Raw genomic sequence first — 54827 nt, 5'->3', positions numbered from 1 at the left:
CTGTATCTCGGGGCCTACAGAAACCTCTCGAAGCGGGTCCGGGACACGTAGCTTACAGCTAGGTGACGAGCACTGGGATGAACAGCGCAAGCGCCGCTCCAAAAATGAACGCCGTGAGTGCCCACTGTTGGATGATCTCGTCAGCGTCGTCTCGAAGACTGCCACCGAATCGAGGCATGGCGATGCGAGCGAAAAAGTAGTAGATGAACGCGGAGATGCCCACAGCACCGATGGTATGTGGAATCAGCGGGACGCCGTTGAGTGAGATCGCCGTCGGAAGCACGAACGAGAGGCCAGCGACAACCGCGCTGTACAGCAGCGCCGCGACGAGGGCGGTGCCGTGATGGACGACGACGGCGAGGGGACGACTCACTGCACTCGGGTCAGTGCGGGTGAGTCCGGCCGCGGCAACGTACGCCGGCAGGTACCCCTCGTCCTGTGTCACCATCGGGATGTTCAACAACAGGCCGACGACCGCGCCGGCGACGACACAGACGAACGCCCACTGCGTGAGGGGGTAATCAAGCACGTGTCTCCCCTTGCTCGCGGTGCCAATGAGCATTGTGTCATGCGACCGTGGAGACACAGCGGGACAGTTCCAAGAACGGGTCCGAGGCCAGAACGGCCCGCTATCAGGAGAGTTGCACCGGGTGTCTCACCGAGCGCCAGCAAGCCTGTTGCAGCATCCGCGGCAGTGTCGTCTCGGAGCGACCATCGTCAGAGTTCAATTCACTCAATATAGTACACCACGATAGTATATATGTCGTCGTGCAGAAACATGTTGCAAGTTACACCATGACACAGCAGCGCTATCAGAACGGGAAGCAGGTGATCAGACGCTGGGACGAAGTTTTCAAGGCTGTTGCCGTTGAGCCGCGGCGACAGCTCATCGTCGCGTTGTTGGATGCCCACCCCGACGAGACAGTCCCCCTCCCCGAAAGTGCGATAAACCCAAACGTTCCGCAGGACCTGGAGGGTCTTCGGCAGGAGCTGTACCACTGTCATCTGCCGATGCTGTCCGACCACGAGTTCATTACGTGGGAAAGCGAGCCATTGGTTGCCGGTCGCGGCTCGCGGTTCGATGAGGTGGGCGTCGTGTTCGACTCGCTACAGTCCAACGCGACGGACGTTCCGGACTCGCTCGTGTTCGGGTGTCAGCGGCTCGAACGGGAACGGCAGGAGCGCTTCGACGATTCGGTCACAGAGTAGCCGCCCTCAGACCGGACTGAACAGGAACAGGACGATATTGTTCGTGGCCGGGCCGATGCCGACGGCCGTCACGACCGCGAGCAAGAGGCTCGCTTCGACGGGATCTTCTTCAAGATAGTCATCCAGCAGGAAGACGACCCCAATCGCCACAAGCAGCTTGACGAACACGAACAGCCAGCCTTTGCCGAGATATGGGGCCGTCGGGAGCGTGCCGGCGAACTCCATGATTCGGGCCGGGATCGGTGTTCGTTCCGTGATCCCAATAACGTCAGCGCCAACCGCCGTCGAGACGCCGTCAAGCATGTGCGCGAACACGACCGTCGGGGCCGCATAGCGCATCCGAACCACGACCGGTGTCCGCCACAGCGCAACCGCAAGCACCGTCACCGCGGTGACGACAGTCGCAACGATGACAGCGATAGTTGGCCAGATAAGCCCCAGCAGGCCGGACTCCAGTGCCATCACGACAGCGATGACGAGAAGTACCGTCAGGAGTCCGATGCCGATATACCCCAGATTCCGCGATATCGTCTCGCTGTGGCCGCGTCGAACGCTGAACAGCGTCAGCGTAACCCAGACGACGCCCAGCGTGACGAACGTCGTAAGATACACCGCCGGCGCGCCGAACAGCGGTGTGACCACCGGCCGGTACGCTTCAATCGGTGGCTGATGGAACGCGTGGAGTGCGCCGCCGAGCGCCATCCACGGCGTCAGGGCGACCACGGTCCGCTGGTTGATCGGTGGTTCGAGGGCGTACAACAGCGCTGTCACCACGAGCGTGCCCGCAAGCAGCGCCACAGTGTACTCAAGCGGCGGGAGCGCTAACCCCGAAGGCAGTACCATGTCCCCCACGCCGACTCCTATGAGGGAAAACCTTCCGAACGAGACTGACGGAGGTACTCACAGCCTGAGCGGCGACCGCTGGACGCCGAGGACAGAGAGATAGTGAACTGGCTACCGTCTGCCGCCCGCCGTCTTTACGTAGACACCACGTGTCACCCCGCGGTATGGACGATATACCAGACCGCATCGAACATACGGTCCTCGGACCGACGACGACACCGGCCGACGTGCGAACTTGCCTCGACGAGGCGCTACAGTACGGAATGCGGGCGTGCATCCCCCCGTGGGCGGTCCCGCTGGCGACTGAATACGCAAACGTCCCGCTCACGGCCGTCATCGACTTCCCACACGGTCAGGGTCAGACCGATAGCGTCTGTCAGGCGGCCAAACTGGCCTGGGACGCTGGGGCCGACGAACTGGATATGGTGTGTAACGTTGGGTTGTTAAAAGCTGGCGAGGACGACGCCGTTCGGGACCACATCACCGAAGTCGTCGCCAGCGTCCCAGTTCCCGTGAAGGTCATCGTCGAAGCGCCGCTGCTTTCCGATGCCGAACTCGAACGGGTCGGGCAACTCGTGGCTGATGCCGACGCCGCATATCTCAAGACTGCGACGGGGTTCAGCGAGGGCGGCGCGACGGTCCACGACGTGGAGATTCTCAGCAAGTACCTCCCGGTGAAAGCCAGCGGCGGCGTCGGGTCGTGGGCTGACGCCAAGGCGATGTTCGAGGCCGGGGCCGAGCGGATCGGCGCGTCGAGTGGCGATACCATCGTTCGAGAGTGGCAGGCCGAAACGGCGGGCGAAACCGTGACCGAGCCGGAATCAGACCGGGACGGCGCGGACACGACCGACGGCTACTGACCGGTCCAATCCGTCGCCCTTTTGCCGCCCTGGCGATAGTGTTTGGATGAATGGCCCGGTATCACATCGAGACGTACGGGTGTACCTCGAACAGAGGTGAGACCCAGCAGATCGAGCAGGCGCTCCGGGAGGGCGGGCACCACCCCGCCGACGGGCCGGAGTCCGCCGACGTGGCGATCCTCAACACCTGTACGGTGCTTGAGAAAACCGAACGCAACATGCTCGCGCGGGCCAAAGAACTCGATAGCGAAACGCCGGCCGACCTCGTCATCACGGGCTGTATGGCGCTCGCGCAGGGTGAGGAGTTCCAGAGCGCCGACATCGACGCCGAGGTGCTCCACTGGGACGATGTCCCACAGTACGTTCTCAACGGAGAATGCCCGACGATCACGCCGGATACCGAGACGGTGCTCAACGGCGTCGTCGGCATCCTCCCCATCGCTCGGGGCTGTATGTCAGACTGCTCCTACTGCATCACCAAGCAGGCGACCGGGCGAATCGAATCGCCCTCTGTCGAGGAGAACGTTGAGAAGGCCCGCGCGCTCGTCCACGCCGGCGCGAAGGAAATCCGTATCACCGGCCAAGATACGGGCGTCTACGGCTGGGATACGAATCAGGGCACGAGCCTTCTACCGGAGCTACTCGACCGCATCTGCTCCGACATCGACGGCGATTTCCGAGTTCGTGTCGGCATGGCGAACCCGAAGGGACTCCACGGCGTCCGTGAGGAACTCGCAGCGGTGTTTGCCGAACACGACGAACTGTACAACTTCATCCACGCGCCGGTCCAGTCCGGCAGCGACGACGTGCTGGCCGATATGCGCCGGCAACACGCCGTTTCGGAGTATCTGGAGGTCGTCGAGACGCTGGACGACCAGCTGGACTACTGGACACTGTCGACGGACTTCATTGTCGGCTTCCCGACCGAGGAGCCGGCCGACCACGAGCAATCGATGGCGCTGCTGCGCGAGACCCGCCCCGAGAAGATCAACGTCACGCGCTTCTCGAAGCGACCCGGCACCGACGCCGACGACATGAAAGGGCTCGGCGGCCAGATCAAGAAGGACCGCTCGAAGGAAATGAGCGAAGCGAAGATGGAACTGATGGCCGAGGCCTACGAGGAGATGGTCGGCCACACGTCTTCGGTGTTGCTCGTCGAGGATGGCACCAACGAGTCGCTGGTGGGCTACGACGAGGCCTACCGGCAGGTCGTCATTGCCGACGCACAGGAGCGGGGCCTGGAAATCGGCGACACGGTTGACGTGGAGATCACGAGCCACAACACCGTGTACGCCTTCGGCGAGCCGATCGAGCGGGCCCAGATAGCGGACTGACGGGTCCCCACATTTTCAGTCAGGACTGACCAGCCGCTCAGTCGCCACTGTAGGCTTTGCGAAGGAACGTTACCGCTCCGCCGAACATCGCAAGGTTCCCGAAGAAAGCCAGACGCTCGCCGCTCTGATCGTCCGGGTCAGCGTTCCAGAAGTCGTGCATCGTCGGGGTCACGACGGCAAGGAACGTGGCGACGGCACCGGTCGAAACACGGGGAAGCCGCCAGAATGCCGTCCCGAGCCCGCCGACCAGCATCATCCCCGAGGCCAGCGGGGCCAGCAAGTCTGGCGCGGGGACACCCGCCGACTCAGCGTACTCGATAGCGTCTTCCATGTCCCGGAAGTCCTCAGCGGCCTGAAGGGCCACGCCAAGGCCGAACAACAGTCGTCCAAGTGCAAGCCAGCTACGTGATGAGTCGTCACCCATATGCTATCGCATGGCACGACAGCTATTAAAACGTCACTCCAAGTCAGCGAGTCGTTCCACTTCTTCGTCGTCTTTCCACTCGCCGAGTTCCTTCGGGTCGACGTGAATGAACGCGTCGTCGACCTCCGGAAGCTCCTCGATTGATTTGATGACCGCCGTCTCGATGTCGTGGGCCTCAAACAGCGTCAGGTCACCTTCCACCTCGATGTGGAGGCTCACGTCGATTTCAGGGCCGACGTAGTGGGCGATAACGTCATGTGCGCCGCTGACCTTCGGGTGGTCCAGCGCGCGGCGGAGGATTTCGCGCCGAAGGTCCTCTGGCGGTGCGCCGCCAACGAGATACGTGACGTTTTCCTGCACGACCTCGATGCCAGTGTAGATGATGCCGATTGCGACGACGAGTGCGGCCAGCGGGTCGGCGATGGGGTAGCCGGCCATTGCACCGGCGACACCGACCAGCGCCGCTCCGGCAGTGAGGATGTCGTTGCGGTTGTCCTTCGCCGTCGCAATGAGCGCCGGGGAGTTACGGTCCGTGCCCGCGCGGAGACAGTAGCGGTAGAGGGCGTACTTCGCGACGGCCGAGAAGGCGAGCACGAGCACGGCGGCTGGCCCCTGTGTTACCGAGATGTTCCCGGTCAGCAGGGCAGTACCGGCGTTCCAGAGGACGAACCCGCCAGCGGCGAAGATACCCGCGGCAACGAACAGCGAGACGAACGGCTCGATGCGTTCGTGGCCGTGGGGATGCTCGAAGTCAGGCGGGCGCGTCGTCAGGTACAGCCCGGCAACGATGACCAGCGAGTAGGCGGTGTCAGCGGCGCTGTTGACCGCCTCGGACTGGACGGCGAAGCTTCCGGTAGTGAGCCAGACGCCGGCTTTCAGCAGCACGAGGAGAAGGTTGACGCCGAGAACGAGCAGGCCGACTCGCCTGAGCGTCGTGCGGCGTGACATTGCCCCTCCGTTGTTGGGCCGCCGTCAAAGCCGCTTCGACACTGAGCTACTCCTGTGGCCGAGGCCGAGACGCGAAGGTTGCCATCGCTGGCGAAAACGGGTCGTATACCGACTGGTGGCAGTTACAGTACACCTTGTCGGCGGCCTCGAATTTCGCGCTTCCAGGCGTCTTTTTGTACCCGGGATTACAGCAGAGGTGCGTACAGCGGTTCACCCATGCGATGAAATCCTCGGCGGTGGCCGCGTCCAGAAAGTCACGTATCTCACCGGCGAGGTCAGCATACTCGTCTTCACCGGCGACCATCTTCGAGACAGCGGGTGTCCGGAGCACCTGAACCTGAATCTCCTTGACGTCCTCGCCCTGTGAACGCCAGGTCGCGACCGCTGGCTTGCCGAGACCGTCGCTACCGATGTTGTTTCCCCACGACTCGTAGTTCTCGAAGTGCTCGACACGGAGTTTCTCTCCATCGGGCAGCTCAGATTGCCAGTCATACGTCGTCTTCGACCTGAGAAACCCGTCGCGCTCAGGGTCCGGTTCGAGTCCCGGGGCGACTTCGAGCCCGCAGTACTGGAACCACTGCTGAGAGTACGTCACGCCGCCCAGTTCACCGCTGGCGAGACGGAAGGTATCACCGCCCGCTGTCACTTCTGATACGGACGGCCACATCCCGCGGAGTGCGACATCGGATATCTCCAGGGGGACAATCGGCATCGGCCGGTTCGCTGGGCCAGCGATATTCCGGATGCCGACATAGGACACAGTACCGCCACCGACGCCACCTTGGTCGGTCGTTGCGTCGACTGCGAGGCCGCCGACAGTCGTCACCCCTGACAGCGCACTGGCGCCGACCAGTCCTTTGACGAAGCGGCGGCGACCGGACGGAGCTGGGTACTTGTCACGCTGGCCGTGATTTGGAGGGCCTTCTTGCGTCATAGGACCATGCGACAGTTTGGCAGCCACTGAAAAAGGCCCACCCGATGCTTTTCAGCTACCGGAAATCGGCTGTTTCACCGCATCTCTACAGACGAAGACGGCATCTCGGTCGGTACGGCCGGGACGGCCAGGGCTACTGGATTCGGACAGCTCCGTCCTCCGGAGCGGTCGTTCCGTCCTGTGACGCGAACGCAGCGTAGAGCCGGTCGTACGTCTCTTCGACAGCCTCGACGATGACTTTCGTATCACTGATGACCGGCATAAAGTTGGTGTCGCCGTTCCACCGCGGCACGACGTGGGTGTGGAGGTGGTCGTCAATCGAGCCGCCGGCCGCCGAGCCGCCGAGATTCAGCCCTGCGTTGAACGCGTCCGGGGAGAGTGCAGTTTCGAGAGCGTCGAAGGTCCGCTGTTTCAGTCGGGCGTGGTCGAGCAGGGTCTCGTCGTCAAGGTCACCGTACTCGCCGGTGTGAGTATGGGGAATAACCATCACGTGTCCGGGATTGTACGGGTAGTTGTTCAGGAGGACAAAGGCGTGGTCGCTTCGCGCCACGAGGTTGTTCGCTCGGTCGTCGTCCTGTGCCTGAAACGCACAGAACACGCAGTCGACATCAGGGTCCGTCTTTTCGCGTTCGACCCACTCGATGCGCCACGGCGCAAACACCTTGTCCATACCGCCAGTTGTCGACCCACCAGCAAAAACGACATGACCGATACCGCGAATGTAGTATATAAAAGTGTTGGCCGTTCACGCAAGCTGACCGGGTTTTGTGGGCTCAGGAGGGCTTTTAAACATTCTCGGCGCACCTAAGCTCTCCTTCGGAAGAAATCGACTGCCGTCTGGCGATAAACAGTGCTAAACGGACCAGAACTGATGGTGGTTTTTATACTCTCTACCCGGCTTGTATCAGACGGGATGGCAGCGATAAACGACGGCGTTGACATGGCCGAACACTGTTCGACGTGTGACCGTGAGACACCGCACGCCGTGCGTGTCCAGATACAGACAGAATCCGATAAACGCGAAAACGCGGCGTTTTCCCGAGAGCCGTATCGGGTTAGCGAGTGTCAAATCTGTGGGACAACCACGTCGACACGGATGAACAACGCTTAACCATCCCACACCCCCCACCCCACCCTTTCCGTACGCCACGCGGTCTCTGACTGCGTGGCCACACACCCCCCACCCCACCCTTTCCGTACGCCACGCGGTCTCCGACTGCGTGGCTACACACCCCCACCCCACCCTTTCACACGAACCACATAGTGATGCGGCTGACGGGACTCGAAAACAGTAGTCCGGTATCACCGGGCGGGTTCGAAGTCGGTGTCGCGCTACCGAGAGCGCGTCGTTACTTCACAGCCGTCCTCAGTGATGATGACGGTGTGCTCCTTCTGGCTGACGTACGCGCCGTCCTGCTCTTTGAGTACCGGGTAGCCGTGGACAATGTCCTGCTGTTTCAGGCGGCGAAGCGCCATCTCCGCTCGCGGCGAGTCGAGCCAGCGTGCGGCAAACGGCAGCGTGCGGTACTCATCGGTGATCTGTTCGAGGACCTGTCGGGCCTGCCGGTTCCGGACTGATCCTTCCCGTTCGAGGGCGAAAATCTCCTCGTCAGCCCCTTCCTGCACTTTGCCGCGGCCGTCGGTGGCGAACGGCTCGATAGCGACCACGTCACCCACGTCGAGCGTCGCACCCTGTGCCACTTCGCGGTTCGGGATGTTCGGCGACGTGTGCTGTTCCCAGTGACCGAGTCCGTGGCCGGTGAGATTCACGACGGGGTTGTAGCCGTACCCTTCGATGACCTCCTCGACGGCTGCGCCGATCTGGCCCACATCAACACCCGGGCCGGCAACGTCCAGCGCGGCGTCCAAGGCCTCTTCGGGGGCTTTGGCGAGTTCGTCCTGCCCGGAGAGGTCGACCGTCACGGCGGTGTCGGCGAGCCACCCATCGACGTGGACGCCGATGTCGAGGTTGACCATCTCTTCGCCGAACGTCGCGTCGTCGTCGCGCTCGGGAGTAGCGTGAGCGGCCTCCTCGTCGATAGAGATGTTCACCGGGAACGCTGGCTTGCCGCCCAGTTCCCGGATCTTGTCCTCGGCCCACTGGGCGACTTCGAGGTGAGAGACGCCCACCTCAACGCGTTCGGCCGCCTCGTCGCGTACCTGTGCTAGAATTTCGCCCGCTTCGCGGCATTTCTCGTACTGCTCGGAATCGAAGTCCACGTCAGTCATGCACGCCGGTTAGTCGGTGGCGGGCAAAGGGGTTTCCCTCTGCTATTTCGTCGCGGTCTGCATTGCGGCGGTGTTCCGTTCGGCCCCGGTATGGCCGGCATGGTCGAGAACGATGACGCCGGCACGTCCACCGGTCGCGTCCTCGAACTCGGCGATGGCTTCTTCGGCGGCCTGTTTCGGGCCGTACGTGTCCAGTAGTTCGACAGCGCGGCGAGCCACCCCGAACCGGGCGATAGCCTCCCCTTCGCCGGTCGCGCTCGCACCACCGCGGCCGTCCGCGTAGAAGCCGGCCCCGACCTGTGGCACATCGCCGACTCGACCGGCCAGCGCGTACCAGCGCCCGGCGGTCGACGTCGCCGCGGCGAGCCGGTCCCCGTCGGTCGCAACCGCGCCGACGGTGTCAGTGCCGCTGAAATGCTCACGGACCCAGTCGAGGTGGTCAGCGGGGCCACCGTCGGGCGGGTCCGCGCGCTCGTATCGCTGTCGCGTCTCTGCAGTCGTGAGGTCCCGGCCGGTTTCGACACCTGTGCCAGCCGCGAACTCAACGGCCTCGTCGCCGGCAAGGAGGACGTGTGGCGTCTCAGTTGCCACAGTATGGGCTACATCCGCGGCGTGTACAACGCCAGACATTGCACACGCCGCTCCGACCCCGCCGTCGTCGGTCATCAGTCCAGCGTCAGTCCGGACTTCGCCGTCGCTCTGGATTGCCCCACCGACGCCGGCATTGAATGCTGGGTCTGATTCAAGTGGCCGAAGCGCGGCCAGCACCGCGCCCATCGGACGCGCCGCCTCCGTTGCCTGTTCAGCGGCATCGGTAAGCGTTTTTTGTCGGGTGGCCGGTGACTCTGGTGGACTGCCCGCGCCGCCGTGGACGATGACGTGCATGCGGACCCGTTGACACACGAAAGGCATATCACCTCCGACCATTGCGATAGTGACGTGCTGGCGTGCGGTCGTGCCCTTTCTTTACGCACTGTGTTACCACGTCTGAGGGAAAGCGGCACGCCTTTAGGGGCGACTGTCAATTGGCGGAATATGGGCTACGATTACGACAAAGTGGAGGTTCCCGACGAGGGACAGCAGATTCAGGTCACGGAGGACGACGAACTCGACGTTCCGGAAAACCCGATTATCCCTATCATCCACGGGGACGGTATCGGGACCGACGTGGGTCCGGCCGCACAGAAAGTGCTCGAAGCCGCGGCGAACGCAACCGGTCGTGACATCTCTTGGATGCGCATCTACGCCGGCCAGTCCGCCCGAGACAAGTACGACGAGAACCTCCCTGATGACACCGTCGAAGCCATCAAAGAGTTCAACGTCGCTATCAAGGGCCCGCTAACGACACCGGTCGGCGCTGGCTTCCGCTCGCTGAACGTCGCACTTCGCAAGACGCTCGACCTCTACGCGAACGTTCGCCCGACCTATCACATCGAGGGCGTCCCGTCACCGGTCAAAGACCCCGAGGAGATGGACATGGTCACCTTCCGGGAGAACACCGAGGACGTCTACGCCGGCATCGAGTGGGAGGCCGGCACCGACGAAGTCGAGGAGGTCAAGGAGTTCGTCGAGGACGAGATGAACTTCGACGAGACCATCCACGACGGCCCGGTCGGCATCGGCGTCAAGCCGATCACCGAGTTCGGGACCAAGCGCCTCGTCCGTGAGGCCATCGACTACGCCCTCGAAGAGGACCGCGACAGCGTCACGCTGGTCCACAAGGGCAATATCATGAAGTTCACTGAGGGAGCCTTCCGTGACTGGGGCTACGAGGTCGCCGAAGAGGAGTACGGCGAGCACGTCATCACCGAGGACGAGCTGTGGGACGAGTACGACGGCGAGGCGCCCGAGGACTCACTGGTCGTTAACGACCGCATCGCCGACAACATGCTCCAGCAGCTCCTGACCCGTACCGACGAGTACGACGTCATCGCGACGATGAACCTCAACGGGGACTACATGTCCGACGCTGCCGGCGCACAGATCGGCGGCCTCGGCATCGCCCCCGGTGCGAACTTCGGTTCGGCCCGCTGTCTCGCAGAGCCGGTCCACGGCTCCGCGCCGAAGTACGCCGGCGAGGACAAGGTCAACCCGACCGCAATGATCCTCTCCGGCCGCCTCATGCTCGAATACATGGCCTGGAAGGACGCCGGCCAGCTCGTTCGTGACGCCGTCGAGGAGACCATCTCCTCTGGCAACGTCACCTACGACCTCGAACGCCAGATCGAAGGCGGTACGAAGCTCGCCACCAGCGAGTTCGCCGAGAAGGTCGTCGAAAACATCGAGAAACTTGCATAAGCAAGTTTCTGGGCTCTGGCGGCAAAGCCGCCAGAACATCGAGAAGCTCGCATAAGCGAATCGCGCTGACCACCCGAACTCTACATTTTTAGTGCGCGTTACAGCCCGAAAGTGACGACACAGGCGAGTATCATTTGGAGAACAGCGCTATCTCTCGGGAGTTGCGTTTCTTATGCAGCACAGCCGTCCGAGAAGCGTTACTCGGTCAGCGGCATAACTACGCCAAACACGAGCGGCGAGAGAAGTCCGACGAGAATACCGAGCATTTCCATGTCGACTAGCAGGGTGTCGCCCCAGGCGGGGAGCGTCCCGAGAACGGCGCTTCCGGCGACTTCGCCCGCGATGCCGAGGAGGAACAGCCCTGCCCCGAGCATGAACCCGCGCTTCGCGAGTGTCGCGTAGTCCGCGTTCCAGTTTTGACTCATACAGGTCCGTCCTCGTGGACCTACTAAGCTCTCTCGGATCGAAAGAGCTACAAATGCGTTCGGAATGATATCTGGGCACACATGGTCTCAGAATCGGTTCCAGAGCTACTTGAACTCCTGCTCTCGACGCTACTCGCAGCTGGGCTAACCGTTGGCGGGGCACTCACCGAACAGGCCGCTCTCGCCGACCTGTCCGGCGGCGTCTCCGCGTTCGCTACCTGGGAGGTGTACATGGGCCTGGTCCTCCTGTACGCCGGCTATACCCTCGCATCGCGGCGAGTGTTTCCCGCGCTCGGCAGCGCCTGAGTGTTCGCTGCAGGCAGACTCTTAGTCCTGAAGCGACCGCTGAGTTGTATTTTCGACCCACTCCGGCTGTCTCACTGTCGTCGACCCGATGTGTCGGAGCCGCATCTCTTGGGAGACACGAACCTGTCGGTCGCTCCGTTTAGCATCGAAGGCCAGCCGAAACGCCGAAACGGTGCCATCGTGATTGACGCGAAGTCGGACGGAGACGTTGCGGGGGTCGCTCACGAACAGCGGTGTGTTGAGTCTGTCAGGGTTCCGAAAGCGGGTGCCGACGAGGACGACGCCGCTGTCACTTCGGTCTGCAACGGAGAGAGCGACGGCTTCTCCGACGCCACGTATCGTCCGGCGCTCCGAGAGGTCCGAGACCGGGCCGTCGTCGCGGACAGACCACTTGACTTGGCTGCGGCGGTTCACTCGCTCGTCGTACTGGGCCGCAACGATGGAACCGTTAGTCCAGTAGTCAATGCGGGTGGTGAACGTGTTCAACTCCGTGCCGTTCTGGCGGAACCGACCTGCGTACGTCGTCTTGTTCACCGCGACGTAGCGGGTGTGGTTGGACCGCCGGAGTACTGTCCCGTTGCTGTCAGTGACCCACTGGCGAGTGACCAGCGTGTAATTCGTCGTCGCAAGCGTCCGCTCGTGGGTGCTGGCCAGCGTTGACGGAACCACTGCGTCGTCGCTCACGCCCGGCGGATACCCGACCCCGTCGGTCGGCACCGCTGCCGGCGTGACCGTCTCGGGACTGTCTTGCTGGACGAACCCAGAACAGCCGGCGAGTACGAGCGCGAGCGTCACGATAGCAACCACTGCTCGCGTCATTGGTTACCATACAGCTGGAGGGCTCAAACAGTTGTGGTTAGTCCTGCCAGTCCGGATTCGGCCTCGGCGGACTAAATACGTCGATACCACGGACCGGCTCCTCGCCGTCGTTGCGCGCCTCGTGTGGTTCCTCGCTCGGGACCACGTAGGAGTCACCGGGACCAATGACGTACTCCTCGCCGTTAACGTGGAAGGTAAAAGTTCCCTTCACAACGTAGCCGACCTGCTCGTGGCGGTGGCTGTGCTCCGGGACGGCCGCGCCGGGTTCGATATGAAACTGCTGGACGCTCATCTCCTCTCCGACGGCCATCTGTGTCAGGTGCACGCCGTCGACTGCTTCGACTGTCTCACAGGCCGCCTGTGGTACTTCTTCCATGCTCAGCTATGTCATGTCCGCCGCACCTAATCCTTCGTCCCCCGGCATCGGACGTCGGTGGATTCAGTACCGTCCGGCCCTGACGGAGAGGTATGTATGCGGTCGTCGGGTGTAGTGAGTGCAGCGCGCTGTGGGTCACCGAGGGGCGACCGGAGACGACCCAGTGCCCGCGGTGTGGCACGCGCCGCAAACACGAGAAGCGTCGGAAGTTCGTCGAGACAGACGACGAGGCCCACGCCCGAGAGGTTCGGGCGTCGATGCTTGCGAACCGCCAAGGGGAGGGCGACGCCTTCGCGGAGTTGGACTCCTACGCCGAGATGGAGCGGCAGGTCGACGACGCGGGCGTGGACGACAAGACGTATCTCGAAGATTCGGGGGTGGACACCGACGCCGTGTCGGCGGCTGCCGACCGCGCCGAACAGGGAGCGACGGGCGGGTCGAGCCGTAAGGAGACGGTCACGAACGCGTTGCGGGCACTGGACGAGCCGACCGAAGACGATATCGTGGGCTACGCCGAGGAGCGTGGCGTCCCGGCGTCGTACACCCGGAAGGCGTTGAAAAAGCTGGTTCGTGCCGGCGAGGCATCGGAGAGTCGGGGGCACTACCGGCTGCTATGACCGCAACACTGGATTTCGAGCCCGGACCGGTCGCAGTCGGGACGCTCGTCGGTCTCTCGGGACTGCTGTTCTTGCTCACGCCAGTCGTCGAACCCGTCGCAGTCGGCTCGTTGCGGGTGAGCACGGTTGCGCTCTCGGCGGTCGTTCTCACGCTCGGGTTCGCGCTGGGCACGGTCGTGTTCGCTCGCCGGGGCCGCCGGCTGTTCGCCATCGCACACGGTGTCTTCGCCGTCGCGTGGGCGCTGCTCGTGCTCGGTCCGTTGTTGGGCGAGGAAGCACTCCTGCTCGCCGGCGTCGTCGTGCTCGTTGCGGGTGCCGGCTTTCTGGTGAGTCAGAGCCGGCAGTGATGACAGACCGCCCCGAAGCCGGGACTACCGCCCGAGGTCAGCGTGCGCCGAGGAGAGGTGGCGCGAGGACAGCGCCGCAAGCAAAGAGAGTTCGCCGGCCAGCGCGCCGGCGGCAATAACTTCGGCGAGCGCGTCGGCGTTGCTCCCGGCGGGGTCGCCGCCACCGCTGTACCCCAGCACGTCCAGCGCTTCGGACTGGGTTGGCAGGCCCGTCCCGCCGCCGACGGTCCCGACCTCCAGCGATGCGATGGTGACCGAGGCGTACAGGCCGTCCTCGCGGGCGTCGACCGTCGTGATAGCGTTGCTCCCTTCGACGACCTGTGCCATATCCTGCCCGAGCGCGAGGAAGGCGGCGGCGACGACGTTGGCGGCGTGAGCGTTGAATCCTAACGCACCGGCCTTTGCGGAGCCGACGAGGTTCTTTCGGGTGTTGGCCTCGACGATGGCGTCGGAGGTCGTATCGAGTCGGTCCTCGACCTGCTCATGGGGAATCAACACGTCCGCGGCGACGGTGCGGCCACGCCCCTCGACGGCGTTGATGGCAGCGGGCTTCTTATCCGAACAGAGGTTGCCCGAGAGCGCCACGAGGTCGGCCGGCGTCTCGGTCTCGACGACATCGCAGGCCGCCTCTGTTGCGATGGTCGCCATGTTCATCCCCATCGCGTCTTTGGTGTCGTAAGAGAAGCGCAGGAAGACGCTGTCGCCGACGACGTAGGGTGTCACGTCCTGTAGCTCGCCGTGGCTCGTCGTTGATTCGGCGGCGTCGGCGAGGACATCGACGTGTTCGCGGACCCAGGCCGACACCTCGCCCGCCTCAGCCACGTCCTCGACGCGGAACACCGGCGCGCGGGTCATTCCGGATTTGAGGACGCGGGCGGTCGCGCCGCCGGCGTTGCGGATGGTCGAGACGCCGCGGTTAACCGAGGCCAGCAGCGCGCCCTCGCTGGTCGCCAGCGGGAGGTGGTGGTCACCCTCGGCGGCCCCGCCGTCGACGGGCAGCGGGCCGACAACACCCATCGGGACCTGTGCCGCGCCGACCATGTTTTCAATGTTGCTCTCGGCGTCGGCGGCGTCGAACGTGTAGTCGCCGACCGCAGAGAGGTCCGTGTCGGTCTCCTCGGCCAGCAGGTGTCTGCGGGCCGCCGCCGCAACGTCGGGCTCGGCGTGGTCTTCCAGTTCGTAGAGCCGCAACTCACCGTCACGAACGCGCTCTGCGAGCGCGACGACGTCGGAGTCGGTCATACTGACCGGTGTGGCTTCGGGACTCCTAACAGTTGCTCTTGGCAGGCCAAGCGTTTTGCAGTCGCCGCGCCCGGAGTCTGTATGGTCGACCGCGTATTCACGAACTGTGAGGTACGGCCGCTATCCGGCGACGACCCGGCGTCCGCGGTTGCAGTGACGGACGGCACGGTTACCGCCGTCGGTGACCCGGACGAACTCTTGACAGCGGGTGCTGAGACCGTCGATTGTCGCGGTGGCGTGCTGTTGCCCGGCTTCGTCGACGCCCACACGCATCTTGACATCGTCGGCCGGCGTACGGTCGAAGCCGACCTCGCCGGGGCAGACGGCCCGGACAACTGCATCGACCGGCTGCTGGCGGCCGACGACGGCGAGGGCTGGATTCTGGGATTTGGCTACGACGAGAGCGACTGGGACGGAGACTTGCTGCAAGCGGCGACGCTGGACCGGGTGAGCGCTGATCGCCCGGTCGCGGCCGCGCGCGAGGATATCCACACGGTGTCGGTAAACCACGCCGCGCTGGACGTACTGGACTTGCCCGGCGACGGCGTTCGGACCGAGGACGGAGCGCCGACCGGCGTGCTCGTCGAGGAAGCCGCCGAGGCCGTCTTCGACGCTATCGCGCCCGACTACACGCAGACCCGAGAGTACCTGCTGGCCGCACAGGAGGTGGCTCTCTCTGAGGGAATCACTGCCGTCCACGACATGGTACGGCAGTCTCACGCCCCGCGGGTGTACCGCGATCTAGACACCGAGGACGCCCTCTCCCTGCGGATTCGGCTCAACTACTGGGTAGACCACCTCGACGCCATACGGGAACTCGGCTTAGTGACGAACCACGGGAGCGACCGAGTGCAAACGGGCGCTATCAAGGCGTACATCGACGGGTCGCTCGGGGCCGGAACCGCGCGGCTCCGGGACCCCTACGCCGACAGCGACAGCGTCGGCGAGTGGCGAACGGACCCAGATGCCCTCCGGGAACTCGTGTCAGCGGTGGACGACGCGGGCCTCCAGTTCGCCGCCCACGCCATCGGCGACGCGGCTATCGACGCGCTGCTTTCGGCTATCGAATCAATCGACGCCGCGGACGAGCGCCACCGCGTCGAACACACCGAGGTGCTCACGGGCGATCTGGTGGAGCGACTGGCGGCGTCGCCGCTGGTCGTTTCGGCCCAGCCGAATTTCCACCGCTGGGCGGTGCCGGGCGGCCTGTACGACGAGCGACTCGGCGAGCGCCGCGCGCTGACGAACCGGTTCCGCGACCTCGTGGATGCCGGCGCACAACTGGCCTTCGGGAGCGACTGTATGCCACTTTCCCCGCTGTATGGTGTTCAGCAGGCCGTTACCGCGCCGGAGCCGAGCCAGCGACTGACAGTCGGCAAGGCGCTCCGGGCGTACACCAGCGGTGCTGCCTATGCGGGCTTCGACGAGGACCGGATGGGCACAGTCACACCGGGGTCGGTCGCGGATTTCGCTGTGCTATCGGCCTCGCCGTGGGAAGTACCGAACGGGAAGATTTCGGACATAGACGTCACAATGACCGTCAGCGCCGGGGGCATCGTATTCGACTCCGGGGACTGAATCAAACAAAGGGCGGTATCGAAGCGCCGCGGTTCTTGTTGTTCGGTAACAAACAACTTGATTCAGCAATACGGGATATAGAACCGGATAAGTCGCCAAAGCCGGATATAAAACCAGAGCGGTCACCAACCACGGAAACAAAAGTATAGTGTCCACCGATATTGGATACACAATTTTCTCCGCCACCAACTAGCTTCTTTGAAGATAAAATCTTTTCACGGAGTAGTTACGAAGTGTGAGTACCCACAGGTGGATACAACGTGCCCGAAATGGAAACCGCCGCGTTCGAGACGGATCTTAGCCTCTTCAAGTATGACAACCTCGAGCAGCTCCCGCCGTCGTACCGGGACCTCGATGCGGACGAGCGGACCGAACGCATCGAGAGCGCGCTCGCCGAGCTTGGCGATGATGTGGTCATCCTCGGCCACAACTACCAGCGACAGGAGATTGTCGAACACGCCGACTTCATCGGCGACTCCTACCAGCTCTCGAAAGAAGCCGCCCAGTCCGACGCCGACTACGTGATTTTCGGCGGCGTGACGTTCATGGCCGAATCCGCAGACATCATCACGGACGACGACCAGTCCGTGATTCTCCCGTCGATGGAGGCCTCCTGCCCGATGGCCGGCATGGCCGAGGCGCTGCAGGTCGACGCCGCGTGGGCCGAACTGACCGCGGCGCTCGACGACGACGAGGAAATCATCCCAATCACGTACATGAACAGCTACGCCGACCTGAAGGCCTTCTGCGCCGAGCAGGGCGGCCTGGTCTGTACCTCCTCGAACGCGCACAAGGCCTTCGAGTACGCCTTCGAGAAGGGCGACAAGGTGCTGTTCTTGCCCGACAAACACCTCGGTGAAAACACGGCACACCGGCTCGGCATGGCCGACGAAACCGTCGAGTGGGATCCCTGGGACGCCGAGGGGACCGACGCCGCTGACGCCGTCGAAAACGACGTCATCCTCTGGGAGGGGTACTGCCAGGTCCACGAGCGGTTCCGAGAGCACCACATCGAGTCCATCCGCGAGGACTACCCCGACGCGAACGTCATCGTCCACCCCGAGTGTCGCCGCGAGGTCGTCGAGGCCGCCGACGTGGCCGGCTCCACGTCGACTATCTGTGAGTCCGTCGCCGAGGCCGACCCCGGCGAGACGTGGGCCATCGGCACGGAGATTCACCTCACGCACCACCTCCAGCGGTGGCATCCCGACGTGAATGTCGTCCCGCTGTGTGGCGACGCCTGCATGGACTGCAACGCCATGCGCCAGATCGACCCGAACTACCTCGCGTGGGTGCTTGAGGAACTGGTCGAGGGCCGCGAGCGCAACGTCATCGAAGTCGCGCCCGAGGAGAAGGAACTGGCACAGGTCGCGATGGACCGAATGCTGGAGATCTGACCATGACGGACGACCCGATTACGACGGATGTGCTGGTCATCGGTTCCGGTATCGCCGGACTGGCGGCAGCGCTCGCTGCGGCCCGCGAAGGCGACGACGTGACGCTTGCCACGAAGGCGACCCGCCCGGAAGGCTCCTCCTCCTGGTGGGCACAGGGCGGCATCGCCATCTCCCGAGATACGCCCGAAGAATTCAAAGACGACATCATGGCCGCCTCCGACGGCACCGCCGACCCCGACGCCGTCGATGTGCTGGTCGAGAATGCCAACGAGGCCGTCGAGGACGTGCTGCTTGAGACCTTGGACGTCGAGTTCGACCAGAACGGCTCGGGCCACGACTTCACCCGCGAGGCCGCCCACAGCGAAGACCGCATCCTCCACGTGGACGCCTCGACGGGCAAGCACATTCACGTCCCGTTCCTGAACTACATCGACGACCACGACGGCGTGGAGATTCTGGACGACACCGCCGCGCTCGAACTCATCCGTCACGAGGGGCGGGTCCACGGCGCGATGCTCGAATCCGACGGCGAGGTCGACCCGTACTTCGCCGGCAGCGTCGTGCTGGCGACCGGCGGCATCGGCGACCTCTACCCGCGGACGACGAACCCCGACAACACGACCGGTGACGGCATCGGCATGGCCGCGCTCGCCGGAGCCGAGGTCGAGGATATGGAGTACGTGCAGTTCCACCCCACGGCCTGTACGCTCGATAGCGAGCCACCCCGTGGCTCGGACGGAGGCGGTGGAACCGCCGGAGCGGGCGATGTCGCGTTCCTCGTCAGCGAAGCCGTCCGCGGTGAGGGCGGCCTGCTACGGAACGGCGACAATGAGCGGTTCATGCCCGACTACCACGCTGACGCCGAACTCGCGCCCCGCGACGTGGTGGCCCGGGCAGTCAAAGCCGAGCGGGAGGCGACGGGCGAAGTGACGCTCGATGTCTCGCCGCTCGACTTCGACGAGGAGTTCCCGAACCTCGCCGAGCGCTGTACGGAACACGGTGTCGACTGGGAAGACGGCATCCCGGTCGCGCCCGCCGAGCACTTCCTCTGTGGCGGCATCAACGTCGACGACCGCGGCCGGACGACGCTGGACCGACTGTACGCCGTCGGCGAGTGCTCCCGGACCGGCGTCCACGGTGCGAACCGCCTCGCCAGCACGTCCCTGCTTGAGGGACTGGTCTGGGGCTTGCGGGCCGGCAAAGACGCTGCCGGGGCCGACCCGGAGCCAATCGAAGCGCCGGAACTGCTCGAACGGGACCCGGACCTGCCAGAGCGGTTTGCCCGCGACAAGTTCCAGCGGCTGACCCGCGTGATGGCCGAGAACGTCGGCGTCGAGCGCGACCCCGCGGACCTCCAGCGCGCGATGGCCGTCCTCCGCCGGCTCAAGGGCGAAGTGGATGCCTACGTCCGTACCCGAACCAGCCGCTCGCTGTACGAACTCCGCCACGCGAGCGTCACCGCCCTGTTGATCGCGCGCCACGCCGCCGAAAACGAGGAGAGCGTCGGCACGCACAATCTCGTGGACGCGAGCGAGGAGCCGCCGGAGTCCACGGCCGACTGATGCTTACCGACAGTGACATCGAGCGGTGGCTCCGCGAGGACGTGGGCCACCACGACGTGACCAACGATGTACCCGGGACGACCGAGGGCCGTCTGGTAGCGAAAGCGTCCGGCGTGGTGGCGGGCCTCGACGCCGCCACCGCGGTGTTCGAGTATCTGGACTGCGCGGTGGAGACATCGGTCGACTCCGGGTCCGCCATCGACGCTGGCGACGTAGTGCTTCGCGTCGACGGCCCCGCGCAGTCGGTGCTCCGCGGCGAGCGCGTCGCCGTGAACATCACAGGTCACGCTTCAGGCGTGGCGACGAAGACCCGTGCCGCCGTCGACGCGGCGGAATCCTCTACGACAGATTCCACACCCTGTATCGCCGGCACCCGAAAGACAACCCCCGGACTGCGCGGCATCGAAAAGCGAGCGGTGGCGGCTGGCGGCGGCGACACCCACCGGCTCGACCTCTCACACATGGTGATGGTCAAGGACAACCACATCGCCGAAATGGGCCTCGTTGACGCTATTGAGCACTTCCGCGAGCGAGTCTCCTTCGCAACAAAACTCGACGTCGAAGTCGAAGCCCCGGAGGACGCGACGCGGGCCGCGGAAGCCGGCGCAGACATCGTCTTGCTGGATAATATGTCCCCCGGCGAGACCGAGCGGGCTGTCGACCTCGTAGCGGCGTCAGATGCCGATGCGCTCACCGAAGCCAGTGGCGGTATCACCGTCGCGGACGTGCCGGCCTACGCCGAGACAGGTGTGGACATCATCTCGATGGGGTCGCTGACCCACTCCGCGCCGACGCTGGATTTCTCCTTCCGAACGGGCTGAGTCCCGGTTACTCCGGCCGACTCGACGAGGATTCAGACCTGAGTTCGGGCGGGAGTTCGAGTTGCTTGATACCGGCCCGGTCATCGATTTGGAACCGGTACAGCGCTGTGGCCTCCGTCTCGGCCGCCCGCTCGAACACGTCAGGCTTCCATGAAGTGTCAATCTGGTCTTCGATTGCCCTGCGTTCGTCGTCAGGGACTCGCTCGATGGTCCCCGTCAGCAGGACGCTGCGCCAGTTGAACGTCGTCTCGATATCATAAATGAGGAACCGGGCAACGTCTGCCTGGTCGCTCACCGTCACCTTCCGGCTGTCGCTACCGAGAACGTAGACGAAATAGAGCGCAGACTCGCCGTCGTACCAGAAACTGAGCGGGCGCAATAGCGGCGCGGAGTCGGTTGGGACGCCGAGCACGCCGATACTCTTGCGTTCGAGCGTCTTTTCGATATCCCCGCTGTCCATCTGGAGCATCCCGTACTCTTCTAGTTGCTCAAATGTCATGCCAGCACTTGTCGGTAGATAATCATAAAGCCACAGGGCGCTGGCTCGGGGGTCGCTATTCACCACGCGGTGGGACGCTATACAGTCCGTCTCAGTCCAGTTGGCGGGCCAGCATCACCTCGTCGACCAGTTCGCCCCGAATTTCGTAGTGGTCAGTGCGGACAGCCTCAGTCGCCCAGCCGACCGCCTTCAGAAAGTCGATTGCTCGCTCGTTCGTCGCCGGCAGGCTGTTGTACACCTTCCGACAGCCACGGCTTGCGGCCCATTCGACCCCGCGGTGAAGCAGGTGACTGCCGATACCATGGCGTCGGTACGTCTCCATCACGCCGAGCGTGAGTTCGGCCGTCGACGCGAGTTCGTCCACTTCGGACATGGCGACGTGGACCCAGCCGACAACATCGTCGTCCACCGTGGCGACGAACACGACGCGACAGCGGTTGGGACCCCACCGGACGAGCGTGTCCTCGTAGGCCAGTTGCTCCGCGACGCCGGCCGCGATAATATACGGCGCTTCACTGGTCACGTCGCGTATCGTGCCGACGACGCCGGAGAGGTCCGACGGCCGGGACGGGCGTATCTCGTAGCTAACGCCGGCTTCGTAGTGTTCGGCCGTCTCACCGCCATGAAGTGCCACGGTGAGCTTCCCGTCCTCGGTGGCCTCGATGAGGTCGTCCCGTTTGAGAATGGAGACGTGGTGCTGGAACCGCTCGGGGTCGACACTGATAGCTTCGGCCACCTCGGCGGGCGCGACAGGGCCGTTCCGTTCCACAAACCGGTACACGTCGGACCGCTCACCGCCGAGTTCGAGGTCTGTTGGGGACGGCATCTCGCTATGGCCCACTGATGACTGTATCTACTTGAAGCTACCCGGCACCGTCACCTGCAGTTGCAGGCCGCCTTGCCAGCAGCGCTGCCGTGGCCGCCGGTGAAACCGGCTGGAACAGGTGTCTGTGTCGCAGAAAACTGGCACGTCCGCGTGACGCTTTTGTATGGTCGTGGCTCATTCTCGACTATGCCAGACGCGGTCCGCCGCTGTCCCGAAGACGGCTTCTTCGAGGGCGACACGTGCCCGGTTTGTGACGGAGCTGGGACCCACATTCTCGACGGCGCACGGCGACGACAGCTCTCGAAGTTCGTCTCGGGCGCGCTCAGACATTTTCCCGAAGACGCAGGCATCGAGGTAGACAAAGCGGGGTGGACGGGCTTCGATGCCCTCCGTGTCGCAGTCGAGCGACAGTACGACTGGGCTGATGCTGCGGCACTGGCCGGCGTCATCGCCACGGACCCGAAAGGGCGATTCGAGCGGACGAGCGTCGGCAATGAAGCAGGAATTGCGACCGCTGGCGGCCGTGTTCGCGCGGCATACGGGCATTCCGTTGACGTGACCCTCGACGGGACCGATGACCCCGTTCCGGCGACGCTGTACCACGGGACCGCCCCGCGGAACGTCGATTCGATACGCGAGGCGGGACTGAAGCCGATGAGCCGCCAGACGGTCCACCTTTCCGAATCCGCCGCGGCGGCCCGGGAGGTGGGGCGTCGCCACGCCGCCGACCCCGTCGTGTTTGTCGTCGACGCCACGGCAATGCAGTCCGATGACCGCCGAATCGTCAAGCGCGGAACCGAGACGTACACAACTGACCGCGTGTCGCCGGTGTACCTTTCGCTGCTCGAAAAATAGCGTGGTTGCGTCGCCCGCTACTCGACCAGCGGCGTGCCGGTCATCGCGTCCGGCCGGTCGATACCCATGAGCGTGAGCATCGTCGGCGCGAGGTCGGCCAGCGTCCCGCCGTCACGGGCAGTCCGACCGCCGGCAGTTCCGTCGGGAGAGAGGTAGATGAACGGGACGGGGTTGGTCGTGTGGGCCGTGTGCGGGTCGTCTTCCGTGCCCATATCGTCGGCGTTCCCGTGGTCGGCACAGATGAGTGCGTGACCGCCAGCAGCCCCAATTGTCTCGACCAGTCGCCCGAGCTGTTCGTCAACGGCTTCGACGGCGGTCACCGCCGCGTCGAAGTCGCCGGTGTGGCCGACCATATCGGGGTTGGCGAAGTTCAGGACCATCGCGCTGGGGTCCTCAGTCTCGATGAACTCGATAGCGGTGTCGGCCAGTTCCGGCGCGCTCATCTCTGGCTGGAGGTCGTAGGTCGCCACGTCAGGGCTATCGACGATTTCGCGGCTCTCGCCGTCGAACGCGACCTCACGGCCGCCGTTGAGGAAGTAGGTGACGTGGGGGTACTTCTCCGTCTCGGCCAGTCGAATCTGTGTCTTCCCGGCTTCGGAAAGCACCTCGCCGAGTACGTCCTCGGGCTGGTTCGGCGGGAAGGCGACCGGCAGGTCGAACGTCTCGTCGTATTGCGTCATCGTCACCAGCCGGGTGTCCGGTGGCTCGGTGTCGGCCCCCCAGTCTTCGGGTCGGATATCGCCGAGCATCCGGGTGAGCTGTCGGGCGCGGTCCGACCGGAAATTGAAGAAGACGACCGCGTCGCCGGCTTCGAGGCCGGCGTGGTCACCGACAGTCGTGGGTTCGATGAACTCGTCAGTGGTGTCGCGGGCGTACGACTCCGTGGCGGCCGTGACGGCCTCATCGGCGTGGTGGTCGCCCTCTCGGTGAACGATGGCGTCGTAGGCCCGGCGGGTCCGTTCCCAGTTCTGGTCGCGGTCCATCGCATAGTAGCGTCCGCAGACGGTGGCGACGTGGCCGGTCCCGTGTTCCTCGACGTGGGCTTCGAGGTCGGCGAGGTAGTCCTCGCCGCCGGTCGGCGAGGTATCCCGGCCATCGGTGAAGGCGTGTGAGACAGCGTCAGTCCCGCGCTCGCCGGCGAGTTCGATGAGTGCGTGCAGGTGGTCCTGATACGAGTGGACGCCACCGTCCGACACGAGGCCCATGAACTGAACCCGGCCGCCGTGCGCCTCGGCGTGCTCGAAGGCCGATAGAATCGTTTCGTTCTCGAAGAACGGCGGGTCCTGTGCGTCGTCATCGGGCGGGGCTTCGCCCCGCGAGCGGGCGATACTGTCGCTGACGCGAGCAGAGTCCTGCTTGACGACGCGGCCGGCCCCGATGTTGAGGTGGCCGACCTCTGAGTTGCCCATCTGGCCCTCCGGGAGACCGACCCGGCGGCCGTGGGTGGTAAGCGTCGACGCTGCGCCCGCGTCTCGGTAGCGGTCGAAGTTCGGCGTGTCGGCGGCGGCGACGGCATTCCGGACATCGTCGTCCGGATTCAGGCCCCACCCGTCCAAGATGATGAGTCCGGCGTCCATATCCAGTGGGTCACGCGACCGGCCTAATACACTGTCGGTCAGTCCCGAACGTGACGGTCGATAATGCGAAATTCGGCGGTGCTGGTGGGGCTATCCCCCCGCCTCCGCCCCGCTATCGTTGTCGGTATCTGGAACCCTGAAATTAAGAGGGTGGCCCGCCTTCGGTCGGGCATGACTCGAAATATTCTCTCGGAGGATCTGGCCGACGCAATCGTTACGACAGCCCGGACGGCGACGGGCGACTCGCTGCGCTCGGTGACGTATTTCACACGTGCGAACTTCGAGCAGCTCTACCTGCGGGACGACCTCGAACAGGACGCCGACCTCAACGACTTCGTCGGCCACGAATGGCAGGGGTACAAGCAGACAAAAAACGCATACCAAGAGTCCGAGCTGGGCGACTATCGCTTCACCGTGCGCGCGTTCTCCAACGGCTACCTCGTGCGGGCGACGACCGAACGTCAGGGCGTGCTCATCACCACGGACGGCCTGACGATGCAGTCCTACGAGGAAATCGCCGAGGCCATCGAACGTCTGCTCCGCGAGGAGTCGGGCAAGGAGTAACCACCGAATCGGCGGGTGACCAAAGGGTTATGCCCGTCCCGGCGAACCCACGGGCATGACGCTGGACCCGGTTCACGTCGACGGAATCGCCAAGCTCGCTGGGCAGGTACGCGAGACCGTCGAGACGAGTGACCAGGAGGCGGCCGCCGAGGAGGTGTGGGACAGCTTTCTCGACCCGCTGTGGCAGGACGGAACGAAGATTCTGGAGCCGCTGGACGAGCAGCGCCGCCGGAAGGTCCCTATCGAGGATATCGCGCTGGCAGACCCGCCGTTTCCGACCCAGCACGGCCTGGATTCGGGGACGATCAATCCGACGACGTTCAAGAATGGACTGGTGCTGGACGTGGCGCAGGCTGCGATGGGCAGTGTCCCATCAGACGTGGAACTCCACCGGGGCCGGACCATCATCATGGCCGTCCACTCCAACGACGCGACGCTGGGATTCGACGGCGAGTGGCAAGGCGGGGACCGCGGCTACGCCAAACGGCGCGTCCTCGACGTGCCACAGGTCGACCGCTACGAGCAGCGGGTCGTCCACGCACTGGCGCTGTACCTCGCGGAGAGCCGGCACGCGCTGACCAACGCCGACGTGGTCGAGGACCTGTTCATCCTCGACGGCCCTATCTACCCGACCGGTGTCCTCCGATGGGCCGACCGCGACACCGAACTGGCCGACCTGCTCGCGGAGGACGACCGGCCCAAGACGGTCGTGAACAACTACGTCGACCTCGTCGAGCGGTTCGTCGAGCGGGACGTTCCGATGGTCGGGTTCATCAAGAACTCCTCGACGAAGGCCCTCACGCGGGCACTCCGGCGCAAGACCAACGCCCCGTGGGTGAACGACACTGCTTTTTTCCGCCGAATCCTGGAACGCCGCGACGACGAGGGCGAGCGCCAGACCGACTGTCTCACTGCGACGAACTGGTTCCGCTCGCGGGGCGGCACTGACGGCATCATGGCCGCCGACGGTGACGCGCTGGGCATCGAGCGGTCGCTCGACCCCGAGGCCTACGAGGTGACGTTTTTCGTCCTCTACGACCCGCGTTCGGACCTCGTGTTCCGCGTCGAGGCCCCGTACGTGTTCACCAAAGACCCAGAGTGCCGGACCAAACTCACCCGGCAGATCCTCCACGACGTGGCCCGGGAACAGGGGCCGCCGCTGGCAATCGGAAAGGCCGACGAGCTTGCCAAAATCGACCGGCAAGGCAGTGAGGAACTCACCCGCCGCATCGAGCGGACCTTCGAGACCGACCGCGAGCGAGAGTACAACGATATCCGGTGGGGAGCCGTCGAAGAATCGTTCTGAAGCGTGCTATCCGCGGCGGGCCAGAACGATGGCGTACAGGAGGACGAGGAGCCCGACGAGTTCTGTGATAGTGCCCGGAAGGGGAAACACCACTCGCGGGAAGACCTGCACGGCACCAAGGGTAACTAGGTACGAGACGAAGGTGAGGAGGCTGATTCCGACGGCCAGCGCGAGCATGGAGCGGGTCCGCTGTCGACGGTAGCCGACGAGCGCCAATGCAGCAATGAGCAGTCCGACCCCCGTCTGTGCGAGGTGGAACGCAGTGTTTACGGTGACCCACGTTTCGGCGGAGAGGCCGGCAAAATCCATCAGAGCCCCTCCCAGAGGTCTACCAGCGCGTCGGCGAACTCGTGTGTCTTTGACTCGACGGCAAGGCTGACATCGAAGGTCCCGTCGGTGAGACACACGGTGAGTTCGTCCATCTGTGCCTCGTACACGTCTACATGGTGCCCATCGTCCGCGATTTGCGTTCGAGCGGCGACGAGGCCGCAGTCCTCAAGCGCGTCGAGACGGCGATACACGGTCGAGAGTGACATCTCGCAGTCGTTGCTGAGTTCAGTTGCTGTCATCGGTCTGTGACTCGTGGCTGCAAGGAGCGCGCGAGCGTATTCGTCGTCGAGGAGGGCAAACACCTCAGTCGGGGACGGGTCCTCGGCCACGCGCAGTAGTTCACCCGGCATCGTCGTATAACTCACCGGTCGTTCGCTGACTCAGAAAACGGGCCACTCCGACTACGCCGTCTCGGCCTGCTGTACCGTCACGTCGACCGTCTTGCCGGCGACGCCGAGCCGGGCGAACTGCGTTCGGACATGTTCCTTGGCCGCGTCGATGGCCGCATCGCGCGTCTCGAAGCCGCGGGGCATCGGGGATTCGAAGGCGATTCGTATCTCGCGGTCGCCGATGGACTGGACCTGCCCGCCGCTCTCGACCTCGTAAAAAGCGTCACAGACCCAGACGTAGGGCGTCCCCTCGTCCGGCGCGCCCTTGAACTCGGGCGGCTCCTCACCCGGTTCGTACAGCGTCCCGGTCAGCGCCGTCCCGCCTGCCGTCCCCCGAATAAGCAACATAATCCTATATAGGGGCCCCAACGGCAAAATATTCTCCCCCGGGTCAGGGCTCGCAGTCGACCACGACGGGCAAGTGGTCGGAGCCGTAGTGGTCGTCGTCGCGGTCGGCGATGACCGCTCGGGTGTCGACGGCCACGTCCTCGCTGACGAACACGTGGTCGATACCCATCTCGGGGAGCAGGTCGTGGAAGTCGGTTCGGCTTGTCGTCGGGCCGTGGGTGACGGTCGCTGTGTCGCGGGTGTCAACGAGCCGGCGGCCGTCCGGGAGTTCGTGCCCCTCGGCGCGCTCGTAGGCCGGTTCACCGACGACACAGTTGAAATCACCCATCACCACTGCGGGCGCATCCCGGGTGGCAGAGTCGAGATGGTCAAGCACCAGTTCGATACCCTCGACACGCGCGTCAGCCCCCTGATGGTCCAGATGCGTGTTCAGACACAGGAGGTCATCGTCGGTGTCGCGGTCACGAAGGCGGGCCCAGGTCGCCACGCGGGGATAGGCAGCGTCCCAGCCGACGCTGCTCGGCTCGGCGGGCTGTTCGGAGAGCCAGAACGTGTTCGTGGCCGCACAGTCGAAGCGCTCGGCCCGGTAGCCGATGGCCGTGTGCTCCCCGCCGGCATCGACGGATTCCCGTGGGTCACCGACCCACTCGTAGCCGTCCAGCAACACCTCTAGCTCCCGGAGCTGGTGTGCCATCGCCTCCTGCACCCCGATAATATCGGGATTGTGATACTGGATGGTCCCCGCCACCAGCCGCCGCCTGTGGGGCCACCCGTCTACCCCATCCCCGGCGGTATCGTACCGCACATTGAAAGACATCACCCGCGTCGGCTTCATATGCGTTCGTTGACAGCCATCCGGGTAAGGTTTCACATTCATGCTGCTGGGGAAAGGTGTTAATCCCCGGCTACCCTGAACTGGGGTATGTCCGACCTCGGGGATTTCACTGATTTCGACGGCGACGACGCGGCGGCTGACGACGAGGCCGCACAGTCGGCCGAGACGGCCGATGACGGTGATGGGGCTGTCGATGCGTCGGGGGAAACCGACCCGACAACACAGTCTGCAGACGATGACTTCGAAGATATGGATGTGACACCGGCCGGAACAGACACCGGCCTCGGCGTCCTCTCGGCCGCGAACGGCCTCCGGATCAGCGAGGAAGCGGAGGAAACGGTCCTCCGGGCGTACGTCACCGCGCGGAACCGCTCGCGTCTGCGCATCGGCACGTATCTACTCGTCCCATACCCAGGCGGTGAGCGCCTGTTCTGCCGCATCAAGGCCCTGGAGTACGCCCAAGAGTTCCATGCCGACGACGCGACCGAAATCCACGCCCGGCGAGCGATGCGCGAGCGGGGCATCGACGAGCGGGATTTCAAATTCATCGCCGAGCTTGAGCCGGTTGCAGTGCTGTACAGCGACGGTGGCGAACTCAAACGTCGGATGACTGACCGGGTGCCAAAACCCGAAACCGTCGTCCGGGAGGCCACCGACAAGTCCGAGATCAAGACCGGCCTGAAGATTCCCGAGGACGGCGTCTTTCTGGGCCACCTTGCCGTCGGTGGCGAAAAGGTCCGGACGGCCGCCGAGCCGCCGACCATCGACTACCGGCTGAAAGACGACTACGTCGCCGGTGACCCGCTCGTGTTCCGGCACACCCTCGTTGCTGGCGGGACCGGGTCCGGGAAAACCCACAGTTCGAAAAACGTCCTGCGGCAGTATCTCGGTCGGACCTACGAGATGGGCGACGGCCGCACACCCGAACTCGCCGTCGTCCAGTTCGACCCCCAGGACGAGTACGCCCAGATGCACGACGACAACCCCGAGATGACCGACGAGTTCGAGCGGCGCTGTGAACGGGAAGGCATCGCTTACGGCGGGCACGACGACACTATCGCCTTCGTTCCGAAGGTGGCCGGGGCCGACTACAACGCCAGCCACCACCGCGCCGAGCAGGTGGAGTTCACTATTCCGTTCTCACTCGTCCACGACAATCCCTGGCTCATCGCCGGGTCAAGCCTGAACGACAACCAGTACGGCGCGCTGGTGAACACACTGCTCCCGCGGTTCAAGCGCGAATACGGGGAGGGCGGGACCTACAGCGACTTCCGGACCTTCCTCGGAGACCCCGCGCTCAAGGAGGAACTGGACGAGGCGGGAGACGTGCACGAGGCTACGTTCGACGCCGTCAAGCGCCGCGTGCAGGGCTTTGGCGCGGTTTTCGACCAGGACGCCCGACCAATCACCGACCAGATTTCGCAGTTCGTCCGCGACGGCGGGCTGACGGTTATCCCGACGTACCACATCACGGACTCCCGGACCGCATCGACAATCGTACTGGCCGTCTCCAGCCTGCTCATCGACCAGAAGCTCTCGAACGACCCGGACTACGACCGCATCAAGGAGACGCCGCTCGTCCTCGGGATGGACGAGGCCCATAACTTCCTGACCGACGCCGACAGCGTGCAGGGCCGCAAGGTCATCGGGAAGTTCACCGAGGCCGCCAAACAGGGCCGCAAGGAGCGTCTCGGCCTGTACCTCATCACGCAGGACCCACAGGACATCGCCGACCCGGTGTTCAAGCAGATCAATACGACGATGGTACTCAACCTCGGCGACGAAGACGCCATCTCGGCGGTGAACATCCCCAGCAATCTGGAATCGAAGGTTCCCTACATGGAGAAGGGCCAGCGGGTCGTCTACTCGCCCGATAACTCCGAGCCAGTCGAACTCATCGGCCTGTCAACGTGTGTGACTCGCCACGGGCGAGACTGACAAACAGCAGGCCAACTCACCGATTGCAGCGGGCCGAAGATTCAAACCGGCCCCAGCGGAAGTGGACGTATGGCAAAACGAATCCTTGTTCCGGTCGACAGCTCAGACCAGGCATCGGTGGCCTGTGAGTTCGCAGCCGAGGAGTATCCGGACGCGACACTCGTTCTCCTGCACGTCATCAACCCCGCAGAGGCCGGCTACAGCGCGGAGGCATCGATTCCCTCGTTCTCCGAGGAGTGGTACGAGACACAGAAGGCAACGGCGGAGGACCTCCTCGACGACCTTGAGTCGGAAGTGACCGAGGCCGGTGTCGAGTCCGTCGAACGCGTCATCGAGGTCGGGCGACCAACAAAGGTCATCGTGGAGTACGCGGATGACCACGACATCAACCAGATCGTCATGGGGAGTCACGGCCGCTCGGGAATGTCTCGCATCCTTCTGGGTAGCGTCGCCGAAATCGTCGTCAGACGGGCGTCTATCCCCGTAACCGTCGTCAGATAGCGCTACGGGTGCCGGACGATATGAACGTCGTATTCAGGGTCTTCTGACACCGGTGAGCCGACGCTACAGACCGGCGTCGACACCCGCCCGGCGTTTTCACTGCCGATGAACACGATTGAGGCCTCCTCTTCGTGAGCGACTTCTCTGATTGTCCGGGTGATATTCGTCGTCGTCGATGCCATCGAGCTCACGTCTTCCGGGACCTCATAGCGGAACGACGCCGCCGGGGCGACTGACTCGGCTTGCTCTCGCATCCGGTCGGCGACCGCCTCAACAGTGAACGCCTCATCCGCGTCGAGCCAGCCGTGTTCCCTCGCGTACGCCGCATCGTCCGGGATAACAGACAGTGCAGTGATATCCTCATCGCGGTAGTCCGCGAACTCCATCGCCCGCGTGAGCGCGGCTTTCGACAGGGCCGAGCCGTCAAAGGGAACGAGTAGTACCATATCCCACTTGTTGCCCGGTTGTGATTTATTGGTTCCGCTAACCGGGGCAATCGCAGAGAGAAAGTGACGGTGGCGACACATCCCGGTCCTGTGGTAAGCCGAGCGAATAACCCGGCAAGCTGTCTGTAACTAACCCTGTTGAGTGTGACCAATAGTCATGGAATCGATAGACGATGCACTCACGTATCCCATGGAGGACGACGACTGGACCGTGACCGTCCTCATCGGCGGGGGCCTCAGCCTCCTCTCGTTCCTCGTCATCCCTGCAATCCTCGTGTACGGCTATCTCGTTCAGGCAATCCGCAAGCGAGCAGACGGGGCGACACAGCCGCCAGGGTTCGAAGACTGGGGGGAACTGCTTGTCGACGGCGTCAAAGCCTGGCTCATCGGTATCGTGTATATGCTCGTCCCGCTCGTCGTGTTCGGAGTAACTGTCGGCGGCAGCCTGTTCGCGCTGGCGACCGGGACTCGTGCCGGAGCGGGTGCCGGCCTGGCCGGCCTCTTCGGTGGGCTGGCCATCTCGTTCGTCCTGTCGCTAGTGTTCGGCTACGTTGCGACAGCGGCTATTATCCACTTCGCCTGTACCGGCGAGTTCGGTGCCGGGTTCGACTTCGGGACGCTACGGACGTTAGTCATGTCTCCGGAGTACGCGACACCGTGGCTGGTCTCGATTGCCCTGTTCATCGCCGTCAACGTCGTGGTGAACTTGCTCAACGTCGTTCCATTCATCGGCTCGCTTATTGCCGTGCTGCTCAGTCCGTTCGCCACCTTCTACGTGCTCGTCGTCGCGACGGACCTCTGGGCCAGCGGCTACAACGCCGCACTTGATGATCGGGATGAATCGGAGTCGGTCGGGACGGCGACGGTTTAGAAGATGTTAGCCTGCTGGTAAACTGAGATGCCGTCGTTCGTTATCTCGTAGGGTTTCGTCTCCCGGGAGTGGTTCGCGTTCCGTATCTTCTGGATCTCGACGGCGAGTCGCGTCTCGCTGGTGTCTGACCGGACGTACTGAAGGATGAACACGGCGTCCGTCAGGTATTCGATGATACCGTGTCTGGACGCAAAGGGGTTGGTCTCGCTGGCTTCGGAGACGAGCATCGTCGTCACGCCGGCCTGTTTCAGCGACCGGGTGAAATCGAACACTTCAGTGCGTCGTCGCGACTGGTCGTCGTACATCATCTCAAGCAGTGAGACGGAGTCAAGCACCAGCCGGTCGGCGTCGAACTTCTCGATGAGCGCCGGCAGCTCGCCGCGAATGTTGTCCAGACTGTTTGCCATCTCGACCGGGTCGAGGTCGACAATCGCTAGCTGGCCCTGCTCTTCGTACTCCTCAAACCCCCAGCCGCGGTCACCGGCGGTGTCCAGTATCGCGTCGTGGGACTGTTCGAGCGTCAGAAACACTGCGTTTTCGCCGTTCCGAAGGCCGTGGTGGAGGAACTGCAATCCGAACGTCGTCTTCCCGGTTCCAGCTGAACCGATAGTGACGATGAGGTGGCGCTGTGGAATCCCGCCCTGAATCATCTGGTCGAGTCCCTCGATACCGATGTCGACCCGTGGGATATCGGACTCGAACTCCTCCTCGAAGTCGCTCCCGCTGTCACCGCCACCGCTGCCGGCAGACTCGAACGCCGTGGCGAAGTCGTCGTCAAAGAGCCCGCCGCCATCACCATCGCCGGGGGACCCAGCGTCGGCATCAGCAGGCCCACTCTCGCTGCTGAAGGGGTCACCGCCGCTGTCGTCGAACGGGCTGCTGTCCCCGCCAGAAGCGGCGCTGCCGTCATCACCAAACGGGCTGCTATCACTGCCTTCAGTAAAGTCGGCGCTGCCGTCGTCATCGAACGGGCTGCTATCACCACTGCGCTTGCCGTCGTCACTGTCGGCCCCAAACGAGTCAGTGCCGGTAGACGCCGGTTCCTCGGTGTCGCTCTCGGATGGCGTCGCCGAAATGTCGTCTGCCTCAGTCGGTTCGCTGTCGCCGTCCTCGTCGTCCAGCGCACTTTCAAACCAGTCGTCGTCGGACTCGTCATCCTCACTCATACGCACGACCACCAGCCACACGAACGGCCCATGGAAGTGGATACGCGTCGGGACTGATATAATTGCTGTCGTAGAGGGTTTATATACGGCCGGCGGGAACGTCCGACAATGACTGTCGGGATCGTCGCGCAGCGGGACAACGACCGGGCTATGTCGCTTGCGAGTACACTGTGTGACCGACTGCGCGCCACGTCGGCGGCCGTCGTTGTCGACGAAACGACCGCCGGAGCGCTGGGTGACCACGACGCATGGGAGGCAGCCGTGCCCGATTCGGCTCCGGTCGATGAGATGTCCGCCTGTGACCTCGTCGTGAGTATCGGCGGCGACGGGACGTTTCTGTACGCGGCCCGCGGTGCGGGGTCAACGCCGATACTGGGGGTCAATCTCGGCGAAGTCGGCTTTCTGAACGCTATTGCACCCGAAGAGGCCGTCGAGACGGTCGTCGCGGAGGTCGAACACATCCAGAAAACCGGGAGCGCCAGAACGCGGGCCAAGCCGCGGTTGCAGGCCAGCGGCGACGACTGGGAGCTGTCGCCAGCGCTAAACGAGGTCGTCGTGCAGGGCGAGCGCCGCGGTCACGGCGGCGGGGCGACGGTCGATGTGTACGTCGATGACTCGCTGTACACGTCCGGCCACGCCGACGGCGTACTGGTGGCGACACCCACCGGCTCGACGGCGTACAACCTCAGCGAACGCGGGCCGCTCGTCCACCCCGACGTGGCTGGCCTCATCATCACGGGGATGGCAGACGAGATGGGGACGCCACCGCTGGTCGTCGACGTTGACAGCGAAATCGTCGTCGAACTCACAGACGCCGACAGCGGTGTCGTCGTCAGTGACGGGCGGGTTCGAAAAGACGTGGTCCCACCGGAGCGGATAACGGTCTCGCGTGCGGGCGAGCCGGTCCGGCTTGCCGGTCCGCCGCTTGATTTTTTCACCGCACTTGACAAGCTGGCCTAACGCCGACCGACGGCGTACAGCACCGGGGCGAGGACGAGCAGCACGATACCGAATAGTTTGTACTGGAACGACGATGCGAGGACGCTCGCACTGTTCGGTTCCATCGCCGATGCCGGCGTAATCACGAGCAGTGCGCCCAGCGCAATTGTGTGCAGTCCCAGCATCCGGAGCGATCGTTGCGGGAGAATTGCGACGAGCCCACCGACAAAGCCGAGTAGCAGGACATCACCGATGGTGTAGTTCAGCAGGAAACTATCGATGAGTTGCAGCGGTGACGCGAGCATTCCTATCCAGAATCTCGCCGGGATGGAATCTTTAAAGTTCCGTTACGCCGCCGACCCGCGGGCGGCGTCTGGCCGTTCACTCGCCCGCTGTCCCCAGCGGTGTGAGCAGGAGGTAGCCGGTCGATGGGGCGCCGGCTGTCCGCAGCCGAAACTGCCGCGGTTCGTCGGGTGCCGTCGAGAGGGCGACGACATCAAGGTCAGCCGTGCTGACTGTCTCGGCGTCCACTTCGTCGATACCGGCCACGAGCAGGGCTTCTGAGAGGGCTGTCCCGCTGAGGCGGTCGGACGGGACGTCGAACGTGGCCCCAAACGATTCGTTTGCTGCACGCACGACCGGGCCGTGGCCCTCGTCGGCGAAGTACAACACCGGGTCAGGATGACCGTCGAAGAGGTCGACCGGCTGTGGCTCCGGTGTGTGCTTGGCATCTGCCGACACAGTCATCGTCTCGTCGGTCGTCTCGCCGGGCGAATCAGTCACCAGCAAGTAGGAAACGCCGCCCAGCCCGCCGCCAAGCGCCAGACCGAGGCCGATGGTGACCTGTTCCGAGAGCCCAAGTGAGAACACTGACTGCACCGCCAGCGCGACGGTGGCGAGCACGACCGCTCCTGCTCCTATCCACCCGATCACGGCCGCGAGGCTGCCAAGACGGTGTCGACCGCCTGTGTCCGCCGACGACTTGCTCATCGGTACACACTCAATGGGCCATCGGTTAACGCTTTTCGAGAGGCGGCTGCCGATAAGACATATACAGTTGCCAGCCCTAGACTTGCGTAATACTGTGTCCAGAACAACAGGCGGCCCGCCGCGGGTGCTCGTCGTTGACGACGAACACGACGTCGCCGACACGCAGGCCCTGAAACTGGGTGAGCGTTACGAGACGACGGTTGCGTACAGTGGCCAAGCAGCGCTCGACGCTGCCGGCCCGGAGTTCGACGCTGTGTTGCTCGACCGACGAATGCCCGACGTGCACGGTGACGACGTGCTTTCGCGGTTGCGTGAGCGAGGGTACGACGGCATCATCATCATGCTGACCGCGGTCGACGCTGATCTGAATATTCTGGAGATGCCGTTCGATGACTACCTCCAGAAGCCGGTCGGCCAGTCGACGCTCCTGTCGACGCTCGATCAACATCTCGACAGACCCGACGAGGACGATAGGCTCGACAAGTACTTCCGGATTTCCTCGAAGCTCTCTGTGCTGGAACGCGAAAAGTCCGCATCACAACTGGAATCGAGCGCCGAGTACACGGAGCTAAAGGAACGTGCCAGGGAACTGGAATGGATGCTGCACGCCGAGAACGATGATTTCGAAGAGCTGAAACAGACGTACCAGTCTATCAGCCGAAGCTAGGTGTTGAGAATCAGCGTCTCTTCGATGTACTCGTCGATGGTATCCCGAACCTCGGCGACAGGATTGTCGTTGCGCGTTGCGCTCTGAAGAATTACACCGTCGAGTATCGTGATCATGAACCGCGAAACCGTGTCGGGGTCGACATCGGCGAAGACTCCCTGTTCGATGCCGTCCTCGATGATCTGTACGAGCTGTCGGGCGAACAGTTCGTCCGTCTCAGTGAATTTCTCGCGGAAGTCCGGGTTCTGGACTGCCTGAGCACGCATCTCGACGTACGAACCGAGTACGGCGTTCTTGGTTGGCGTTTCGACGCAGTCCGGGAAATCGTCGAGAATGAGACTGACAAACGTCTTGATGTCCTGTTCGGGGTCGCCGGTCGACTCGATCTGAAAAATGCGGTTAAATTCCGTGAGGATGAACTCCTGAAACGACAACAGGAGGTCCTCCTTGCCATCGAAGTGGTGATAAAACGTCGATTTGCTGAGGTCGGCCTCGTCCGCGATTCGCTGTATCGAAAGTCCGGCATACCCGTATTCCCGGAGGGCACGGAACGTGGCTCGCATTATCGCCTCGTGCGAGTCCGCTGGCTCCCCGGCGAACGGAATTCCATCACTCATCCCGACCGAATATTCGTTCGGGCAGTAAATATCTTCCCACTGTTACTGAACCACAACGTTGATACGCGACCGAACGTTCGTTCGATGTACACGGTTCGGGCGAGAGTCTGTACAGACGTATGTGGGCATATATGCAGATCTCCCACGCATGACGTCCGCTCCGGACAGAAATAACGACACGGCATGTCCGAAGTGTCCCTACGCATGAAACCACGAACATTACTGACGCTGGCTGTTGTCGCATTGCTCATGGCATCCGGAACGGCTATCGGGGCCGTGACCGGAAGTCCCGACTTCGACGCAACGTTCGTCGATAATACCGTCACACCCGGTGAGGAGACGACACTCGACGTTGTCCTCGTCAACAGCGGAACGGTCGACTCTGGGTCCACGAGCCAGGGAATACAGAACAGTGAGGTGACCACCGCCCGCGGGACCACAGTCAAGGTCAACGACGGAGACGCTCCGATTACCGTAACAACGAGCAAGCAGGCCGTCGGCTCCGTCCCGGAAGGCAAGACGAGTCCGATTTCATTCGACATCAGCGTCGATGACGACGCAAGTCCTGGGGACTACACCGTTCCCGTCATCATCGAATACGAGTACACGAGCTATATCTCCGAAAACGACGGGGCACGTGACGAAAAGACCGCGACCGAACGGGTCGAACTCGAACTCGAAATCGACGACGACGCGGCCTTTGACGTGGTGAGCGTCGACTCCGGCGCACGCGTCGACTCAGTCGGGACGGTCGCAGTCACCGTCGAAAACACTGGTGACGAACCAGCCCGAGAAGCCTCAGTAACGCTGGAATCGACGAACCCTGAACTCACAGTCGGTAGCGACACCAGCAGTTCCCGGTTCATCGACACCTGGGAGGCTGGTGAACAGCGGACCCTCCGGTACCGCGTCGGTGCAAGCGGCGACGCCAGAGCCGAACCGTACCAGTTTGACCTGCAGGTCGACTTCGACGACACGGACGGGGTACGAAAGAGTACGTCCGCCTCGTCGCTCGGGATTACACCTGCCCGCGAGCAAACGTTCAGCGTCCGGGGCGTCGACAGTGACGTCGCCATCGGCGATTCGGGGACGTACAACGTCACGCTCCACAACAATGGGCCAGTGACTGTCAGAGACGCCACGGTCTCCCTGCGCTCACAGAGCAGCGAAATCGCGTTCGGTGAGTCTAACTCCGCGGAGCAGTACATCGGGACGTGGGAACCAGGAGAGACTCGCATCGTCAGCGTTGACGCGTCCGCAAGCGAGGACGCGTCCGTCAGAGGGTATGCAATCTCCGCCACAGTCGGCTACAACGACCCGGAGGGTGATTCCGGTGTTGACGACGGAATCGCACTCGGAATCCGGCCCGAGCCAGAGCAGTCCTTCGAGCTAGGCGACGTTGAATCGACCCTGCAGGCAGGTGACGACGGCACGCTGGAAGCGTCACTCACCAACACTGGCGACCGAACGGTCCGTAACGTTGTCCTGAACTGGGAGAGTTCCCACGACAACATCTCGCCGAAGGAAACCCAGTACGCAGTCGGCGACCTCGAGCCGGGCGAGTCGGCGACCGTCTCGTTCGATGCCGACGTGTCCGATAACGCGAACGCCGGCCCACGACAGTTCGATTTCGTCGCCACCTACCGCAACAGTGAGGACGACAGGCGCGAGAGCGACACGCTCGAAATCCGACAGAGCGTCGACGGGAGCGCCGATGAGTTCATTGTCGAGACGACGAACGCGTCCGTCAACGTTGGTGGGTCCAGCACGCTCGAAATGACCATCACCAACGATGCCGGGCAGCGACTGACCGATATCGAGGCAAAACTGTTCGCCGAGTCACCGATCTCCGTCTCGGACGACCAGGCGTACGTCGACAGCCTTGACCAGGGTGAGTCAACAACCATCGAGTTCGGCATCAGCGCAAGCGGTGCCGCGATGACGAAGAGCTACCCCGTTTCGGTGGACTTCCAGTACGAGGAACCGGACGGAGATACGCCGGTGTCTGATACCTACCGGCTTCCGATCTCCGTGACCAACTCCGGCGGTGGCAGTTCACCACTGACGGCGATTATCGGCGTCGCACTCGTGGCCGCCCTGGCCATCGGCGGCTACTTCAGGTTCCGCTAACGCATGGATTATCAGCGCTACATCGATTGGGCAGACGACCGCATCGTCCACGATTCACGGAAGGTGGTGCTCCTCTTCCTGGTCGTGACGGTGGTCTTCAGCGCCGGCCTCGGGGGCGTCTCGACCAATTCCGGGACATCGCAGTTTACGACCGGACTGCCGGCCGAGGAGGCACTACAGGAGGTCAACGACAAGTTCTCGCCGACCTTCTCACCGGATACAGGGAGCACACAGCTGATCCAGCAGGAGACGAACGTGCTCTCGAAGCCGGCGCTGCTCCGGATGCTCAGGTCACAGCACCGGCTGGAACAGCGCGGAACGCTCCGTGTCACATCGACCTCAAGCGCCGCCAGCATTGTCGCCAAGCAGCTAGACCCGGAAGCGACGACAACTGAGCAACAGGTCTATGCTGTCGAAGCCGCAACGCCGAGTGAAATCGACGCTGCCGTCAGGCGCGCGGCCGAGCAGAATCCCCGGTTCAAATCACTACTGAGCAAGGACTTCAACCGCAAAGCCGCCTCGGCGTCGGCGACCATCGGAGTCGTCACACACGAGGTCCCGGCGGGAATCTCCTCCGGGTCAGGCCAGGGCGGTTCGAGTCCGCTAACGAGTATCCAGAAACAAGCCGGGTTCACTGTCGCCAGCGCTGACCACGGTGGCATTACCCTGTTCGGTAGCGGTATCGTCGCAGACGAGTTCTCGAACGTCGTCGGCGACTCGCTCATCCTGACCGTGCCCGCGGCAGTGCTGTTCATTCTGTTTTTCCTGACGATTGCCTACCGCGACCTCGCGGACATGGCGCTTGGCCTGCTCGCGCTGTTTATGGCCGTCGTCTGGACGTTCGGCTTCATGGGGCTTGCCGGCATCCCCTTCTCACAGATGCTCATCGCCGTGCCACCGCTGTTACTGGCGGTGGGTATCGACTTCGGGATTCACGCCGTCAACCGATATCGGGAGGAGCGTGAAACCGGGGCGTCCATCCAGAAATCGATGCGGATCACGACCGACCAACTGCTTGTCGCGTTCTTCATCGTGACCGGCACGACAGTCATCGGGTTTGCCGCGAACCTCACCAGCGCACTGCCGCCGATTCAGGACTTCGGCTACGTGGCCTCTGTCGGTATCACCTTCACCTTCCTCATCTTCGGGGTGTTCCTGCCCGCGGCGAAGGTAGAACTGGACCGGCTCCGCCAGCGCTACCCAATTCCGACGTTCAGCGAGACGCCGCTGGGCGCGGAGGATTCGGCACTCAGTGACGTGTTGCGCGGCGGTGTCGTCATCGCGAACCGCGCCCCGATCATCTTCCTCGTGCTCATCCTCGTATCTACGGTCGGTGCCAGCTACTACGCCACCGGCGTCTCGACGTCGTTCAGTCAGGAGGACTTCCTGCCGCCCGAGGAGAACCCGGACTTCGTCGAGGCCCTGCCGGAGCCGTTCGCTCCGAGCGAATACACCGTAACGGAGGTGACGAACTTCCTCGATGAACGGTTCGACACGACCCAGTCCAGTCAGGCGACGGTGTACGTAGAGGGGCCGATGCGGAACGACGCGGCGCTTGAGCAGATGTATCGGGCGGGGAACAACCCGCCGGACTCGTTTGTTCGAGAAGACGGGCGTGCTGATTCGACGTCTATCGTGACCGTCATCCAGGACCGGGCGGACGAGGACCCCGAGTTCCGCCGAATGGTCGAGCGCAACGACCGGAACGACAACGGGATCCCGGACGATAACCTCGAACAGATATACGAGTACCTGCTCGACTCGTCGGCCCGTGGCCAGGCGCTCGAGTACATCACCGAGGACTACCGGAGCGCACGTGTTGTCTATACCGTCGAGGCGGACGCGACCGACGCAGAGGTGACCACCGATACGCGAAACGTTGCCGACGACTTCCGGTATGAAGCGACGGCAACCGGCTCGGTTGTCGTGTTCCAGGCCGTCTCGGACCTCATCCTGGAGTCTGCGATCCAGTCGCTGGCGATCGCGCTTATCGGCGCGTCAGTGTTTCTGGTCCTCATCTACAATATGCTGGAGGGGCGGCCGTCGCTCGGCCTCGTGAACATCATTCCTGTCGTCGTCACGGTGGCGTGGCTCGGCGGGACGATGCGGGTGCTCAGCATCCCGTTCAACGCGTTGACAGCGACGATGTTGGCGATAACTATCGGACTGGGGGTCGACTACTCAGTCCACGTCACCCACCGGTTTGCCGACGAGTTCGACGAAAACGACCTCGAAACGGCACTGGACCGGACCGTTCGCGGGACCGGTGGCGCGCTGTTCGGGAGTATGCTCACCACGACGTTCGGCATCGGCGTGCTCGGGCTGGCTGTGTTCCCCGCAATCGGCCAGTTCGGTATCCTGACGGCGTTGTCGATCGGGTACGCGTTCCTCGCGTCCCTGCTGGTGATCCCCTCCGCACTTGTCGTCTGGGACCGAGTGTTCAACGCTGACTGGTCGGTTCGTGGCATACTCGGGTTCGGGCGGTCGCGTCCACCCGCGCCCGTCGACGGCGACGACTGACCAGTCGGTTCGGTGGGCCAGACTACCACACGTCGGTCGTGTCCGGGCGAAACACGCCACTGAAGCCTTTATTTAATGCCGTCGCTCTAGCACTGGTATGACTCACGTCGTTATCATCGGCGCGTATGGCAGTGCCGGGGCCGCAGTCGCCGGCGACCTTGTCGAGGCGGATGGCATCGAACTCACGCTCATCGACAACGGCGAGCCCGGCGGTGGGCTCTGTATCCTTCGTGGCTGTATGCCGTCCAAGGAAGTGCTCTCCGCAGGGGCCCATCGCTTTCAGGCGCGCCACGACGAACGCCTCGTTGGCGACGTGCCCGAGGTTGATCTGGAAGCCGTCGTTGAACGCAAGGACGACCACGTGCTGAGCTGGGCCGGGCACCGCCGAGACTCCGTTCACGAGATGGCCGAACGCGACGACGTGACATTTATTCACGACACCGCCACGTTCGTCGACGAGCACACGGTCCGGGCTGGCGGCGAGGAACACGAGGCCGACTACGTCGTCATTGCGACCGGTTCCAGCGTGAACGTCCCGGAGACGCCCGGCATCAACGAGGTCGACTTCATGACGAGCGACCAGGTGCTCGACGCCACCGAATTCCCCGACTCCGGCATCGTGATGGGCTTTGGCTACATCGGGATGGAAATGGTGCCGTATCTGGCGGAGGCCGGCGGGATGGAGCTTACCGTTATCGAGCACGACGACCGGCCAATCGACGAAGGCGACCCGGAGTTCGGCGACGAGGCGCTCGACATTTACGAAAACAACTGGGACGTGACCATTCCGACAAACTGCTACGAGAAGGAACTGGAAGAGACCGAGGACGGCGGCGTTCGCCTCACCGTCGAGTACGACGACGGCAGCGAGGAGACGTTCGAGGCCGACCAGCTGTTCCTCTTTACCGGCCGTCGGCCGACCGTCGAAGGGCTCGGGCTGGAGAACACACCGGTCTCAGTTGACGGCGACTGGGCGAGAGACACGATGCAGACCCGCGACGCCGACCACATCTACGCCGTTGGCGACGTCAACGGTAAGGAGCCGATTCTCCACGTCGCCAAGGAGCAGGGCTTCACCGCGGCCGAGAACATCGTCCGACAGGAAGCCGGTGGCTCGCTCGAAGCGTACCGAAACGTCCACCACCACGTCATCTTCTCCGGGCTGGGTGTGTATCCGTTCGCTCGCGTCGGCCACAACGAGGAGACTGCAAAAGAGGCTGGCTACGATATTGTCACGGCGACCCGACAGGCCAGCGACGACGGCGTGTTCAAATCGAAAGACGTGCCCGAGGGGCTTGCAAAGCTCGTCGTCGACGCCGACGACGGGACAGTGCTCGGCTGGCAAGGCATGCACTACCACGCGGACAGCTTCGCCAAGACGTTCCAGACCATCGTTGAGCTCGGCCTTGACGTGCGTGACCTGCCGGACCGGGCCTATCACCCGACGCTCCCAGAGAACGTCGATGGCCTCATTCGGGACTGCGTCGACCAGTTATAATCAGTCGACCTGGACACCGGTCACGTCGAAGCGAACCCCGCCGTCCTCGCTTTCTGGGACAGTTATCCGGCCGCCGTGTGCGTCGACGATTTCGGAGACGATAGCCAGCCCGAAGCCGGTCCCGTCGTCGCTCGTGGTGTAGCCGCGCTCGAACACCTCGTCACGCTCGTCTTCGGGAATCCCGGGACCGTCGTCCGCGACGTAGAACCCCCGGCCGTCAGCGAGGGTCCCGACGCAGACGGTCACGGGGTCGTTGCTGTGCTCCACACTATTTCGGAAGAGGTTTTCGAAGAGCTGCTGAAGCCGCGTCTGGTCGCCCGTGATTCGTGCGTCCGTATCGACCCGTTCAAGCGTCGCGTCCGAGCTCTCGACGGTGTCCCAGGCGGCCGTGATGATGTCGTCTAACGACGTTTCTGTCGCGTCAATGACCTTGTGGCCGCCGCGAGCGAGCGCGAGCACGTCGTCGATGAGTTCATCCATCCGTTCGAGTGACCGCCGGAGCGATTCGACGTGCTCCGGGTCTCCGTCGTACTCCTCGTTGACAAGCGTGAGCCGGCCGACCGCGACGTTGAGCGGGTTCCGGAGGTCGTGGCTGACGACGCTGGCAAAGTCCTCCAGACGGTTACGCTGGCGAGTGAGTTCCTGCTCACGGCGTTCACGCTCCTGTTCGTAGCTGATCCAGTTCCCCATCAGTTCGACGAGCGTGACTTCCCACTCCGAAAAGGAATCACGGCGTTCCGTGCCGTAGAAGCAGAACGTCCCGTACACCGACCCGTCGACGATGACGGGCGTTCCAAGGTAACAGGAGATTCCCATCTCCGTGTAGCCGGCCTTGGCGGTCAGCTCAGGGCGGTCTGCGGCGATATCAGCGAGCACCAGCGTTTGCTCCTCAACGACGGCCCGTTCGCAGTTCGTGGCGTCCAGCGGGACTGCATCGCCCGCCTCGATAGCTCCCGTCCGGTCGCGGACGATTTCGAAGACGTACATATCGCCATCGATGTGTGAGAGCGCGGCCGTTTCGGCTTTGAGGGCGTTCTGCCCGATTTCGAGGAGTCGCTCGACCTTCTCCTCGAAATCCAGGTCTTTGCGCGAGATGACCCCGTAAATCTCTCGCAGCGTCCGCTCTCTACTCCTGATCTCTTCTTCGTGCCTGTGCCGCTCAGTGATATCACGGAAGTACACCGAAATTCCGGTTGGCGATGGGTACACGGACACGTCGAACCACGTCTGTAGCGGCTCGAAGTACCCTTCGAAGGATGTTGGCTCCTGCTTGGTCATCGCCCGTCGGTACTGCTTGCTGAACTCCGTTCCTTCTATCGACGGGACAGCCTCCCAGATATTCTGCCCCAGCAAGTCAGCAGTATCCCCGTCCAATGCCATCGCACGGCCGATGACGCGCCGGCCACGTTCGTTGAGGTAGGTAAACTCCCAGTCCTCGTCCACCGCGAAGAACCCGTCTGTCATCCGGTCAAGGATGTCTGCCTCCTCCAGATAGCGGGCGACAGCAGCGGTAATCCGCTGTCGGAGCAGCTCCGTCTGTTCTGAGAGCGGTGTCTTCGTCACGTAGTCCGTGACCCCGGCCGAAATGGCATCGCTGGCCACGCTCTCATCGCCGTCGTCAGTAAAGAGGAGGAACGGGAGGTCAAAGGACTGGTCCCGGACAGCCCGTAACAGTTCGATTCCGTCTCGGTCCGGCAGTCGATACTCGCTGACGACACAGTCGTAGGACGCGTTTTCGAGTGATGTGAGTGCGTCGTCCGCCGTCTCACACACCGTCACAGTAAATTCGTCGGGGCTCCCGCTCAGTGTCTCCGTGACTGCCGTGATGTCGTCGCAGTCCGCGTCAACATAGAGAACGCGTACCCGCCCGGCAGTTCCGTCGGCCCCGTGACGGTTCGGCGTGGCCATGGGTGTATCCATACCCGTTTCAGGGTATGTGGGGATAAAATTGTACCGCCGGTAGGCTTTCATTACCAGGGTTTTACCCCGTGTATAGCGACTGAGGGGTCAGTCGGGCCGGCAAGCTGACAGGACTGGAATCTCGTCGATGCGCTCTGTCGAAAGCGCGTCCCAGTCGACGCCCGCTGGCGTCGTATGCGTGGTCGCCGTCTCGACAGTGCGCTCCGGCGTCACAACCCAGTCCATCGGCACGTCGTGGTCGTCGACGGGGACAGTGGTGTCGACGACGCCTTCGAGGCCGCCAACAATCTGAAGTTCGTGGACCGTCGTCACAACCGGTGTCGTCTCGTCGACCAGTCCCAGTTCACGGAGAACAGCGTATTCGAGGTCGCTGTACCCCTCGCCTTTCCCGATGCGCGCGCCGTCCTCGGTGACTGCGACCGAGCCCGACACCACGAGGTCGACGCTCCCGACCGCCTCGGGGCCCACTTGCCGGGCGTGGTCCGCGACGTTCGACACCGCCGGCGCGGCCTCGATATCGTCGAGTTCGGCGGGGTCGAGTTCGTAGAAACACTGCTCGTCCCGGAGCCGTGGCACGGCCATATACACCGTTTTGCCGGCCCGCAGCGCCGCCCGGCGGACCGGGAGCTGTGGCGAATCCGGATTCGCCTTCACCGTCTCCGCGGCGTCCCAGACTGCTGTCTCGGTCAGGCGCTGTGCGGCCTCGTTTGCGCCTTCGAAGTTCGGAATCCGGTCGTGGGGCGGGAACGGGAATCGAGCGATACCGCCTTCTTCCAGCGCGTCCCAGACCGTCTCGCGGATAGTTTGTTTATCCATGGCGCTATGGCCTCCGGCGGCGGACCTGCTGTATGCAGACCAGCGTCAGCAGTGCGGCAAGCGCCCCAACAGCCGTGAATCCGGGACCACTGGCGTCGGTCGTGGACTGTTCAGTGCTTGGCGTGTGGTCCGCGGGCGTGGGCTCGCTCGTTTTGGTCACCGCCGACCGGGGAACGTAGCTGTCGGCGTCGTAGCGGTCCGGATAGAGCTGTGCAGTGGCATTATGTGCGAACGAAACCACACTGCGGGGCGCGGGCTGATTGATGTTCCGGACCTGTACGGCGACCGTCGAATTGGTCTCGCCCGCGGTCGTGCTGGCGTAGGGTTCTGTCTCCGCGACGGTCGCTGTGTTCTCGGTAACAAAGAGCACGTCCGGGTCGAGCTGAAGGATGACCTCGTCGCTGAGCTGTGGGTACTGTGTGTGGTTACGGGCCGCAACGTTCTCCGCGCCCGCGAGTTCGATGAGCGACGTGACGAAGGTGTTGCCCGCCGCCACGTACCCCCCACCCAGCGGGTACAGCGCGGTCGGTCGGTCCTCGACATCGGCGGTGACTTGCCGGACAGCGTCGACGTTCGCGTCCATCCAGGCGTTCGCTTCGCTCGCGCCCTCGCAGTTGCCGGTCAGTCGACCGATGGTCGTTGTCTTTGCTCGAATGTCCTCGATAGTTGTCGCGGCGGGGAGGTGATACACGGTGACCCCGGCCTGCCGGAGCGGGGTTACGTCACCGGCGCTGGCGTTCGGTGCAATCACCAGGTCCGGGTTCGTGCTGACGACGCGCTCGACGTTGACGCCGAAGCTCGCGGAAACGTTCGTCCGGCTCTCAGCGCCGTCCAGATAGCTTGCATACTGTGTGAGCCCGACAACCTGAGGACGACCGCCGATCTCCCACATCGTCTGGGCGGCCGAGGGGTTGGTCGTCGTCACCCGCGCCGGGCGCTCCTCGATAGTGACCTCGGTCCCGGTCGCGTCGGTCATCGTGACCGGAAACGAGCAGCCCTCCGCCTGTGTGGCTGCTGTTGCTGAAGCTGGAGTGATACCCGCGAACGAGCCGACGAGCAGGACAAAGACACAGACGAGAGAACGTCGTCGCATACCATAGGCGGGTGTCAGGAGCAATAAATACTTATCTACTGCAAGTGGGCTTTCATACATGCGTTTCGCGGGTCGGACTGTCGGGTGGTCGGCGGGGCTCGTCGCCGTCCTCTGTGCCGTGGTGACGACGAGCGCCGGCATCGGCCCGGTGTGGATTCCGCCTGCCGATGTCGGGAAAGTGCTGCTCAACGCTGTCGTCGTTCCGACTGGCATCTCGATCTCCGGCCCTGCCGTCGACGTGACCACGGCTCACGTGTTTTCCTACGCCGTAAGCGACCTCCAGACACAGATAGTCCTACAGGTCCGACTCCCCCGGATACTGCTCGGTGCGGTCGTCGGCTTCTCGCTTGCCGCCGCGGGGACAATCATGCAGGGTATCTTCCGGAACCCGATGGCCGACCCGTCTATCATCGGCGTCTCCTCCGGCGCGGCGGTCGGCGCGGTCGCCTTCATTGTCGCGCCAGTCGTCATCCCGTTCGGGCTCGGGCTCCGCGGCGCGGCCTTCGCAGGAGCGCTGGTCGCGGCCTTCGGCGTCTATCTCATCGCGACGCGGAACGGCCGCACACCGGTCGCGACGCTGTTGCTGGCCGGCGTGGCGATACAGACGTTTCTGGGCGCGGTGGTCTCGTTCCTGTTGCTCCACAGCGGTGAGAGCATCCGCCGGGCGCTGTACTGGCTGATGGGCCATCTCAAGGGCGCGTCGTGGCCCGAAGTGACCACCAGCGTCGTACTCGTCGCTGTCCCGTTCGTCGTGTTGCTCGCGTACGCACGCGACCTGAACGTGATGCTGCTGGGCGAGGAGGACGCCCAGAGTCTCGGTATCGAGGTCGAACGGACCAAGCGGGTCCTGCTCGCGCTGTCGGCAGTCATCACGGCAGCGGGCGTCGCCGTCGCCGGCATCGTCGGCTTCGTCGGCCTCATCGTCCCTCATGTGATGCGGCTGCTCGTCGGCCCGGACCACCGGATACTGCTCCCGACGGCAGCGCTCGCCGGCGCGTCGTTTCTCGTGGCGACGGACACGCTAGCACGCTCGGGTAGCGCCGAGGTCCCGGTCGGCATCGTCACCGCCGTCCTCGGCGCGCCGTTTTTCCTGTACTTGCTCCGGAAGCGGGAGGTGCACGAGCTATGAGCGAGCAGACCGCGCCCGAAGGTTCGGACCCAGAACGGGACCGCTCCGGGCCGATGCTTGACGTGTCTGACCTCGCGGTCTCCTTCGGCGACCAGTCGGTCGTCTCGGACGTCGATTTCAGCGTCGACCGTGGGTCGCTCGTCGGCCTCGTCGGTCCCAACGGCGCGGGTAAGACGACCGTCCTGCGAGCGGTGAAGGGGACACTCGACCCGGACGCCGGAACGGTTCGCGTCGACGGCGAGCCCATCCAGAGTAAATCCGCGAAAGCGGTGAGCCGCCTCGTCGCGAGCACGCCACAGGGCACCGCACTGTCGTTCGACTTCAGCGTCAGGCAGACCGTTGAGATGGGGCGGACACCGCATCTCGGCCGCTTCGACCGGATGGGCGAGGGCGACCGCCAAGCTGTCGAGCGAGCGATGGAGCGTGCGAGCGTTGCCCAGTTCGCCGACCGGCCGTTCACCTCGCTGTCTGGCGGCGAGCGCCAGCGGGTCCTCCTCGCTCGGGCACTGGCACAGGAGACACCGGTGCTCCTGCTTGACGAACCGACGGCGAGCCTCGACATCAACCACGCCGTCCGCACGCTTGAACTGGTCCAGACGCTGGTCGAAGACGGGAAAACGGCCGTCGCAGCGATACACGACCTCAATCTGGCCGCGCGGTACTGCGACGAACTGGTGTTGCTCGCCGGCGGCGGCATCCGCGCCGCGGGCCGTCCCGCCGATGTTCTCACGAGCGACACGCTCCGTGACGCCTTCGACGCGAAGACGCTGGTGACGACCCAGCCCGGCACCGACGCGCCACTTGTGACGCCGCTTGCTGAACAAGAGTCTGTCACCCGTCGCGTTCACGTCGTCGGGACCGGCAAGCCGGCGGCGTCCGCCGTCTCGAAGCTCGTCGGAGCCGGCTGTCAGGTCAGTGTCGGCGTTGTGCCTGCCGGCGACGCAGCCGCCGAGCGAGCCCGGGACCTCGACTGTGAGACGGTCACGGTCCCAGCCTTCGCCGGCATTGACGACGCGGCCCGCGAGCGCGCAGTTGACCTCGCCGCTGCCGCCGATGCTGTCGTGATAGCGGGCGAAACCGGTGACGGCAACAGCCCGGTCGTCGAGGCTGGCGGTACCTACCTCGCTGTCGAGACGGATGAGAGCGTCCACGCCAGCACTGCTCACGACACCGTCCCACTGGCTGCACTCCCTGCAGCGGTGGGGTCCCTGCCGCCCGCAGCGGAACGCGATGCGACACCGCCGCTCAATCAGTCTACCACTGACTGAGTCACCGCCGACTGAGGTATCCCGGGCGAGAACAGCAACACCGATACTTTTCGCACCCATACATCACCCGTGGACGACACGATTTCGTGGCTCCGGGACCGGCCGTACTACGAGGGACAGATCGTCGACCAGCGGACGGTCCTCGGCCGGGGCGCGCAGACCGCGGACTGCGAGATTGCGGACCGCCTCGCCAGCGTCCTCGAAGACCGGGGCATCACCGACCTCTACACGCATCAGGTGGACGCAATCGAAGCAGTCCGGTCCGGTGACAACGTTGTTCTCGCAACCGAGACAGCGAGCGGGAAGAGCCTCGCCTACACCGTTCCGGCTTTCGAGCGGGCGCTGGACCGCCGGGCGACGACGTTGTACATCGCGCCACAGGTCGCGCTCATCAACGACCAGACCGAGACGCTGTCGGAACTCGCGCAGGGGCTGGGCTTCGCCTCCGGCGTCTCCGTCGCCCAGTATACCGGCCGACAGTCGAAATCAGAGAAGGAGGCTATCCGGGAGCGCCAGCCGACCGTGTTGTTGACCACGCCGGATATGCTCCACTACGGCATTCTGCCCCATGCCCACCGACTGTGGGACTGGTTCTTCCAGCGGCTCGAAACCGTCGTCATCGACGAGGTCCACGGCTACCGCGGCGTGTTCGGCAGCCACGTCTCGCTGGTGATGCGCCGCCTCCAGCGTATCGCCGAGCGGTTCGACGCCGGCGGAGATAGCAGCGAAAGCAACGGCAGAAGGGGCGACAACGCAACAGCGGGCGGCCCTGAGTGGGTCTGTTGCTCGGCGACCATCGGCAATCCAGTGGAGCACGCGGCAGCGGTCACCGGCCAGCCCGAGCCGTCGTTCGCGCTGGTCGACGAGGACGCGAGCGCCAGCGGGCCGCGGCACTGGCTGCTGTGGAATCCGCCGGAGTACGAGGGCGACGGCTGGGGGAGCGGCCGCCGGAAGTCGAATCACGTCGAGACAAAACAGCTGTTCGTGGACCTCGTCGAGCGGGGCCTCCAGACGGTCGTCTTCGCCGGGTCGCGCCAGACGGCCGAGCGGTACGCCAGCGACAGCGCCGACGAACTCCGGAAGCGTGGCGAGCACGACCTCGCCGATGGCGTCGGCGCGTATCAGGCCGCACTGACCGACGACCGGCGGCGCGAACTGGAGCAGGGCCTGCAGTCGGGGGACCTGCGCGGCGTCTGGTCGACCAGCGCGCTCGAACTGGGCGTCGATGTCGGCGGCCTCGATGCCGTGCTGCTGGACGGCTACCCCGGCACGCGGATGCGGGCCTTCCAGCAGGCCGGGCGGGCCGGTCGCGGCACCGACCCCGCCCTGGTGGCGCTGGTCGGCGGGGAGGACCAGCTGGACCAGTACGTCCTGCGCAACCCCGACGCGCTGTTCGAGACAGGGGCCGAGCAGGCCGTGACCAACCCCGAAAACGAGCAACTGCTCCCGGGCCACGTCCACGCAGCCGCCTGCGAAAACTGGCTCTCGCCGGACGACGACCGTCATTTCGGCGAGACGTTCCCCGACGTGGTTTCCGGCCTCGAATCGGCCGGGAAGCTCGACCGCCGCCAGACCGACCAAGGGATGCGCTGGCTCGGTAACGGCAGCCCGCACCACGAGATGAACCTGCGGACCGTCGACGACGGCGAGGTGAAACTGGTGGCGAAAGGCGACGTGATAGCGAAACTCTCCGTCGAGGACGCATTGCGGGACGCCCACCCCGGCGCGATTTACCATCATCAGGGCCGGCGCTACGAGGTGACGGACCTCGACCTCAACGCGGGTGTGGCAGAACTCGACCGGACGTGGGCCGACTACTTCACCCGCGTCCTGCACGACAAGACCATCACCGTCGAGGCGGACCTGGCGGAGCGGCGACTGCCGACCCGCGAAGACGTGCCGGTCCGCTTCGCGTCCGTGACGATGCGCAAGCAGATCACCGGCTACGAGCGCCGCGACGGCTCCTCAGGGGAGGTCCTCGGACAGCGCTCGCTCGATCTACCAGAGACGACGCTGGAGACGAAGGCGCTGTACCACACCGTGCCGTCGGACCTAGAACGCGAGATACGGCAGGGTGCGTACGGGGCTGAGAGCGGGAGCGAAAGCGGCGACGGCGTTCAGTCCGGCGATGCGGTGACCGACGGCGGCGACGACGGCGACTTCCCAGGGGCCATCCACGCCGCCGAGCATGCCATGATTTCGATGTTCCCCTTTGAATACCTCTGTGACCGCGGCGACATCGGCGGCCTGTCGACGCCGCGCCATCCCCACACCGGCGAACCGACCATCTTCATCTACGACGGCTATCCCGGCGGCATCGGGCTAACGCGAGCGGGCTACCACGATATTGGGCCGCTGATGGACACCACGCTGTCGATGCTGACCGCGTGTGACTGCGCCGACGGCTGTCCGGCCTGCGTGCAGTCGCCCCACTGCGGGAACGCGAACGACCCGCTGGACAAACACGGCGCGATACATTTACTGGACGGGTTGTTGAATCGATAACAACCCCTCTCATTCCGGCGGTGGTTCAGGCGTCATCCGCCGCTTTCGGCAGCGTGAGTCCGACAACGGCCCCCCGCGGCTCGTTATCTTCGACCCACACGTCGCCGCCGTACGCGTCGACCAGCGTTCGGACGAGGTAGAGGCCGACGCCGGTCCCTTCACTGTCCGGTCGCTTCTCCCCGCGCTCGAACACCGTCCGTTTCTGCTCGTCCGGGATTCCCGGGCCGTTGTCGGCGACAATGACGTTGACTACGTCTCCATCATCAGTTGCGTCGACGACGACTGACGGCGTTGCCGAGTCGTTGTGCTGGATGGCGTTAGTCAGGACGTTCCGGAACACGGAGGACAGGAGTTCGTCAGCTTGGACCTGTACCGACGGGAACTCATCCGGGACGGTAACCTGTGCGTCAGTGTACGTCGCTGTGATGTCTTCGGTCACCGAGGACAGGACTGGGCCGAGGGCGACCGGCTCAGTCTTCCAGTCCGTCTGTCGCATTACCGTCGCAAGGTTTCCAGCCGTCTCAAGCAGTTCTGCGGCCGACTGGCTACTCTCCTGAATCCCGTCGACGTGTTCTAGGGCGTCGCCACTGCACTGGTCCCGGAGCAACTCCGCCCGGCCGGTGATGGTCTGTAGGTGATTCGTGAGGTCGTGACGGACGATCTGGTTCAACAGGTCGAGGTTGTCGCGTTGCCGCTTCAGCTCCCGCTCGCGCTCGATCCGTTCGAGGGTCGAGAGTACGTTCTTCCCGAGGATATCGGCCAACTGCGTCTCACGCTCAGTCGGTTCGGCTCGCTCATCCGTCCCAGCAGTCAAAAGCCCATATTCTGCGAGCGGGACGGTGATACCGCCATGCAGCGGTGCATCAGACGCGGCTTTTTCTTCCGAAACCAGAACTCGCTGTGTCTCGTCGGATTCGTACTGTTTCCACAGCCAGCTCCCATGCTCATGTCGCATTACCTTCCCCGGGTCAGCAGGGGCCTCGACGTGCTCCCGGAGTGGCTCGGAGATGGTTACGGCTTTGAGTTCGCTGTCGGTGGCCTCCCAGAAGACACTGAAGGGAAAATCGAGAATTGCTGTTGCAGTCTCAACTGCGACTGCCGCGACCGCAGACTGGTCTTCGGCGGCCATCAGTCGCCGCATCGCCACATGCAACTCCCCGATCTGGTCAGCTGAGGACGCCTGATAGGGGAGGGAGTCGGAGTTTGACCCCATTTTTAGTTCCTTATTTCGACCTGAATATAAATGTTCTATTTGTATGTCAAAAGTACACACCCAACGTGGCTGTCAATCACTGCTCGCTCGCAAACTCTATCCACATTCGGGTTTCGTTCACCGCTACGACGACTAGCTGAAGTCTTCCAGTCGTAACTGGTCGGGGTGGATACCGTCCGGTTCGCTCGCGCCGAGCAGCCGGGGAAGTGCCGTGTTCGCGAACGTCATGCCAACGACGAGCAGTATTGGGGCAAAGAAGAGGCCGTAGAACCCCAGCACGACCGGTCCGAGCGTGTAAGCGAGCATCAGGAGCCCGACGTGTGTGCTCTCACCGCTGAGAAGTGGCCGGAGCAGCAGGTCCGGAATCGTGTCGACGACGACCACGGCGATGAGGAGGAATCCAAGCACGTACGCAAGCAGCGACGATTGGCCGTCAAGCACCACCGGGAGCGCGGTGATGCCGGTCAGTGGGAGATAGATTATTTTCATCCCAACGACAGGGATCAAGCTCGCGATACCGGTCAGCGCGCCGGCGAGCGTTGGATACGGGACCTCGACAGCTGCCGGCGCTACGACGTTATAGCCGGTGAATGCAGCGATGGCGATGAGCGATATCGCCAGCACGTTCAGGAGATTGCCGAACAGCACCGCTTCCAGCTCCTCGTCGACAGCTTCGAGATACTCGCGGATAATGGCCCCGTCATCGAACCGGAGCAGCCACCCGCGGATGCGTCGTCCGTCTACCAGAAGGTAGTACGTGACGATGGTCGTGATGAACAGATTGAGGAAGAACTGGGAGGCGACCGACGTGAGTACCATGGCGTTCTCGCTGAGGAAGTCAACGAACGGCTTGAGCTGTCCCGACTGGTAGGCGCTGTACAACCCCTCTACGGTGAGGTCTGGCACAGACTCCGCGCCGTCCAGCCAGCTGACGTGTGTTGCGGCCACGTCGACGAGCGCGTACTGGGTGACAAACTGCCGGGCTTCGATGATGAGGAGGACGGCCGCATAGCTGACGAGCAACAGGAGCGGAATCGCCAGCGAAGCCATGACGACGACCGCACGCACCCGCGCCGGAAGGCGGAGCCTGCGCAAGGAGGTGTAGTACCGTCGCGTCGAGTAGTAAAGGAACACGGAGACGGTCAACGCCGCGATAAACTGATATGCGAGGACGCCGACCACCACCGCGACAGCGAGACCAAAGAGGGCGACGACGAAGCGCTTCTCGTCCATATACATACCATCTTATGAACAGGTATAAACGTACGGGCGCTGCGAATCTCGCAGACAGCACGGGGTCGATGCTGTACCGACCGGTAGCTATTCGGTTCGCTCGTGCGCCGGCCTGACGCCGTCGTGGACCCCGATGTCGCCGGAGAGTTCGTGCTGGCTCGTGTCACTGAGGTCGATGCCCTCGGCGCGGCAGTCGGCCTGCACCTGCTCGATAAACGCAGCCCTGACCGACGCGAGCCGATTCCGCCGTTCGTTGGGAATCCAGATCCGGCCTGTCAGGATGACCGCTGTCGACGCGAGGTCGCTGACTCTGGCTGTCGGTGCCGGCTTCTCCGAAACGTGATCGAGGTCGCGGGCGGCGTTCGTGATGATGGCCTGTACCGTCTCGATATCGGCGTCATAGCTCACGCCGAACCGGTAGGAGATACCCACCGGGCCTGTTGATGTCTGGTTCGTCACCGCGCTCGTCGCCAGCTCCGTGTTCGGGACGATGATGCGCTCGTTATCTGGCGTTCGAATCCGCGTCACTCGCAGGTCGATATCGACCACCGTGCCCTGCATCCCGTTCCAGGCGATGATGTCACCGACGTTCAGATCCGGGTCAGTCACGATGAACGCGCCAGCGACGAAGTTCCCGAGCACGTCCTGTGCCGCCAGCCCCACCGCCAATGTGATCCCTGCGGCCAGCAGCGTCGACCCCGCGAGCGCCCCCCGAAAGCCTGCAACGCTCGCTCCGATGACCACCGCAAAGACGACCGACAGCAGGTGGACCGCGCTAGTCAGCGCACTGGCGACCGTTTTATTCGTCGCCGTCCGTGACAGCGCCAACCGGACCGCTGGTACGACGATGAGCCGGCCGACAGCGTAGAGCAGCGCCGCGGCGGCGAGGAACTGCGCCCCGTCAGTCGCGAGTTGTCCGTACGTCGAGACGATGTCGATATCCAGGCCCGCCGGGAACTGCATACCGTCTCTCGTAGCCCAATAGATATGAAATCAGGGTGTCACGTCGGGCTGGTAGCGACCACGGCGCTGCGAGTCTGGTCGTGGCTCCGCCGCTCGTTCTTCGAGGTCGGTTCGCGCACGGCCACGCCATACGCATCACCCGACGCGCTCGTTTAAAATCAACCCCACTCGGTGAATTCTAATGAGTGAGGAATCTTTTGTGGGGTCGGTTCGATGTGCTTGCAATGGGACGCGAGCGACGCAAAGAGATCAAGCGTCACCTTCCGGAGGAGAAGCTCGACGAGCTTCTCCATGACGCCGAAGATA

Annotated in this window: 58 protein-coding genes (1 of these 58 running past the window's edge); 28 read left to right on the top strand and 30 right to left on the bottom strand. The window is 63.8% G+C overall.

Features of this window, described 5'->3' with window-relative positions:
• Positions 1-51, top strand: the 3' portion of a protein-coding gene (locus G9463_RS06525; protein WP_004963795.1) for a hypothetical protein. 171 nt of this gene lie to the left of the window's left edge; only the last 51 of its 222 coding nucleotides appear in the window; its start codon lies beyond the left edge, outside the window; its stop codon occupies positions 49-51.
• Positions 52-58: 7 nt separating this feature from the next.
• On the opposite strand, the gene G9463_RS06520 is transcribed toward G9463_RS06525, so the two are convergent.
• Positions 59-562: a hypothetical protein gene (locus G9463_RS06520; protein WP_165896285.1), complete on the bottom strand. Its 504-nt coding sequence runs from the start codon at positions 560-562 to the stop codon at positions 59-61.
• A 233-nt stretch (positions 563-795) separates the two neighbouring features.
• Between G9463_RS06520 and G9463_RS06515 the strand changes: the two genes are divergently transcribed.
• Complete coding sequence (locus G9463_RS06515; protein WP_165896284.1) at positions 796-1209, top strand: hypothetical protein; 414 nt, start codon at positions 796-798, stop codon at positions 1207-1209.
• A gap of 6 nt (positions 1210-1215) precedes the next feature.
• On the opposite strand, the gene G9463_RS06510 is transcribed toward G9463_RS06515, so the two are convergent.
• Positions 1216-2052, bottom strand: a complete 837-nt coding sequence (locus G9463_RS06510; RefSeq protein ID WP_007189047.1) for a DUF63 family protein — start codon at positions 2050-2052, stop codon at positions 1216-1218.
• Between the two features lie 164 nt (positions 2053-2216).
• On the opposite strand from G9463_RS06510, the gene deoC reads away from it, so the two are divergent.
• The gene (gene deoC / locus G9463_RS06505) at positions 2217-2912 is read left to right on the top strand and encodes a deoxyribose-phosphate aldolase (RefSeq protein ID WP_007189048.1); all 696 of its coding nucleotides are present in this window, start codon (positions 2217-2219) and stop codon (positions 2910-2912) included.
• A 50-nt stretch (positions 2913-2962) separates the two neighbouring features.
• Positions 2963-4246: a tRNA (N(6)-L-threonylcarbamoyladenosine(37)-C(2))-methylthiotransferase gene (locus G9463_RS06500; protein WP_165896283.1), complete on the top strand. Its 1284-nt coding sequence runs from the start codon at positions 2963-2965 to the stop codon at positions 4244-4246.
• A 37-nt stretch (positions 4247-4283) separates the two neighbouring features.
• On the opposite strand, the gene G9463_RS06495 is transcribed toward G9463_RS06500, so the two are convergent.
• From G9463_RS06495 to G9463_RS06480, 4 genes are all read right to left on the bottom strand, one after another.
• Positions 4284-4670 carry a DoxX family protein gene (locus G9463_RS06495; protein WP_004963811.1) on the bottom strand — a complete coding sequence of 129 codons (387 nt, stop codon included), beginning with the start codon at positions 4668-4670 and terminating at the stop codon, positions 4284-4286.
• A 33-nt stretch (positions 4671-4703) separates the two neighbouring features.
• Positions 4704-5618: a cation diffusion facilitator family transporter gene (locus G9463_RS06490; RefSeq protein ID WP_165896282.1), complete on the bottom strand. Its 915-nt coding sequence runs from the start codon at positions 5616-5618 to the stop codon at positions 4704-4706.
• A gap of 46 nt (positions 5619-5664) precedes the next feature.
• Positions 5665-6552: a Rieske 2Fe-2S domain-containing protein gene (locus G9463_RS06485; protein ID WP_165896281.1), complete on the bottom strand. Its 888-nt coding sequence runs from the start codon at positions 6550-6552 to the stop codon at positions 5665-5667.
• Positions 6553-6685: 133 nt separating this feature from the next.
• A complete protein-coding gene (locus tag G9463_RS06480) occupies positions 6686-7222 on the bottom strand; it encodes an HIT domain-containing protein (protein ID WP_165896280.1) in 537 nt (178 codons plus the stop codon).
• A gap of 243 nt (positions 7223-7465) precedes the next feature.
• Here G9463_RS06480 and G9463_RS23970 point away from each other — a divergent pair, with 243 nt between their 5' ends.
• Entirely contained in the window at positions 7466-7663 is a 198-nt protein-coding gene (locus G9463_RS23970) for a hypothetical protein (protein ID WP_004518623.1), read from the top strand.
• 221 nt (positions 7664-7884) lie between these two features.
• On the opposite strand, the gene map is transcribed toward G9463_RS23970, so the two are convergent.
• Together map and G9463_RS06465 are read right to left on the bottom strand one after the other, a co-directional pair.
• A complete protein-coding gene (gene map / locus G9463_RS06470) occupies positions 7885-8781 on the bottom strand; it encodes a type II methionyl aminopeptidase (RefSeq protein ID WP_004963823.1) in 897 nt (298 codons plus the stop codon).
• Positions 8782-8823: 42 nt separating this feature from the next.
• Positions 8824-9666: an isoaspartyl peptidase/L-asparaginase gene (locus G9463_RS06465; protein WP_165896296.1), complete on the bottom strand. Its 843-nt coding sequence runs from the start codon at positions 9664-9666 to the stop codon at positions 8824-8826.
• A gap of 150 nt (positions 9667-9816) precedes the next feature.
• Here G9463_RS06465 and icd point away from each other — a divergent pair, with 150 nt between their 5' ends.
• The gene (gene icd, locus G9463_RS06460) at positions 9817-11079 is read left to right on the top strand and encodes an isocitrate dehydrogenase (NADP(+)) (protein WP_165896279.1); all 1263 of its coding nucleotides are present in this window, start codon (positions 9817-9819) and stop codon (positions 11077-11079) included.
• 197 nt (positions 11080-11276) lie between these two features.
• Here icd and G9463_RS06455 read toward each other — a convergent pair whose 3' ends face one another.
• On the bottom strand, positions 11277-11504 hold the full coding sequence (locus G9463_RS06455; protein WP_007189053.1) for a hypothetical protein: 228 nt from the start codon (positions 11502-11504) through the stop codon (positions 11277-11279).
• Between the two features lie 81 nt (positions 11505-11585).
• On the opposite strand from G9463_RS06455, the gene G9463_RS06450 reads away from it, so the two are divergent.
• A complete protein-coding gene (locus G9463_RS06450) occupies positions 11586-11810 on the top strand; it encodes a hypothetical protein (protein ID WP_165896278.1) in 225 nt (74 codons plus the stop codon).
• A 21-nt stretch (positions 11811-11831) separates the two neighbouring features.
• Here the strand turns inward: G9463_RS06450 and G9463_RS06445 are convergent, their stop codons facing one another.
• Together G9463_RS06445 and G9463_RS06440 are read right to left on the bottom strand one after the other, a co-directional pair.
• Positions 11832-12629 carry a hypothetical protein gene (locus tag G9463_RS06445; RefSeq protein WP_165896277.1) on the bottom strand — a complete coding sequence of 266 codons (798 nt, stop codon included), beginning with the start codon at positions 12627-12629 and terminating at the stop codon, positions 11832-11834.
• 37 nt (positions 12630-12666) lie between these two features.
• Positions 12667-13005, bottom strand: coding sequence for a cupin domain-containing protein (locus G9463_RS06440; RefSeq protein ID WP_004963841.1), 339 nt, complete (start codon positions 13003-13005; stop codon positions 12667-12669).
• Between the two features lie 92 nt (positions 13006-13097).
• On the opposite strand from G9463_RS06440, the gene G9463_RS06435 reads away from it, so the two are divergent.
• Entirely contained in the window at positions 13098-13622 is a 525-nt protein-coding gene (locus G9463_RS06435; protein WP_004963843.1) for a DUF5817 domain-containing protein, read from the top strand.
• Entirely contained in the window at positions 13619-13969 is a 351-nt protein-coding gene (locus G9463_RS06430) for a hypothetical protein (protein WP_004963847.1), read from the top strand. Before G9463_RS06435 ends, G9463_RS06430 begins: the two co-directional genes overlap by 4 nt.
• A gap of 24 nt (positions 13970-13993) precedes the next feature.
• Here the strand turns inward: G9463_RS06430 and hmgA are convergent, their stop codons facing one another.
• A complete protein-coding gene (gene hmgA, locus G9463_RS06425; protein WP_011224791.1) occupies positions 13994-15211 on the bottom strand; it encodes a hydroxymethylglutaryl-CoA reductase (NADPH) in 1218 nt (405 codons plus the stop codon).
• Positions 15212-15292: 81 nt separating this feature from the next.
• On the opposite strand from hmgA, the gene G9463_RS06420 reads away from it, so the two are divergent.
• The 4 genes from G9463_RS06420 to nadC all read left to right on the top strand — a co-directional run bounded on the left by G9463_RS06420 (position 15293) and on the right by nadC (position 20569).
• The gene (locus G9463_RS06420; protein ID WP_165896276.1) at positions 15293-16789 is read left to right on the top strand and encodes an amidohydrolase; all 1497 of its coding nucleotides are present in this window, start codon (positions 15293-15295) and stop codon (positions 16787-16789) included.
• Positions 16790-17058: 269 nt separating this feature from the next.
• Positions 17059-18186 carry a quinolinate synthase NadA gene (gene nadA, locus G9463_RS06415; protein WP_174789895.1) on the top strand — a complete coding sequence of 376 codons (1128 nt, stop codon included), beginning with the start codon at positions 17059-17061 and terminating at the stop codon, positions 18184-18186.
• Positions 18187-18188: 2 nt separating this feature from the next.
• Positions 18189-19748 carry an L-aspartate oxidase gene (locus G9463_RS06410; RefSeq protein WP_165896275.1) on the top strand — a complete coding sequence of 520 codons (1560 nt, stop codon included), beginning with the start codon at positions 18189-18191 and terminating at the stop codon, positions 19746-19748.
• Positions 19748-20569 carry a carboxylating nicotinate-nucleotide diphosphorylase gene (gene nadC / locus G9463_RS06405; protein WP_165896274.1) on the top strand — a complete coding sequence of 274 codons (822 nt, stop codon included), beginning with the start codon at positions 19748-19750 and terminating at the stop codon, positions 20567-20569. The genes G9463_RS06410 and nadC overlap by 1 nt, the downstream gene beginning before the upstream one ends.
• A gap of 7 nt (positions 20570-20576) precedes the next feature.
• Here nadC and G9463_RS06400 read toward each other — a convergent pair whose 3' ends face one another.
• Complete coding sequence (locus G9463_RS06400) at positions 20577-21068, bottom strand: pyridoxamine 5'-phosphate oxidase family protein (RefSeq protein WP_004963863.1); 492 nt, start codon at positions 21066-21068, stop codon at positions 20577-20579.
• A gap of 91 nt (positions 21069-21159) precedes the next feature.
• Positions 21160-21894 carry a bifunctional helix-turn-helix transcriptional regulator/GNAT family N-acetyltransferase gene (locus G9463_RS06395; protein ID WP_165896273.1) on the bottom strand — a complete coding sequence of 245 codons (735 nt, stop codon included), beginning with the start codon at positions 21892-21894 and terminating at the stop codon, positions 21160-21162.
• 186 nt (positions 21895-22080) lie between these two features.
• On the opposite strand from G9463_RS06395, the gene G9463_RS06390 reads away from it, so the two are divergent.
• Positions 22081-22749: an RNA 2'-phosphotransferase gene (locus tag G9463_RS06390; protein ID WP_165896272.1), complete on the top strand. Its 669-nt coding sequence runs from the start codon at positions 22081-22083 to the stop codon at positions 22747-22749.
• Positions 22750-22766: 17 nt separating this feature from the next.
• Here the strand turns inward: G9463_RS06390 and gpmI are convergent, their stop codons facing one another.
• Positions 22767-24326 carry a 2,3-bisphosphoglycerate-independent phosphoglycerate mutase gene (gene gpmI, locus G9463_RS06385; RefSeq protein WP_165896271.1) on the bottom strand — a complete coding sequence of 520 codons (1560 nt, stop codon included), beginning with the start codon at positions 24324-24326 and terminating at the stop codon, positions 22767-22769.
• A gap of 171 nt (positions 24327-24497) precedes the next feature.
• Here gpmI and G9463_RS06380 point away from each other — a divergent pair, with 171 nt between their 5' ends.
• Positions 24498-24890 (top strand): hypothetical protein, encoded by a 393-nt coding sequence (locus G9463_RS06380; protein ID WP_004963876.1) that lies wholly within the window; start codon positions 24498-24500, stop codon positions 24888-24890.
• Positions 24891-24945: 55 nt separating this feature from the next.
• The gene (locus tag G9463_RS06375; protein WP_165896270.1) at positions 24946-26196 is read left to right on the top strand and encodes a DNA double-strand break repair nuclease NurA; all 1251 of its coding nucleotides are present in this window, start codon (positions 24946-24948) and stop codon (positions 26194-26196) included.
• Between the two features lie 6 nt (positions 26197-26202).
• Here G9463_RS06375 and G9463_RS06370 read toward each other — a convergent pair whose 3' ends face one another.
• From G9463_RS06370 to G9463_RS06355, 4 genes are read right to left on the bottom strand one after another with little or no spacing between them, the layout of a single operon-like run.
• Positions 26203-26505, bottom strand: coding sequence for a hypothetical protein (locus G9463_RS06370; RefSeq protein ID WP_165896269.1), 303 nt, complete (start codon positions 26503-26505; stop codon positions 26203-26205).
• On the bottom strand, positions 26505-26876 hold the full coding sequence (locus G9463_RS06365; protein WP_007189069.1) for a helix-turn-helix domain-containing protein: 372 nt from the start codon (positions 26874-26876) through the stop codon (positions 26505-26507). The genes G9463_RS06370 and G9463_RS06365 overlap by 1 nt, the downstream gene beginning before the upstream one ends.
• 51 nt (positions 26877-26927) lie before the next feature.
• Entirely contained in the window at positions 26928-27263 is a 336-nt protein-coding gene (locus G9463_RS06360) for a hypothetical protein (protein WP_165896268.1), read from the bottom strand.
• Positions 27264-27306: 43 nt separating this feature from the next.
• Positions 27307-28098 (bottom strand): endonuclease/exonuclease/phosphatase family protein, encoded by a 792-nt coding sequence (locus G9463_RS06355; RefSeq protein WP_165896267.1) that lies wholly within the window; start codon positions 28096-28098, stop codon positions 27307-27309.
• An 87-nt stretch (positions 28099-28185) separates the two neighbouring features.
• On the opposite strand from G9463_RS06355, the gene G9463_RS06350 reads away from it, so the two are divergent.
• Together G9463_RS06350 and G9463_RS06345 are read left to right on the top strand one after the other, a co-directional pair.
• Positions 28186-30036: an ATP-binding protein gene (locus tag G9463_RS06350; protein WP_165896266.1), complete on the top strand. Its 1851-nt coding sequence runs from the start codon at positions 28186-28188 to the stop codon at positions 30034-30036.
• Between the two features lie 69 nt (positions 30037-30105).
• The gene (locus G9463_RS06345; protein ID WP_165896265.1) at positions 30106-30537 is read left to right on the top strand and encodes a universal stress protein; all 432 of its coding nucleotides are present in this window, start codon (positions 30106-30108) and stop codon (positions 30535-30537) included.
• A 2-nt stretch (positions 30538-30539) separates the two neighbouring features.
• On the opposite strand, the gene G9463_RS06340 is transcribed toward G9463_RS06345, so the two are convergent.
• Positions 30540-30983, bottom strand: a complete 444-nt coding sequence (locus G9463_RS06340; protein ID WP_049939108.1) for a universal stress protein — start codon at positions 30981-30983, stop codon at positions 30540-30542.
• Between the two features lie 157 nt (positions 30984-31140).
• Here G9463_RS06340 and G9463_RS06335 point away from each other — a divergent pair, with 157 nt between their 5' ends.
• A complete protein-coding gene (locus tag G9463_RS06335) occupies positions 31141-31854 on the top strand; it encodes a DUF4013 domain-containing protein (protein ID WP_165896264.1) in 714 nt (237 codons plus the stop codon).
• On the opposite strand, the gene G9463_RS06330 is transcribed toward G9463_RS06335, so the two are convergent.
• Positions 31851-33020 (bottom strand): KaiC domain-containing protein, encoded by a 1170-nt coding sequence (locus tag G9463_RS06330; RefSeq protein ID WP_011224774.1) that lies wholly within the window; start codon positions 33018-33020, stop codon positions 31851-31853. The two genes, G9463_RS06335 and G9463_RS06330, sit on opposite strands and share 4 nt — an antisense overlap.
• Before the next feature lie 108 nt (positions 33021-33128).
• Between G9463_RS06330 and G9463_RS06325 the strand changes: the two genes are divergently transcribed.
• The gene (locus G9463_RS06325) at positions 33129-33980 is read left to right on the top strand and encodes an NAD(+)/NADH kinase (protein ID WP_165896263.1); all 852 of its coding nucleotides are present in this window, start codon (positions 33129-33131) and stop codon (positions 33978-33980) included.
• Here the strand turns inward: G9463_RS06325 and G9463_RS06320 are convergent.
• Positions 33977-34264: a hypothetical protein gene (locus G9463_RS06320; protein ID WP_004963905.1), complete on the bottom strand. Its 288-nt coding sequence runs from the start codon at positions 34262-34264 to the stop codon at positions 33977-33979. The genes G9463_RS06325 and G9463_RS06320 overlap by 4 nt on opposite strands.
• A 76-nt stretch (positions 34265-34340) precedes the next feature.
• Positions 34341-34949 carry a hypothetical protein gene (locus G9463_RS06315; protein WP_007189077.1) on the bottom strand — a complete coding sequence of 203 codons (609 nt, stop codon included), beginning with the start codon at positions 34947-34949 and terminating at the stop codon, positions 34341-34343.
• Positions 34950-35073: 124 nt separating this feature from the next.
• Between G9463_RS06315 and G9463_RS06310 the strand changes: the two genes are divergently transcribed.
• Complete coding sequence (locus G9463_RS06310; RefSeq protein ID WP_165896295.1) at positions 35074-35616, top strand: response regulator; 543 nt, start codon at positions 35074-35076, stop codon at positions 35614-35616.
• Here G9463_RS06310 and G9463_RS06305 read toward each other — a convergent pair.
• Positions 35613-36233, bottom strand: a complete 621-nt coding sequence (locus G9463_RS06305) for a TetR/AcrR family transcriptional regulator (protein WP_004963914.1) — start codon at positions 36231-36233, stop codon at positions 35613-35615. The genes G9463_RS06310 and G9463_RS06305 overlap by 4 nt on opposite strands.
• A gap of 204 nt (positions 36234-36437) precedes the next feature.
• Here G9463_RS06305 and G9463_RS06300 point away from each other — a divergent pair, with 204 nt between their 5' ends.
• From G9463_RS06300 to G9463_RS06290, 3 genes are all read left to right on the top strand, one after another.
• A complete protein-coding gene (locus tag G9463_RS06300) occupies positions 36438-38363 on the top strand; it encodes a COG1361 S-layer family protein (protein ID WP_165896262.1) in 1926 nt (641 codons plus the stop codon).
• 3 nt (positions 38364-38366) lie between these two features.
• A complete protein-coding gene (locus G9463_RS06295; RefSeq protein WP_004963920.1) occupies positions 38367-40883 on the top strand; it encodes an RND family transporter in 2517 nt (838 codons plus the stop codon).
• Positions 40884-40980: 97 nt separating this feature from the next.
• Entirely contained in the window at positions 40981-42381 is a 1401-nt protein-coding gene (locus G9463_RS06290) for an NAD(P)/FAD-dependent oxidoreductase (protein WP_165896261.1), read from the top strand.
• On the opposite strand, the gene G9463_RS06285 is transcribed toward G9463_RS06290, so the two are convergent.
• The 3 genes from G9463_RS06285 to G9463_RS06275 all read right to left on the bottom strand — a co-directional run bounded on the left by G9463_RS06285 (position 42382) and on the right by G9463_RS06275 (position 46210).
• Positions 42382-44301, bottom strand: a complete 1920-nt coding sequence (locus G9463_RS06285; RefSeq protein WP_165896260.1) for an ATP-binding protein — start codon at positions 44299-44301, stop codon at positions 42382-42384.
• Between the two features lie 87 nt (positions 44302-44388).
• A complete protein-coding gene (locus tag G9463_RS06280; protein WP_165896259.1) occupies positions 44389-45117 on the bottom strand; it encodes a 5-formyltetrahydrofolate cyclo-ligase in 729 nt (242 codons plus the stop codon).
• 4 nt (positions 45118-45121) lie between these two features.
• On the bottom strand, positions 45122-46210 hold the full coding sequence (locus G9463_RS06275) for a PGF-CTERM-anchored ABC transporter substrate-binding protein (protein WP_165896258.1): 1089 nt from the start codon (positions 46208-46210) through the stop codon (positions 45122-45124).
• Between the two features lie 58 nt (positions 46211-46268).
• On the opposite strand from G9463_RS06275, the gene btuC reads away from it, so the two are divergent.
• From btuC to G9463_RS06260, 3 genes are all read left to right on the top strand, one after another.
• Entirely contained in the window at positions 46269-47339 is a 1071-nt protein-coding gene (gene btuC / locus G9463_RS06270; protein ID WP_151147063.1) for a vitamin B12 ABC transporter permease BtuC, read from the top strand.
• On the top strand, positions 47336-48607 hold the full coding sequence (locus G9463_RS06265; protein WP_165896257.1) for an ATP-binding cassette domain-containing protein: 1272 nt from the start codon (positions 47336-47338) through the stop codon (positions 48605-48607). The genes btuC and G9463_RS06265 overlap by 4 nt, the downstream gene beginning before the upstream one ends.
• Before the next feature lie 69 nt (positions 48608-48676).
• Positions 48677-51112, top strand: coding sequence for a DEAD/DEAH box helicase (locus tag G9463_RS06260; RefSeq protein ID WP_165896256.1), 2436 nt, complete (start codon positions 48677-48679; stop codon positions 51110-51112).
• A gap of 25 nt (positions 51113-51137) precedes the next feature.
• Here the strand turns inward: G9463_RS06260 and G9463_RS06255 are convergent, their stop codons facing one another.
• From G9463_RS06255 to G9463_RS06245, 3 genes are all read right to left on the bottom strand, one after another.
• Positions 51138-52325 (bottom strand): sensor histidine kinase KdpD, encoded by a 1188-nt coding sequence (locus G9463_RS06255; protein WP_165896255.1) that lies wholly within the window; start codon positions 52323-52325, stop codon positions 51138-51140.
• A 132-nt stretch (positions 52326-52457) separates the two neighbouring features.
• Positions 52458-53558, bottom strand: coding sequence for an AI-2E family transporter (locus G9463_RS06250; RefSeq protein ID WP_004963941.1), 1101 nt, complete (start codon positions 53556-53558; stop codon positions 52458-52460).
• An 87-nt stretch (positions 53559-53645) separates the two neighbouring features.
• Complete coding sequence (locus G9463_RS06245) at positions 53646-54521, bottom strand: mechanosensitive ion channel family protein (protein ID WP_121303745.1); 876 nt, start codon at positions 54519-54521, stop codon at positions 53646-53648.
• Positions 54522-54545: 24 nt separating this feature from the next.
• Here G9463_RS06245 and G9463_RS24290 point away from each other — a divergent pair, with 24 nt between their 5' ends.
• Positions 54546-54677 (top strand): hypothetical protein, encoded by a 132-nt coding sequence (locus G9463_RS24290; protein WP_255458678.1) that lies wholly within the window; start codon positions 54546-54548, stop codon positions 54675-54677.
• The last annotated feature ends 150 nt before the right edge of the window (positions 54678-54827 follow it).

This window comes from Haloarcula sp. JP-Z28, assembly GCF_011440255.1.
GTDB lineage: Archaea > Halobacteriota > Halobacteria > Halobacteriales > Haloarculaceae > Haloarcula > Haloarcula marismortui.
Note: the sequence above shows the minus strand (reverse complement) of the source record. Positions and strands in the feature narration are given on the sequence as shown.

Bases quoted from the DNA above. Each gene is read 5' to 3' on its own strand.
- G9463_RS06350 (WP_165896266.1), top strand. From the start codon at position 28,186: ATGTCCGACCTCGGGGATTTCACTGATTTCGACGGCGACGACGCGGCG.
- G9463_RS06300 (WP_165896262.1), top strand. From the start codon at position 36,438: ATGAAACCACGAACATTACTGACGCTGGCTGTTGTCGCATTGCTCATG.
- G9463_RS06295 (WP_004963920.1), top strand. From the start codon at position 38,367: ATGGATTATCAGCGCTACATCGATTGGGCAGACGACCGCATCGTCCAC.
- G9463_RS06325 (WP_165896263.1), top strand. From the start codon at position 33,129: ATGACTGTCGGGATCGTCGCGCAGCGGGACAACGACCGGGCTATGTCG.
- G9463_RS06440 (WP_004963841.1), bottom strand. From the start codon at position 13,005: ATGGAAGAAGTACCACAGGCGGCCTGTGAGACAGTCGAAGCAGTCGAC.
- G9463_RS06390 (WP_165896272.1), top strand. From the start codon at position 22,081: ATGCCAGACGCGGTCCGCCGCTGTCCCGAAGACGGCTTCTTCGAGGGC.
- G9463_RS06285 (WP_165896260.1), bottom strand. From the start codon at position 44,301: ATGGATACACCCATGGCCACGCCGAACCGTCACGGGGCCGACGGAACT.
- G9463_RS06335 (WP_165896264.1), top strand. From the start codon at position 31,141: ATGGAATCGATAGACGATGCACTCACGTATCCCATGGAGGACGACGAC.
- G9463_RS06375 (WP_165896270.1), top strand. From the start codon at position 24,946: ATGACGCTGGACCCGGTTCACGTCGACGGAATCGCCAAGCTCGCTGGG.
- G9463_RS06445 (WP_165896277.1), bottom strand. From the start codon at position 12,629: ATGACGCGAGCAGTGGTTGCTATCGTGACGCTCGCGCTCGTACTCGCC.
- G9463_RS06265 (WP_165896257.1), top strand. From the start codon at position 47,336: ATGAGCGAGCAGACCGCGCCCGAAGGTTCGGACCCAGAACGGGACCGC.
- G9463_RS06490 (WP_165896282.1), bottom strand. From the start codon at position 5,618: ATGTCACGCCGCACGACGCTCAGGCGAGTCGGCCTGCTCGTTCTCGGC.
- nadA (WP_174789895.1), top strand. From the start codon at position 17,059: ATGGAAACCGCCGCGTTCGAGACGGATCTTAGCCTCTTCAAGTATGAC.
- G9463_RS06495 (WP_004963811.1), bottom strand. From the start codon at position 4,670: ATGGGTGACGACTCATCACGTAGCTGGCTTGCACTTGGACGACTGTTG.
- G9463_RS24290 (WP_255458678.1), top strand. From the start codon at position 54,546: ATGAAATCAGGGTGTCACGTCGGGCTGGTAGCGACCACGGCGCTGCGA.
- G9463_RS06305 (WP_004963914.1), bottom strand. From the start codon at position 36,233: ATGAGTGATGGAATTCCGTTCGCCGGGGAGCCAGCGGACTCGCACGAG.
- G9463_RS06430 (WP_004963847.1), top strand. From the start codon at position 13,619: ATGACCGCAACACTGGATTTCGAGCCCGGACCGGTCGCAGTCGGGACG.
- G9463_RS06520 (WP_165896285.1), bottom strand. From the start codon at position 562: ATGCTCATTGGCACCGCGAGCAAGGGGAGACACGTGCTTGATTACCCC.
- G9463_RS06510 (WP_007189047.1), bottom strand. From the start codon at position 2,052: ATGGTACTGCCTTCGGGGTTAGCGCTCCCGCCGCTTGAGTACACTGTG.
- G9463_RS06465 (WP_165896296.1), bottom strand. From the start codon at position 9,666: ATGCACGTCATCGTCCACGGCGGCGCGGGCAGTCCACCAGAGTCACCG.
- hmgA (WP_011224791.1), bottom strand. From the start codon at position 15,211: ATGACCGACTCCGACGTCGTCGCGCTCGCAGAGCGCGTTCGTGACGGT.
- G9463_RS06255 (WP_165896255.1), bottom strand. From the start codon at position 52,325: ATGGGGTCAAACTCCGACTCCCTCCCCTATCAGGCGTCCTCAGCTGAC.
- G9463_RS06360 (WP_165896268.1), bottom strand. From the start codon at position 27,263: ATGTTGCTTATTCGGGGGACGGCAGGCGGGACGGCGCTGACCGGGACG.
- G9463_RS06275 (WP_165896258.1), bottom strand. From the start codon at position 46,210: ATGCGACGACGTTCTCTCGTCTGTGTCTTTGTCCTGCTCGTCGGCTCG.
- G9463_RS06330 (WP_011224774.1), bottom strand. From the start codon at position 33,020: ATGAGTGAGGATGACGAGTCCGACGACGACTGGTTTGAAAGTGCGCTG.
- G9463_RS06345 (WP_165896265.1), top strand. From the start codon at position 30,106: ATGGCAAAACGAATCCTTGTTCCGGTCGACAGCTCAGACCAGGCATCG.
- G9463_RS06280 (WP_165896259.1), bottom strand. From the start codon at position 45,117: ATGGATAAACAAACTATCCGCGAGACGGTCTGGGACGCGCTGGAAGAA.
- G9463_RS06315 (WP_007189077.1), bottom strand. From the start codon at position 34,949: ATGAGCAAGTCGTCGGCGGACACAGGCGGTCGACACCGTCTTGGCAGC.
- G9463_RS06410 (WP_165896275.1), top strand. From the start codon at position 18,189: ATGACGGACGACCCGATTACGACGGATGTGCTGGTCATCGGTTCCGGT.
- G9463_RS06355 (WP_165896267.1), bottom strand. From the start codon at position 28,098: ATGAAGCCGACGCGGGTGATGTCTTTCAATGTGCGGTACGATACCGCC.
- nadC (WP_165896274.1), top strand. From the start codon at position 19,748: ATGCTTACCGACAGTGACATCGAGCGGTGGCTCCGCGAGGACGTGGGC.
- gpmI (WP_165896271.1), bottom strand. From the start codon at position 24,326: ATGGACGCCGGACTCATCATCTTGGACGGGTGGGGCCTGAATCCGGAC.
- G9463_RS06400 (WP_004963863.1), bottom strand. From the start codon at position 21,068: ATGACATTTGAGCAACTAGAAGAGTACGGGATGCTCCAGATGGACAGC.
- G9463_RS06245 (WP_121303745.1), bottom strand. From the start codon at position 54,521: ATGCAGTTCCCGGCGGGCCTGGATATCGACATCGTCTCGACGTACGGA.
- G9463_RS06450 (WP_165896278.1), top strand. From the start codon at position 11,586: ATGGTCTCAGAATCGGTTCCAGAGCTACTTGAACTCCTGCTCTCGACG.
- G9463_RS06420 (WP_165896276.1), top strand. From the start codon at position 15,293: ATGGTCGACCGCGTATTCACGAACTGTGAGGTACGGCCGCTATCCGGC.
- G9463_RS06480 (WP_165896280.1), bottom strand. From the start codon at position 7,222: ATGGACAAGGTGTTTGCGCCGTGGCGCATCGAGTGGGTCGAACGCGAA.
- G9463_RS06455 (WP_007189053.1), bottom strand. From the start codon at position 11,504: ATGAGTCAAAACTGGAACGCGGACTACGCGACACTCGCGAAGCGCGGG.
- G9463_RS06435 (WP_004963843.1), top strand. From the start codon at position 13,098: ATGTATGCGGTCGTCGGGTGTAGTGAGTGCAGCGCGCTGTGGGTCACC.
- G9463_RS06485 (WP_165896281.1), bottom strand. From the start codon at position 6,552: ATGACGCAAGAAGGCCCTCCAAATCACGGCCAGCGTGACAAGTACCCA.
- G9463_RS06250 (WP_004963941.1), bottom strand. From the start codon at position 53,558: ATGGACGAGAAGCGCTTCGTCGTCGCCCTCTTTGGTCTCGCTGTCGCG.
- G9463_RS06380 (WP_004963876.1), top strand. From the start codon at position 24,498: ATGACTCGAAATATTCTCTCGGAGGATCTGGCCGACGCAATCGTTACG.
- G9463_RS06370 (WP_165896269.1), bottom strand. From the start codon at position 26,505: ATGGATTTTGCCGGCCTCTCCGCCGAAACGTGGGTCACCGTAAACACT.
- G9463_RS06340 (WP_049939108.1), bottom strand. From the start codon at position 30,983: ATGGTACTACTCGTTCCCTTTGACGGCTCGGCCCTGTCGAAAGCCGCG.
- icd (WP_165896279.1), top strand. From the start codon at position 9,817: ATGGGCTACGATTACGACAAAGTGGAGGTTCCCGACGAGGGACAGCAG.
- btuC (WP_151147063.1), top strand. From the start codon at position 46,269: ATGCGTTTCGCGGGTCGGACTGTCGGGTGGTCGGCGGGGCTCGTCGCC.
- G9463_RS06365 (WP_007189069.1), bottom strand. From the start codon at position 26,876: ATGCCGGGTGAACTACTGCGCGTGGCCGAGGACCCGTCCCCGACTGAG.
- G9463_RS06320 (WP_004963905.1), bottom strand. From the start codon at position 34,264: ATGCTCGCGTCACCGCTGCAACTCATCGATAGTTTCCTGCTGAACTAC.
- G9463_RS06500 (WP_165896283.1), top strand. From the start codon at position 2,963: ATGGCCCGGTATCACATCGAGACGTACGGGTGTACCTCGAACAGAGGT.
- deoC (WP_007189048.1), top strand. From the start codon at position 2,217: ATGGACGATATACCAGACCGCATCGAACATACGGTCCTCGGACCGACG.
- map (WP_004963823.1), bottom strand. From the start codon at position 8,781: ATGACTGACGTGGACTTCGATTCCGAGCAGTACGAGAAATGCCGCGAA.
- G9463_RS06395 (WP_165896273.1), bottom strand. From the start codon at position 21,894: ATGCCGTCCCCAACAGACCTCGAACTCGGCGGTGAGCGGTCCGACGTG.
- G9463_RS06290 (WP_165896261.1), top strand. From the start codon at position 40,981: ATGACTCACGTCGTTATCATCGGCGCGTATGGCAGTGCCGGGGCCGCA.
- G9463_RS06515 (WP_165896284.1), top strand. From the start codon at position 796: ATGACACAGCAGCGCTATCAGAACGGGAAGCAGGTGATCAGACGCTGG.
- G9463_RS23970 (WP_004518623.1), top strand. From the start codon at position 7,466: ATGGCAGCGATAAACGACGGCGTTGACATGGCCGAACACTGTTCGACG.